Source organism: Corynebacterium sp. HMSC074C11 (assembly GCF_001809455.1).
Lineage (GTDB): Bacteria > Actinomycetota > Actinomycetes > Mycobacteriales > Mycobacteriaceae > Corynebacterium > Corynebacterium amycolatum.
The window spans coordinates 4,494-52,712 of sequence record NZ_KV797724.1 but is presented as its reverse complement, the minus strand read 5'-3'; the positions used below and the strand labels follow the sequence as shown (position 1 = coordinate 52,712).

At 58.0% G+C, this 48,219-nt stretch carries 39 protein-coding genes and 1 tRNA gene; 30 read left to right on the top strand and 10 right to left on the bottom strand.

Going from position 1 to position 48,219, the window contains the following annotated elements:
• Positions 1 to 7 precede the first annotated feature (7 nt).
• Together HMPREF2614_RS02505 and HMPREF2614_RS02500 are read right to left on the bottom strand one after the other, a co-directional pair.
• Complete coding sequence (locus HMPREF2614_RS02505; protein ID WP_070560040.1) at positions 8 to 787, bottom strand: DEAD/DEAH box helicase family protein; 780 nt, start codon at positions 785 to 787, stop codon at positions 8 to 10.
• A 41-nt stretch (positions 788 to 828) separates the two neighbouring features.
• A complete protein-coding gene (locus HMPREF2614_RS02500) occupies positions 829 to 1,221 on the bottom strand; it encodes a (deoxy)nucleoside triphosphate pyrophosphohydrolase (protein WP_038629499.1) in 393 nt (130 codons plus the stop codon).
• Positions 1,222 to 1,341: 120 nt separating this feature from the next.
• Between HMPREF2614_RS02500 and HMPREF2614_RS02495 the strand changes: the two genes are divergently transcribed.
• Positions 1,342 to 2,724, top strand: coding sequence for an MFS transporter (locus HMPREF2614_RS02495; RefSeq protein ID WP_070437924.1), 1,383 nt, complete (start codon positions 1,342 to 1,344; stop codon positions 2,722 to 2,724).
• On the opposite strand, the gene HMPREF2614_RS02490 is transcribed toward HMPREF2614_RS02495, so the two are convergent.
• Positions 2,721 to 3,785: a bile acid:sodium symporter family protein gene (locus HMPREF2614_RS02490; RefSeq protein ID WP_141745465.1), complete on the bottom strand. Its 1,065-nt coding sequence runs from the start codon at positions 3,783 to 3,785 to the stop codon at positions 2,721 to 2,723. The two genes, HMPREF2614_RS02495 and HMPREF2614_RS02490, sit on opposite strands and share 4 nt — an antisense overlap.
• A 579-nt stretch (positions 3,786 to 4,364) precedes the next feature.
• On the opposite strand from HMPREF2614_RS02490, the gene HMPREF2614_RS02485 reads away from it, so the two are divergent.
• Entirely contained in the window at positions 4,365 to 6,512 is a 2,148-nt protein-coding gene (locus HMPREF2614_RS02485; protein ID WP_083280596.1) for a DEAD/DEAH box helicase, read from the top strand.
• 196 nt (positions 6,513 to 6,708) lie between these two features.
• Here HMPREF2614_RS02485 and HMPREF2614_RS02480 read toward each other — a convergent pair whose 3' ends face one another.
• The 3 genes from HMPREF2614_RS02480 to putP form a co-directional block, all read right to left on the bottom strand.
• Positions 6,709 to 7,209: a hypothetical protein gene (locus HMPREF2614_RS02480; RefSeq protein WP_049180815.1), complete on the bottom strand. Its 501-nt coding sequence runs from the start codon at positions 7,207 to 7,209 to the stop codon at positions 6,709 to 6,711.
• A 108-nt stretch (positions 7,210 to 7,317) separates the two neighbouring features.
• Complete coding sequence (locus tag HMPREF2614_RS02475; protein ID WP_235191244.1) at positions 7,318 to 7,923, bottom strand: HNH endonuclease family protein; 606 nt, start codon at positions 7,921 to 7,923, stop codon at positions 7,318 to 7,320.
• Between the two features lie 132 nt (positions 7,924 to 8,055).
• Entirely contained in the window at positions 8,056 to 9,579 is a 1,524-nt protein-coding gene (gene putP / locus HMPREF2614_RS02470; protein ID WP_083280595.1) for a sodium/proline symporter PutP, read from the bottom strand.
• Between the two features lie 593 nt (positions 9,580 to 10,172).
• On the opposite strand from putP, the gene HMPREF2614_RS02465 reads away from it, so the two are divergent.
• From HMPREF2614_RS02465 to HMPREF2614_RS02420, 10 genes are all read left to right on the top strand, one after another.
• On the top strand, positions 10,173 to 13,412 hold the full coding sequence (locus tag HMPREF2614_RS02465; protein WP_070437914.1) for a DEAD/DEAH box helicase: 3,240 nt from the start codon (positions 10,173 to 10,175) through the stop codon (positions 13,410 to 13,412).
• Positions 13,412 to 14,470 (top strand): hypothetical protein, encoded by a 1,059-nt coding sequence (locus HMPREF2614_RS02460; RefSeq protein ID WP_070437910.1) that lies wholly within the window; start codon positions 13,412 to 13,414, stop codon positions 14,468 to 14,470. The genes HMPREF2614_RS02465 and HMPREF2614_RS02460 overlap by 1 nt, the downstream gene beginning before the upstream one ends.
• A gap of 2 nt (positions 14,471 to 14,472) precedes the next feature.
• A complete protein-coding gene (locus tag HMPREF2614_RS02455; RefSeq protein ID WP_070437906.1) occupies positions 14,473 to 15,648 on the top strand; it encodes a metallophosphoesterase family protein in 1,176 nt (391 codons plus the stop codon).
• A 3-nt stretch (positions 15,649 to 15,651) separates the two neighbouring features.
• On the top strand, positions 15,652 to 18,309 hold the full coding sequence (locus HMPREF2614_RS02450) for an ATP-binding protein (RefSeq protein WP_070437903.1): 2,658 nt from the start codon (positions 15,652 to 15,654) through the stop codon (positions 18,307 to 18,309).
• 14 nt (positions 18,310 to 18,323) lie between these two features.
• Complete coding sequence (locus HMPREF2614_RS02445; protein ID WP_070437900.1) at positions 18,324 to 18,815, top strand: MarR family winged helix-turn-helix transcriptional regulator; 492 nt, start codon at positions 18,324 to 18,326, stop codon at positions 18,813 to 18,815.
• Positions 18,816 to 18,885: 70 nt separating this feature from the next.
• The gene (locus tag HMPREF2614_RS02440; RefSeq protein WP_070437896.1) at positions 18,886 to 19,338 is read left to right on the top strand and encodes a MarR family winged helix-turn-helix transcriptional regulator; all 453 of its coding nucleotides are present in this window, start codon (positions 18,886 to 18,888) and stop codon (positions 19,336 to 19,338) included.
• Between the two features lie 169 nt (positions 19,339 to 19,507).
• Positions 19,508 to 20,710: an ABC transporter substrate-binding protein gene (locus HMPREF2614_RS02435; protein WP_070429338.1), complete on the top strand. Its 1,203-nt coding sequence runs from the start codon at positions 19,508 to 19,510 to the stop codon at positions 20,708 to 20,710.
• Between the two features lie 30 nt (positions 20,711 to 20,740).
• Positions 20,741 to 21,916, top strand: coding sequence for a FecCD family ABC transporter permease (locus tag HMPREF2614_RS02430; protein ID WP_038628438.1), 1,176 nt, complete (start codon positions 20,741 to 20,743; stop codon positions 21,914 to 21,916).
• On the top strand, positions 21,916 to 22,707 hold the full coding sequence (locus HMPREF2614_RS02425; protein ID WP_038628441.1) for an ABC transporter ATP-binding protein: 792 nt from the start codon (positions 21,916 to 21,918) through the stop codon (positions 22,705 to 22,707). Before HMPREF2614_RS02430 ends, HMPREF2614_RS02425 begins: the two co-directional genes overlap by 1 nt.
• Positions 22,708 to 22,800: 93 nt before the next feature.
• Positions 22,801 to 22,873 (top strand) — tRNA-Arg (locus HMPREF2614_RS02420).
• A gap of 149 nt (positions 22,874 to 23,022) precedes the next feature.
• Here HMPREF2614_RS02420 and HMPREF2614_RS02415 read toward each other — a convergent pair.
• Genes HMPREF2614_RS02415 through HMPREF2614_RS02405 form a run of 3 tightly spaced genes read right to left on the bottom strand, consistent with a single transcriptional unit; the run spans position 23,023 to position 26,119 of the window.
• Positions 23,023 to 23,754, bottom strand: a complete 732-nt coding sequence (locus HMPREF2614_RS02415) for a LutC/YkgG family protein (protein WP_049180811.1) — start codon at positions 23,752 to 23,754, stop codon at positions 23,023 to 23,025.
• A gap of 2 nt (positions 23,755 to 23,756) precedes the next feature.
• Positions 23,757 to 25,331: a LutB/LldF family L-lactate oxidation iron-sulfur protein gene (locus HMPREF2614_RS02410; protein ID WP_070560037.1), complete on the bottom strand. Its 1,575-nt coding sequence runs from the start codon at positions 25,329 to 25,331 to the stop codon at positions 23,757 to 23,759.
• Positions 25,331 to 26,119, bottom strand: a complete 789-nt coding sequence (locus HMPREF2614_RS02405) for a (Fe-S)-binding protein (protein ID WP_049180809.1) — start codon at positions 26,117 to 26,119, stop codon at positions 25,331 to 25,333. Before HMPREF2614_RS02405 ends, HMPREF2614_RS02410 begins: the two co-directional genes overlap by 1 nt.
• Positions 26,120 to 26,382: 263 nt before the next feature.
• On the opposite strand from HMPREF2614_RS02405, the gene argS reads away from it, so the two are divergent.
• The 4 genes from argS to thrB all read left to right on the top strand — a co-directional run bounded on the left by argS (position 26,383) and on the right by thrB (position 31,726).
• Complete coding sequence (gene argS, locus HMPREF2614_RS02400; RefSeq protein ID WP_222867213.1) at positions 26,383 to 27,984, top strand: arginine--tRNA ligase; 1,602 nt, start codon at positions 26,383 to 26,385, stop codon at positions 27,982 to 27,984.
• A 65-nt stretch (positions 27,985 to 28,049) separates the two neighbouring features.
• Positions 28,050 to 29,468, top strand: coding sequence for a diaminopimelate decarboxylase (lysA, locus tag HMPREF2614_RS02395; RefSeq protein ID WP_070560035.1), 1,419 nt, complete (start codon positions 28,050 to 28,052; stop codon positions 29,466 to 29,468).
• On the top strand, positions 29,465 to 30,799 hold the full coding sequence (locus tag HMPREF2614_RS02390) for a homoserine dehydrogenase (RefSeq protein WP_038628451.1): 1,335 nt from the start codon (positions 29,465 to 29,467) through the stop codon (positions 30,797 to 30,799). Before lysA ends, HMPREF2614_RS02390 begins: the two co-directional genes overlap by 4 nt.
• Positions 30,800 to 31,726, top strand: a complete 927-nt coding sequence (gene thrB / locus HMPREF2614_RS02385; protein WP_070560033.1) for a homoserine kinase — start codon at positions 30,800 to 30,802, stop codon at positions 31,724 to 31,726.
• A gap of 45 nt (positions 31,727 to 31,771) precedes the next feature.
• Here the strand turns inward: thrB and HMPREF2614_RS02380 are convergent, their stop codons facing one another.
• Positions 31,772 to 33,490, bottom strand: coding sequence for a long-chain fatty-acid--CoA ligase (locus HMPREF2614_RS02380; RefSeq protein ID WP_070560031.1), 1,719 nt, complete (start codon positions 33,488 to 33,490; stop codon positions 31,772 to 31,774).
• 514 nt (positions 33,491 to 34,004) lie between these two features.
• Here HMPREF2614_RS02380 and rho point away from each other — a divergent pair.
• From rho to HMPREF2614_RS02310, 14 genes are all read left to right on the top strand, one after another.
• Positions 34,005 to 35,996, top strand: coding sequence for a transcription termination factor Rho (gene rho / locus HMPREF2614_RS02375; RefSeq protein WP_070560028.1), 1,992 nt, complete (start codon positions 34,005 to 34,007; stop codon positions 35,994 to 35,996).
• A gap of 114 nt (positions 35,997 to 36,110) precedes the next feature.
• Positions 36,111 to 37,184, top strand: coding sequence for a peptide chain release factor 1 (gene prfA, locus HMPREF2614_RS02370; protein ID WP_005509382.1), 1,074 nt, complete (start codon positions 36,111 to 36,113; stop codon positions 37,182 to 37,184).
• Positions 37,171 to 38,115 (top strand): peptide chain release factor N(5)-glutamine methyltransferase, encoded by a 945-nt coding sequence (gene prmC / locus HMPREF2614_RS02365; RefSeq protein ID WP_070560026.1) that lies wholly within the window; start codon positions 37,171 to 37,173, stop codon positions 38,113 to 38,115. The genes prfA and prmC overlap by 14 nt, the downstream gene beginning before the upstream one ends.
• Positions 38,116 to 38,152: 37 nt before the next feature.
• Positions 38,153 to 38,809: an L-threonylcarbamoyladenylate synthase gene (locus tag HMPREF2614_RS02360; protein ID WP_038628463.1), complete on the top strand. Its 657-nt coding sequence runs from the start codon at positions 38,153 to 38,155 to the stop codon at positions 38,807 to 38,809.
• Between the two features lie 82 nt (positions 38,810 to 38,891).
• A complete protein-coding gene (locus HMPREF2614_RS02355; RefSeq protein ID WP_371325816.1) occupies positions 38,892 to 40,124 on the top strand; it encodes an MraY family glycosyltransferase in 1,233 nt (410 codons plus the stop codon).
• Positions 40,121 to 40,570: a Cg1360 family ATP-synthase-associated protein gene (locus tag HMPREF2614_RS02350; protein ID WP_038628464.1), complete on the top strand. Its 450-nt coding sequence runs from the start codon at positions 40,121 to 40,123 to the stop codon at positions 40,568 to 40,570. The genes HMPREF2614_RS02355 and HMPREF2614_RS02350 overlap by 4 nt, the downstream gene beginning before the upstream one ends.
• 390 nt (positions 40,571 to 40,960) lie before the next feature.
• The gene (atpB, locus tag HMPREF2614_RS02345; protein WP_016422455.1) at positions 40,961 to 41,755 is read left to right on the top strand and encodes a F0F1 ATP synthase subunit A; all 795 of its coding nucleotides are present in this window, start codon (positions 40,961 to 40,963) and stop codon (positions 41,753 to 41,755) included.
• Positions 41,756 to 41,895: 140 nt separating this feature from the next.
• Positions 41,896 to 42,147: an ATP synthase F0 subunit C gene (locus HMPREF2614_RS02340; protein WP_016422456.1), complete on the top strand. Its 252-nt coding sequence runs from the start codon at positions 41,896 to 41,898 to the stop codon at positions 42,145 to 42,147.
• Positions 42,148 to 42,179: 32 nt separating this feature from the next.
• A complete protein-coding gene (locus HMPREF2614_RS02335) occupies positions 42,180 to 42,743 on the top strand; it encodes a F0F1 ATP synthase subunit B (protein WP_038628467.1) in 564 nt (187 codons plus the stop codon).
• Positions 42,744 to 42,748: 5 nt separating this feature from the next.
• Complete coding sequence (locus tag HMPREF2614_RS02330; RefSeq protein WP_070560022.1) at positions 42,749 to 43,567, top strand: F0F1 ATP synthase subunit delta; 819 nt, start codon at positions 42,749 to 42,751, stop codon at positions 43,565 to 43,567.
• A gap of 54 nt (positions 43,568 to 43,621) precedes the next feature.
• The gene (gene atpA, locus HMPREF2614_RS02325) at positions 43,622 to 45,265 is read left to right on the top strand and encodes a F0F1 ATP synthase subunit alpha (RefSeq protein WP_038628471.1); all 1,644 of its coding nucleotides are present in this window, start codon (positions 43,622 to 43,624) and stop codon (positions 45,263 to 45,265) included.
• 53 nt (positions 45,266 to 45,318) lie between these two features.
• Positions 45,319 to 46,299, top strand: a complete 981-nt coding sequence (locus HMPREF2614_RS02320) for a F0F1 ATP synthase subunit gamma (protein WP_038628474.1) — start codon at positions 45,319 to 45,321, stop codon at positions 46,297 to 46,299.
• Positions 46,300 to 46,301: 2 nt separating this feature from the next.
• Positions 46,302 to 47,741 carry a F0F1 ATP synthase subunit beta gene (gene atpD / locus HMPREF2614_RS02315; protein ID WP_038628477.1) on the top strand — a complete coding sequence of 480 codons (1,440 nt, stop codon included), beginning with the start codon at positions 46,302 to 46,304 and terminating at the stop codon, positions 47,739 to 47,741.
• An 11-nt stretch (positions 47,742 to 47,752) separates the two neighbouring features.
• Positions 47,753 to 48,124: a F0F1 ATP synthase subunit epsilon gene (locus HMPREF2614_RS02310; protein ID WP_038628479.1), complete on the top strand. Its 372-nt coding sequence runs from the start codon at positions 47,753 to 47,755 to the stop codon at positions 48,122 to 48,124.
• The last annotated feature ends 95 nt before the right edge of the window (positions 48,125 to 48,219 follow it).

Sequence of the window (48,219 nt, the reverse complement as noted above, 5' to 3'; positions counted from 1 at the left end):
CACCCCGCTACGCACTCCGAAACCGGAAGAGCCCTTTAACTGCTAGTGCAGCAAGGATCGTCTTCCCCGTGCCGGTAGCGGAAATTATGAGGCCTTTCCGCTCGCCTGACTGCCTCAAGTCAGCGATATTCGACAGCGCTACCTGCTGCATTTGATTGGCGATAACTGGGCCCTCGGGCAGCAACTTTGTGTGCGTGTTTTTCGAAACTGGAGGTACGCGGTTCTGTTCGTACTGATCGACCCATTGATGAGTTAGTGGGATGCAACGGTTACGTTGCATATCAATGGCCGTCTCAATTTGGAACGTGATATCACCATTCTGGTGGCTGGAAAAGTGCAGATTCCACTCTTCGTTTTCCTGGAGCGCCTTTTGCGTCAAATTTGCGCTGCCGACGATGGCTGAAAGCTCAACCTCTTTGTAAAAGAGGTATCCCTTTGGATGAAAACCCCGGTGATGATCCTCGGGGTAGATGTAGACGTTCAGTCCCTCAATTTCGAGTAGTTCTCTGAACATCGATGGTGAATTGAAATCAAGGTAGTTCGACGTGATGATCGTCATTGGGCCAGAAAACTGAAGGAGATCCTCCTTCAGCATGGCAAGAGCGGCCGGAGAAATAAATGCTACTGAAAATATGAAACTCGTAGCGGTGCGTAGCTCCTCGCGGAGCGCATTGTACATAGTGGCCGACTCATCGTTGCGAATGAGTCGGGGATTGTATTTTTTGTCGGCAACGATGTTTTTATCGATGAAGCCGTATCGCAGGTCTCCGACCAGGGAATTCATCATTGTTTTAGCATACTAAATGCACGCTGCGTCGCTTGTATTGATTATTGTTCGTTTACAAGAATGTCGACTGTAGGGATGTCCGCTGGCGCCCAATCAACGGAATAAAGTTCGGCCGGTTCTAACCAACGATATTCAGTGTGCTCCGTTAGCTTGATTTCGGGAGAAGAAACGGAACAAAAGTATGTCGCCAGTGAGATAACGGCGAAGTCATACTCATGGTCGACAGTGAGAATGTGGTTCCCAATCTCAGCTTCAAGTTTTAGCTCTTCTCTTAGTTCACGGGCTAGAGCCTCACGAGGGGACTCACCTTCTTCGATCTTTCCACCGGGAAATTCCCAATAGTTTTCCATCGAGCGACCTGGGCCGCGTTGGGCGGCGAAGATTTTTCCTTCGTAGGTAAGAACCGCACCTACAACTTCGATTCGTTTTTTCATCTCAACTCCGCGTTCTGTCATTGCGCCTCATTCTAGTAATCGTCACTGTTTGCAGATCGGGCTATGGTGAACTCCTGGGCTTTTTATTTTCTCTTTTGCACAGTAGAAAGGACCGTTACCTTGTCAGCTTCCCGTTCGCGCGGCCTGCTTCGTCGTAAAGCAAAGTGCGAATCTCAGCCGGCTATCGCATCGGAGGTGGGAAGCGAATCACAAGGTCTGGGTCCTCAGTCGAGTGAATTAGACCGGACAAAACAGCCGATTCCGCGAGCGATTTGGATTCTGGTCAGCGCCGCGTTCATCATCGCGCTGGGCTTTGGGCTGATCGCTCCAATTCTTCCGCAGTACGCACGCAGCTTCGATGTGGGTGTGTTCGCGGCCAGCTTCGTGGTCAGTTCGTTCTCCATTTTCCGGCTGATCTTCGCGCCGGCATCGGGTTCGCTGGTAGAGAAGCTCGGATACCGACGCACGTACCTAACCGGCATCAGTATCGTCGCGTTCTCGACTTTGCTTGTCGGTGTTGCGCAGACATATTGGCAACTGCTGGCGTTTCGTGCGCTCGGAGGCATCGGTTCGACGATGTTCACGGTCTCGGCAATGGGGCTGATTGTGCGGATTTCACCGCCGGAGATCCGTGGTAAGAGCTCGGCCGCCTACGGCACAGCCTTCCTGTTGGGCAATGTCTTTGGCCCAATTATTGGTGCGGCAATGGGCGCATGGGGCATGCGGGTGCCGTTTTTCATCTACGGTGGCGCGCTGATTGTGGCAACGATTGTGGTCGGCATGTCGCTGAGCGCGGAGCATCTTCGCCACGTAGTGCCAAAGCGCACGACTCCAGTGCTGAAGTTCTCCGAGGCAATCCGGGACTCGGCATATCGAAGCGCACTAGTCGGAGCCTTCGCCAACGGTTGGTCGAACTTCGGCGTGCGCGTCGCGATTGTCCCGCTGTTCGCTGCGGCAACGTTCTCCCATGTCGGCGCCCCAGAACCGGGCAGCGATGGGGCAGTAGCTGCCACTGCCACAGCTGGTTTCGCGCTGACGGCCTTCGCGCTCGGCAATGTTACGGCACTTCAGTTTTCCGGTCGTTTGTCCGACCGCATCGGCCGTCGTCCACTGCTCATCACAGGCCTGTTTATCAACGGCGTATTCACTGGCGCAATCGGATTTAGCAGCGGCGCCATTCCGCTACTGATTCTCTCAGTCCTCGCCGGCTTCGGCGCTGGCATGATCAATCCATCGCAGCAGGCCGTGCTTGCCGACGTCATCGGCGCCAACCGCCAAGGTGGAAAGGTGCTCGCCAATTTCCAAATGGCTCAGGACTTCGGAGCAATCTCCGGCCCGCTGATTGTCGGCGCAATCGTGGATGCCGCAGGGTTCAAGGCCGGATTCCTTGTTTGCGGTGTCATCTCGCTGGTCGCGATGGTGGGCTGGATATTCGGGCGCGAGACTCTACCAGCCCACTCGTCGAACAGCGGAGCAAAAGAAGCCAAAGCGAAAACAGCTTAAACAGAAGCGGATTTGCTAGATTCCTTGCCTTCATCGAGCTTTCGGCAAATAGCCACATAGATAGCGCCAGTAATGTTGTGCACCACCGCGGCCACCGCGCCCGGAAGCGCGGCCTCTGGGGTAAAGAACTTCGCCGCCATACCGGAAGACAGACCCGCGGATTGCGTGCCGACCTCCACGGCCACCGTGCGCTTGCCCGCAGTCGGCATCCCGACCAGCTGGCCTGCAAAGAAGCCGAGCACGTAGCCCAGCACGTTGTGGATGATTACAGCCACAAACACAATGAGGCCAATGTGCGCCAGGCTCTCCGCATTCTTGGCCACGGCACCGAAGACCACGCCGCCGATACCGAGGATGGAAATCCACGGCAGAATCGGCAGGATTTTATTAATAAACGAGTCGGCCACAAAGCGAATGATCAGGCCACCAACCACAGGCAGGAGGACTGTCTGGCAGAGGCTCCACGCCATCCCGAGGCCGTCGACCTCCGTGTGCGCGTCGGCAAGCACGAGCATGAGAAACGGCGTCATAATCGGCGAGACCAGCGTCGACACGCTGGTCATAGCGACGGACAGCGCGACATCACCGCGTGCCAGGTAAGCGATGACGTTCGATGAGGTGCCGCCTGGGACGGAGCCCAGCATCAGCAGACCGACGGCCAGCGCCGGGTTAAGCCCGAGCACTTTCGCCACGGCAATTGCTAGCAGCGGCATGATGACAAACTGCGCAATGACGCCGAAGAGAATCGCCAACGGGCGCTTAGCGACCTGCTTAAAGTCCGGAATGGTCAGGGTGAGGCCCATCGCGAACATGATGATCATCAGGAAATATGTGATGTAGTCCGTCAGCGGAGTAAACGGGGCGGGGAAGAAGAATGCCAGCGCCGAACCCGCCAAAATAAAGCCCGGAAATCCGAGAACCTCAATTATCGCCGAGAGCTTCGACGGTGCCTTATTTTCCTGCTTGCCATTCCCAGAAATCTCCTCGGGAGAATGTGGTTTTAGCGGGGACTGCCGGGGCGAAGACGGCGGCGTTTCTGGTGCGTTGTTATTGCTGGACATTCTCTAGTGACCTTGGGTTTATACGTTGCGAAATTGCAAAAATCCGCCGAACGGTGGGTGTTCCACGGCGGAAAATAGCAGATATGTGTACAAACGTGTAGGGAAAATGTTAACTACCTCACCCCATGCAATTGCAAAATAGGTACCCCGAAGTGGGTGCAATGTGCTCGTTTGACGTCGGCCCCAGCGCCGGGCCTCATCCAAGAAATCGACCACCTAGTGTTGTGGCCTTGCTAACGGGAAATGGTTTTTTGACCGACGGTGGCGTAGTCTGGGCAGTCGGTGTGAAATCCTGACGACAATGTCGCAGAGAATCTGGCAGCGGTATAAATTCGCTGGTGAAACGCTTGAGAGTGCATAGTGCATGATGGGCGCCCCTCCTCGGAAGTAAAAGCTGAATTGGGTTTGGGCGCAATTTTTCGAAGTATGTGCAAGAGAAGCGATGTCATCGCAATTCCGACGTGAGAGCACTGAAAACAAGAACGTAAATTGGGCGGGTCATGTATGTGCGACCCAACTGTGAGTAATCAACTGTTGAATATTGAGTGTGCGGGCGAAAAGGCCCAGGAAGAGCCCCAAATGGCTAATAATGAAATGAATGGCAGCGTCGAGGAAAATCGCGAGGATCAGCGCGAAAACCAGCGCGAGGACGCAATTGTGAAGGCCGAGGATGTAGTGGCCGAGGAAGCACCAGTGGCCGGAGAGAAGGCCGCTGAGGAAAAGACCGAGAAGGTAGAAAAGACTGCCGAGGCCGAAAAGAAGGCCGAAAAGAACAAACACGACAACGACGACGACACCGTCGGCTTCGATGAGCTCGAGCTGCCGGATGACATTGTCAATGCAGTTCGCAAGGTTGGGTTTGAGACTCCTTCCCCAATTCAGGCTGCAACTATCCCGACTCTGATGAGCGGCCGCGACGTCGTCGGCCTGGCTCAGACTGGTACTGGTAAGACCGCGGCGTTCGCGCTGCCGATTCTGGCTCGCATTGATCGCTCCGTCCGCGCACCGCAGGCGCTGGTGCTCGCTCCGACCCGTGAGCTGGCACTGCAGGTTGCGGATTCCTTCCAGTCGTTTGCTGATCACCTGGGCAAGATTCAGGTCCTGCCAATCTACGGTGGTCAGTCCTACGGAGTGCAGCTGTCGGGTCTGCGTCGAGGTGCACAGATCATCGTCGGCACGCCGGGTCGTGTCATTGACCACCTGGAAAAGGGCTCGTTGGACATCTCCGACCTGCGCTTCCTGGTACTGGACGAGGCCGATGAGATGCTGCAGATGGGTTTCCAGGAGGATGTCGAGCGCATTCTTGCCGACACTCCGGATGACAAGCAGGTCGCACTGTTCTCGGCTACCATGCCGGCTTCGATTCGTCGCCTGTCCAAGCAGTACCTGAGGGAGCCGGAAGAGATCACCGTCAAGTCCCAGACTCGCACTGCGGACAATATTCGCCAGCGCTTCCTGATGGTCAGCCACCGCAACAAGCTGGACGCGCTGACCCGCATCCTCGAGGTCGAGGAATTTGAAGCGATGATCATGTTCGTGCGTACCAAGCACGAGACCGAGGAGCTCGCTGAGAAGCTGCGTGCCCGCGGATTCTCCGCTGCCGCCATCAACGGCGATATCCCGCAGACCCTGCGTGAGCGCACGATTGATCAGCTCAAGGACGGCCGCCTGGACATCCTGGTGGCAACCGATGTGGCTGCTCGTGGCCTGGACGTTGACCGCATTTCCCACGTGGTCAACTACGACATTCCGCACGACACCGAGTCCTACGTCCACCGCATTGGTCGTACCGGTCGCGCTGGCCGCTCCGGTGAGGCGCTGCTGTTTGTCACTCCGCGTGAGGGGCGCCTGCTGCGCTCGATTGAGCGTGCGACCAAGTCCCAGCTGCACGAGATGAAGCTGCCGACCGTCGATGAGGTCAACGACTCCCGTAAGCAGAAGTTCGCTGATGATTTGACTGAGGCACTTGCCGATTCGCAGGTTCCGGTCTTCCGCGAGCTCATCGAGGAGTACGCTGAAGAGCACGACACTCCGCTGGTCGATATCGCCGCTGCTATCGCTGCGCAGGCACAGTCGGGCGACTTCCTGATGAAGGAGCCACCGCGTGGCCGTCGTCATGATCGTGACCGTGATCGTTTCGACCGCGACCGCAACCGTGGCCGCGATGGTCGCTCCCGTGGTGAGCGCGGTCAGGGCAAGCGCGCCGACCTGGTCGAATTCGAACGCGAGGGCACCGCAACCTACCGCATCAGCGTCGGTCGTCGCCAGCACGTCCGCCCGGGTGCCATTGTGGGCGCCATCGCCAACGAGGGCGGCCTGTCATCAAAGGACTTCGGACACATCGACATCCGTGGCGACCACACCCTGGTCGAACTGCCGGCCAACCTGCCGCAAGAAGTCATCAACAACCTCTCCGATACCCGCATTTCCGGCCAGCTCATTGGGCTGAAGCTTGACGACGGCACCTCGGTCGACGACAGCGATGACTACCGCGGTGGCCGTGGTGGCTACCGTGGCGATCGTCGTGATGGCGGTCGCGGTCGCGGAGGATACCGTGGTGGTCGTGGCCGCGATGACCGCCGTGGTGGCGGACGTGGCCGGGGTAGCTACCGTGGAAACTTCGATGACGGTGACGGTTTCGGCGGTCGTGGTCGCGGCCGCGGTCGCGGTGGCTACCGTGGTGACCGGGATGACCGCCGCGGTGGTTACCGAGGCGGACGCCGCTAGACCTGTTAGGCAGGCGAGCAGGGGGTCGTCGTCACGCGACCACTGTCCGTGGCGCTGACCTAGAAAATAAAAAAACTGCCGGTGCGCATGTACTTCCCAGCCCTAAAAGTCGGGCCGAAACGTACAGGCGCACCGGCAGTTTTATTGTGTCTGAGCGTGTGCGTAGGCGCGGGGCCTAAGCGCTAGAGCTCAATCCTTAGATGAAGAACATCAGGATGCCGGCGACAACCCACAGCAGGGAGAAGATGCCGGAGAACATGGCCAGCTGGCCCTTCTGCTTGTCCCAGTCGAGCTCGTCAGCCTTCTTGCGACGCTCGATGAACTCCGGATCGTCAACATCCTCGTCTTCATCAGCGATGCCGAGGCCGGCCATCATCAGACGCTGACGCGGAATGATCAGGAAGAACAGCAGTGCCCAGGCGATGATTGCCAGCAGGATTGCGGCGTGCATTGCCCCGGACTTCATGTAGGTCGACACATCGGTGAACATGACACCGAAGCCGAGCAGCGGCACGAGCAGCGACCACATGCCGTAGGTGCGCGAAATGGCGTGCATGGTGCGCGCGGAGCCGACCGTTCCAGCCTCTCCGCCGCGGGCTGCAAGCGCGAGCTTCGGGAACATCGAAATTGCGACAGTCACCGGTCCAAGCAGCAGAATTGCCGCTAGGACGTGAACCATAAGAACTACGTTTTGCACGTATTACCTTTCCACGACTGAATGTAGGCCTCGCGTTCAAGCGAGGAGTGGCCTGGATATTTCCTTATTAAGACCAGTCCTTAACTTAACGTGCTCGCACTATTTTCTCTATTTCGTGCCTTTCCCAGCGCGGATCCCACACGCAGCTGCCAGCGCCGTCCAGTCTGCCGAAGATACGGGCAGGTCCCATTTAATGGCCACCGCTAAGTAACGCTGCGAATAGTCACACGCCTTCGCATCTTCGGGAAGCCATTCCGCCGGGCTGGCATCTCCTTTATCCCTGTTGACCGCACTTCGGGTGGGCGCGAGGTTGGCCTCGATATCGTTGCCAAATCGCCGACGCCGCTCGGCATCCCAGGCGTAGGCTCCGAAATCCCACGCCGCTGCCAACGGATAAATGTGGTCGATATCGACCTCATGCGCACCCACCGGGTCACCCGTGTAAGGGTCGGGGATTTCGCGCAGGGCGCCGTCGTCAAGCGAACATACAGAGCCCCCGAACCACGCCGCCAACACTTTATGGCGTGTATTGCAATCGGCAGAACCTGCCCAGACGTCGAAGCGCTCGCGCTTGTACCCGGTGACGGTGGGGCGGCCTGCGACGACGCGCACAGTGCGCAGTTGTTTGACGACGGCTTCGGCGTCCGGCCCAGCGGGGGAGGAGGTGACGAGAACTCGCGTAAGTGCAAAGGATGAGACAAAGGCGGCGGTCAAGACGGCGGCTAGGATGGCAAATAAAAAAGGGCGCATACCTAGTTGGGCGCGAAAAATACTTTTTCGGTTCCTTGTAGGTATGCGCCGGGGCTAGCCTGTGGGGCTAGCGGAGGCCAAGCCTAAATCGAAGTGTTAGACCAGAGCCTGCTTTGCTGCGTGGTCGAACTCTTCCTTGATCTTCTCATTCGGTTCCTTCGTAGCCAGCGTGACGATGATCATCACGACAGTTGCAGCGGCGAAGCCCGGGACGATCTCGTAGAGAGTGTCGCTGAGCGAGCTCATGCCCCATGCGAAGGAGACAACCGCACCAGTGATCATGCCGGCAGCAGCACCTGGCGTGTTCAGGCGCGACCAGTAGAGGGCGGCCAGCAGCACCGGGCCGAATGCCGAGCCGAAGCCGGCCCACGCGAAGCCAACCAGATCCAGAATGGAGCTGTTCGGGTTAGCAGCGATGATTGCGGCGATAATGGCAATCAGCGCAACCGCGACGCGGGAGAGAGCCATGTAGGTCTTCGGACGCAGGGACTTGTTGACCATTGCCTTGAACAAGTCCTCGATTAGCGCGGAGGAAGACACCAGCAGCTGCGAGGAAATGGTGGACATGATTGCTGCCAGAACCGCAGTCAGAATCAGGCCTGCAATCAGCGGGTGGAACAGGATGCGGGTCATGTCCAGGAAGATAGTCTCGTAGGAAGACGCATCAGTGACCGAAGCATCTGGGTTCGTAGCGAAGAAAACAGTCGCGGTCAGAGCCACGAGGACCGAGCCGAGCATGCACAGTGCCTGCCAGCCAACGCCCCAGCGGCGGCCCTCGGTTGCGTCCTTCGCGCTACGCAGAGCCATAAAGCGAACGATAATGTGCGGCTGGCCGAAGTAGCCCAGACCCCAACCGAGCAGACCGATAATCGTGATTAGCGGAATGCCAGCGAACGGATCGAAGAAGGTCTCGACCGGCTGTCCCTCGCTGCCCGGGTAGGGGTCGTTTGCAGCGAAGCTGAAGATGTCCGAGGCGGAGTTGCCATTGTTGATTAGGTAGATGATGCCGACAGTCGGAACCGTCAGCAGCGCGATGAACATAATGATGCCCTGCACCGTGTCTGTGTAAGACACAGCCAGGAAGCCACCGAACAGGGTGTACGCGACAGTGATAGCCGCTACCAACAGCATGCCGACGAGGTAGTTGCCACCGAACGTCGACTCCCAGTAACGGCCACCTGCCACCATGCCCGAGGACACGTAGAAGGTGAAGAACAGCAAAATAATCAGGCCTGCGGCAACGCGCAGCACCTTCGATGTATCGTGCAGACGATTCTCCAGGAACGACGGCACGGTAATCGAGTTACGAGCAATCTTGGTGTAACTACGCAGGCGTGGTGCGGTGAACTTCCAGTTCAGCCATGCTCCTGCGACCAGGCCGATTGCAATCCAGGTCTGGTTCAGACCCGAAAGGTAAATCGCGCCGGGCAGACCCATCAGCAGCCAGCCGGACATGTCCGATGCACCCGCTGACAGTGCCGCGACGAACGGATGTAGGCCGCGGCCGCCAATCATGTATTCGTCATACTCTGCAGTCTTTTTCCATCCGGTCCAACCGATGTAGACCATCAACAGCAGATAAATGACTAGTGCGATGATGAACCATGTGTGTTGGTCCACAGGGCAACTCCTCATTATTTATTAATCGTACAGTCGGACTCGCGCACTACCTAGCGCACCAAAAAGCATTTTCGGCGCACAACTCAATTTCGCTTAATCAAGTCTGCTTGACGACGTTCACAGCGACGCGGCAGCATCGAGCCAAAAAGTGGCCGACGTCCACGGTGGAACCTGCGGTTCGCGATTCAACACAGCTTCAGCTTCCGGACTATCTTCGACAGTCATCGGAGCCTACTGGCACATGCGAACCATGGCAGAACTATTGCACGAGTCACACATTTTTAATTCTTGTGGCCTATACGACGTTTTCATGTGATGCGCTGCATTGCAAGATAAGAAGCGTTGAAAAAGCTTTTAAAAATCGGTTAAGTGCGACAAATTACCTGGGAAAAGGGGTATTTGGGCAGAAGGGGAGTAATTTTTGCAAGATACATAATTCGAACATGCGTGCTAATATTGTGGTGTGGTGGAAAAGCTGATCCGGGGTGCGTGGCAGAATCTTCATTGAACAAATATCTGGTGGCGAAGTCGCCGGGTGATTAGACGGTGATGACTGAGCAGGCGATGACTGAGCAAGCAGTGGGGAGGAAGTAATGGATCAAGTTGCTAAGTCAGCGGTGCCGTTGCTGCTGCACGCGGTCTGGAAGGATGATTCGGGTCTTCACCTATGGGTGGAGCGGCCAGAGGGGCACCGGATTATTGCGGACGTGGATTTGCTGGAAGTCCCGGCGCATCAGCGTCGGCTTTTTGCAGTGCTGGACCAGGGGAGTCGAGCGCAACTGACGCTAAAACTGCGCACACCGAAGGGGCGGGCAGTAGAGAAAGCGGTACCCACATGGGTGTTCCCGCCATGGGCTGCGGTGACGGCACTGGTGCAATTGCAGGAGGAAGTTGCCTCGGCGGCGATGGCACCGGATCTTCGGTTCTTTGTGGATGTTGTACAGGGATTGGATGCTTTCGCACGCTCTGGGCGGGCATTGGTGGCGCTGACATGGGAAGACAATGAGTGGTGGCCGACGTGGCGGATGTCGGAGGGGCTGAGTGAGATTGCTTGGCAGAGTCAGGTCATTTCCCGTACACCACCGGTGTTGATTGATAACGGAGGTGCCACGGTGGCTGAGGACTTCATCAATCGGATGTTTCATTGGGTCACCAACGCGCTCCTGGCCGATCTGGATGAACCGGCAGAACAGCGTCAGAGTTTCGTGCGGTCGTTGTTGCAGTCTCAGTCCCTGGGGCGTGCGACGCCGGGGGTGGCGCAGTCACTGGCAAAGTGGAGACTGTCGGCCGATGGTGAGGATGTTCGTCTGCAGCTAATGGTGCAGGAACCTGTTGGTTTTGAAGGCCAGCTGGAAGACTTGTCGGATGTGGATCTTCCGCAGCTGTTGGAGTTGCAGGATCGAGCGGATGAAGAAGGGGGCTCAGTAACTCGCTTCAATCCTCGTTCAGCTGCGGTGGAACATGAGACTCTATGGCCATTGCGGATGTACTACCGCATCGGCGTCGCAGCTCCGGAGCGCCTGAATCCAGAAATGTGTCGCCGGTCCGTGCTGTCGCTGCTTCGCCCGCAGCTATTGGCTGCACAGGAGGCATTCCCAACGCTCAAATATGCGAAGGCAGCGGGCCACCCGGGCTTGGATCTGCTGCTGACCTCAGAGCAGCTGATAGAGCTTATGACTGATGGCATCTCGCAGCTGGCAAAGGTTGATATCGATGTGATGCTGCCGCCGAACTGGAAGTCAGTGGAGACCACCCTGCAGTTGCACACTGAAGTCGTCCAGTTAGATCCGACGGGGCCTGCTGGGCGCCGTTCGGAACCGAAACTCGGATTTGACCAACTGGTTGATTACGAGTGGAAGCTGGCCGTGGGGGATGCCGTACTGACGGAAGCGGAAATGCGTGAGCTCGCTGCATCGAGTACGGGGCTAGTGCATCTGCGAGACCATTGGGTGCACGCGAACCCAGAGGTAGCTAGGGAAGCCCTGAAGTTTTTGGTGGAGCAGACCAAGGCCGGGGAGGAAACCGGTAAGGGGCAAGCCACCCTGAAAGAGCTGGTCTTCGATGGTGGTTTGGAGTCGCAAGCTCCAGCAGCAGTGCCAGTCGCCCCGAGGGATCCCTCTTGGCTCAAGGCGTTGGTGTCGAAGTACTCAGACGGTTCCACGGCCCTCGCAGAGTCGGTCGAGGTGCCACCGAGTTTTGTCGGTGAGCTGCGGGAGTATCAACAGCGCGGTGTGGAGTGGCTGGCGGATATGTCCAACCGCGGCTTTGGTGTCATTCTCGCGGATGACATGGGGCTCGGTAAGACTGTGCAAATTCTGGCGCTGTTGGAGTATGAGCGCTGCCGTCGGAAAGCAGATGCTACGGCTCAAGAGCACAAGACTTCGCTGCTGGTGGTTCCGACAGGTGTGTTGCGCAATTGGGCAGCAGAAGCGGCAAAGTTCACTCCAGAGCTTAAGGTTGGGCTGCTGCATGGTTCAAACCGCCCTCATGGTGGAGAACTACAAGAATTTATCGGGAAACACGATGTTGTTGTGACGACCTATGGTGTTGCTACCCGAGATGTGAACGAACTCGCCCAAGTGCAGTGGGATCATGTGATTGCTGACGAAGCACAGGCAATTAAGAACCCCAACGCACAGGTATCCAGAGCGCTGCGGAGCCTGGGCTCGCGACACAACATCGCCATGACTGGTACTCCGGTGGAAAATGACTTGGGCGAACTGCGCACCATCATGGATTTCTGTAATCCAGGCATGCTGGGCTCAGCGAATGCATTTCGCAACAAGTTTGCGATTCCCATCGAGCGTGATGGGAATGCGGAAATGCTGCTGCAATTACAGTCGATTACAGCACCTTTTATCCTGCGCCGACTCAAGTCGGATCCAGCTATCGCGCCGGACCTGCCCAAGAAGAATGAGCAGGTGGAGATGGTTCCTCTCACGACGGAGCAGGCTTTCTTGTATCAGGAGGCCGTGAAGGATATCGAGGACAAGCTTAAGCGCTCGAAGCGGAATCGTTCTGGCAGCTTCGGGCGAAAGAGCATCATCCTCGGCGGCATCATGAAGTTGAAGCAGATTTGCAACCACCCAGCGCACTACCAGCACGACGGCTCGGGGCTGCTTAATCATGGGCAGCATCGCTCGGGCAAGGTCGCACGGTTGGAAGAGCTCGTCGATGAGATTGTGCAAAACGGTGAACGCGCGCTTGTGTTCACGCAGTTCGTGGAATTTGGCAAGATGCTTGCCCCTCATTTCAGCAAGCGCTTGGGCGTGGACATTCCGTTTATTCAAGGGGCAATGACTCCGGCACAGCGCGAAAAAGTAGTGGCAGAGTTTAATGCTCCGGACGGTCCACCAATCATTTTGCTGTCGACTCTCGCGGCAGGTGTCGGCATCAACCTAGTTGCCGCCAACCACGTCATTCATATTGACAGGTGGTGGAATCCAGCGGTTGAAAACCAGGCCACGGACCGTTCCTACCGCATCGGTCAGCGTAAAGACGTCCATGTGCACAAGCTGGTCAGTGTTGGAACGCTTGAAGAACGCATCGACGAGCTGATTTTTGAAAAAGCAGAATTGGCGGATGCAGTTGTGCGCGCTGGTGAAATCAAGCTGACGGAGATGGATTTTCACCGTTTGCGGTCACTGTGGCAATTGGACAAGGACAAGATTCAGTCACTGCGTGAATCGATGGACGCAGCGGAGTCAAAGTCCGGTGGGACGGTGACCGGTCGGGTGAACCCGGAGGCCACGGCATTGGATTCCGCAACCTCGGATGACGATTCGATTCCCAACAATGTGACACCGTTTAGAGTCCAGAAGAGGTGGTACTAATGGCCGGTGACGGAGACGTGACATGGGGCGACAATGTCATCTTTGCCGAGTTTGGCAAGGGTCCCTCTGGAAAGCGCGGTCGTAAAAGGACTACGGCGCGAAGCGCACCAGCAACCAGCTCGACGATTGAAAAGCTCCTGGCCACCCAGGACTGGGCTGGTGCATTTACCGGGCAGCAGCGACGTGGAACCTCAGCGCGTGTGGCGGTCGAGCCACGTACTAGCTTTGCCCGGTGGGTGTGGGAGTTCATCATCCGTGGCGCCGATTCGGGTCGTGTTCACAGAGGCGAGAAGTACAGGTTCGACGGCAATGTGCTCGGGCTTCGAATCGCGGATGGTTACATCATCGGGGAAGTGCAGGGCAGCCAGCCGGAACCATTTTCAGTCTTTATTCGGTTCCCACGGCGGGAGCAGAAACAAACTGACGACGTACTGCGGTGGTTGGTGAACAATCCGTCGGCCTTCACAGAGTTTGAGCACGGCGAGTTGCCGTATGAGCAGATGGAAATGCTGTTGTGCGATGGTGAAGAGCACATTTATAGCGAATGCACCTGCCCGGACCCGGCACCTGTGTGTAAGCACACCGTTGCAGTCGCCGCTCAACTTGTCGCTGATATTGACCGTGATCCGCTGTCGCTAATGCAGCTGCGCGATTATCCGCAGCGCGAATTGCAACGCCGGCTTCAGGAACTAACACAGCTGCGAAACCGGACTGCGCCAAAGCGCCTCGGGCTTGGCGGCGCGGTTCGGGAGGATCCCAATAAAATCGCCCAGAAGGCGGATGGCGCTGGTGGAAATGATGGCGGTGACAACGAGCAGAAAAAGGTTGCCGAGCTTTTCGCGGTCGAAGCCGACTACTGGGGCAATGATTTGGAACGAGTCAGTGTTCCTTCGCTCGAGGTTATTGACCCACTAACAGTTACCGACCGTAGTTTGCTGCATGAAGCATTGCAGCCAACCTGCGTAATTTCGAGAGAGACCATTCGTGCAGTCGCCGATTTGGAAGATTGTTGGCAACATCTGCAGGAATCGCTGAGCCTGGGACAAAAGGAGCGCTAGTCATGAAATTCATTCACACCTCAGATTGGCAACTGGGAATGACTCGGTGGTTCCTAGAGCTCGATGGCGGTGAAGCCCAAGCTAGGTTCCACGAAAGTCGCCTCAACGCCATCGACCGCATCGGTGAGTTGGCGACCAGCGAAGGCGCTGAATTCATCGTCGTCGCTGGAGACGTGTTCGATTCCAATACACTGCCGGACAAGGTGTTCTTGCGGGCTCTTGAGCGAATAGCCAAGCTACCCGTGCCGGTGTATCTCCTGCCCGGCAACCATGATGCGCTTGATGCTTCTTCCATTTATCGACGTAGCGCTTTCGAATCTTTGGAAGACCGAGGAGTTTACGTAATTCGCGACAGCGAGCCCATTTCCATCCGTGACGGGGTGGAACTCATCGGTGTGCCAGTACACGGCAAGTATTCGGCAGACGACATCGTGGCGGAAGTAGCCACGGAGCTTGAGCCGGCCGATGGAATCCGAGTGATGGTCGCACACGGCCAAGTAGAAGGCTTTGGTGCTGATGCGGGAGCCACCATTGATCTGACCAGCTTGGAACAGGCTATTGACCGTGGGGCGCTGCACTATGTGGCGCTGGGGGATTCCCACTCCACGAGCCAACTTGACCATGCTGGCAGAGTTTATTTCTCCGGCGCGCACGAAACCACAGCGTATGACGACAAAGAACGGGATTCCGGCAATGCGCTAGTCGTCGACATCGCAGAGGACGACCCCGAAAAGGGCTCAGTTACCGTGGCCTCCCACCGAGTGGGGCAGTGGGCTTTTCATGCCATCGACATGGATATCACTGGCGCGGAAGACCTCGATGAGTTCTTTGCTGAACTGGACGGTATAGAGACGAAGACAGACACAGCGGTGAAGTATTCATTGCGAGGAACCGTGACACTGTCAGAGTCGACTACCTTTGAAAACCGACTTGAGCAGTACCAACAGCTTTTCGCTGCACTTTATCGCCGGGAAAGTGGCTCCGATTTAACGGTGGTTCCGTCCGAAGGGGATATCTCTAATCTCAATCTCACCGGTTATCCGCTCATAGCTGCAGAAAAACTAACGGTCTTGAGTACAGGGCGAACCGAGAGCGGTAGACCCCTATCAGAATCTGAAACCACCGCAGCAGCTGATGCGCTTCGCTTGCTGGCTCGCCTAGCCGGAGAGAAGGAATAGATCATGCGTTTTCACGACATCGAATTACACAATGTACGTGCGATTGATTCACTCTCAATCACAGGGCTCGCCGAGCGCGGCGTGGTAGTGATTTCCGGTGAAAATGAGTCGGGTAAGACGACAATCGCCAAAGCTATTCACGTTGCACTGACGACAAAATGGAAGTCCAGGTCAAGCGAAGCGCTTAGTCTGAACAGTCACTCCAGCCAGGAAAAGCCGCAGGTTAAGCTCCGGCTGGAGCTTGACGGCTACGAATTTACGCTGGACAAGATCTTTGGTGGCACCAAGGACACCGGCACAATCGTCACCGTCCACTCTCCGACAGCCGAGGTTCTCAAAGATGACCAGGCGGAGGAGTGGCTGGCCGCCCGAATGCACAATGCAGATACCAAGAACCTGTGGCAGGTTTTCGTTGCTGAACAGGGGCAAGCACAAAAGACCCTCTCCTTGGGCGGTTATGTACAAGTCACTAGCGCATTGCAGTCGGCATCGGGGCAGCGCGCGGAAACCGCAGAAGAGGTAGGCCTTTTTGAAGCCGTTGAAGCCGAATACGGCAACTATTTCCAAAAAAATGGCAAAGAGCGCAAGCAGGTTACCGACGTAGACAAGGAGCTGGCGGAAGCCCAGCAGGTGCGCGACGAAGCGGCGAAAAAGGTCCGGGAATTCGAAGCGCTCAATGAGGAAGCTGCTCGTAATGAAGAAAGCCAGCAAACGCAGCGGGCATCGTTGCCAGAAGCCCAAAACGAAGTCGAGCACTGGGGCCAGGCACTAGAAGAACTCGAAAAGTTCAGGGTTGCCGTCTCCCAGGCACAGGAGGTCTCTGCAGCGGCGAAGCAGCAGCTGGACTTAGCTAAACAGGCTCAGCAAGAGCGCGAAGCTTTCATTCAGCAGGCACAAGAAGCCAAGGATCAGCATTCTGCTGCAGAGAAGAAAGTTGCTGAATTTAAGGAAGCGTTCGATAAGGAGGTCGCAGCTTTAAAGAAGGCGCAGGAAGATCGCGATGCGGTTGTAAACACGTACCGCGAAGCTCGAAAGGCAGAAGAACTGGCCGCAGCTGAAGTTGCATTGGGAGAGAAGCGCGGTTTGGTTGAAGCTCTGTCGAAGCGAGTGAAGAAACTCGATGCGCTCCGCGCGCAATTGGCAGAGCACAAGGAGATAGTTACTCGGAATTCCGTTACCGAAGAGGTAATGGAAAAACTGTTGACCTGCGAACGCGAAGTTGCAACAGCCGCCGCTGTGCTGGAGGCATCGAGCCCGAGTGTGCAGCTCTCGGCTAGTAGTGCGCAGGAGGTCACGGTCGACGGCGAGAAAGTGGGGCTAGCTCCGGAGGCTGAGACAGTTCAACGCGCGGTTACTAAGCCATTGGCCATCGAAGTCGGCGACGTCACGGTTGCTATACAGCCCGGAGACGGCTCAGATTCGCAGCAGCGCAAGCTAGAAAAAGCAGAGACATCGCTCAAAGAACAGCTTGAGGTTGCAGGCGCTGATTCCGTCGCGGAAGCACAAAAGGCATACACACGACGTCGGGAAGCGGAAAAAGCAAAATTCCAGGTGGAGACATCCATAACTGCGGTGTCCGACGGTGTGGAGTATCACCAGCTCACAGCAGAGTTGGACGATGCGAAGGAAGAAGCACGAGTACACGGCGAGCGGTATCAGGAACTTGCGGGCGAGGAAGCGCCGACGGAGATTGACTTGGTATCGGCAAAGTCCCGGCTGGAAGAAGCTGCAGTGGGGCGTAGGGATGCCGAGTCGGAGCGCGACAGTGCTGATATGCGCTTATCGAAGCTGGAGAAGCGTCCTGCACACGCCAACTATACGAAGGCCAGCAGCGAGCTTGAAGGGGCTCGGTCCGTTCTGAAGGTCCGCGAAGATTCGCTCACGGCGACGCGAGAAAAAGCCTCGGACGCCGAGATCTTTGCTGCGGTGGAAAACCGAGGCAAGGACTATGAGGCGGCAGAAGAGCAACTGGCTGCGGCTCAGAAGGAGCTGGCGCAGCGGGATGCCGACGACGTGGAAGCATCGCTCGCGGGCGCTAAGCAGCGACGGGATGCAGTTGAGAATCGCCTGGCTGAGCTGGAAAAGCGTCGGCAAGAGATTCGGGTGCACTTGGACTATTTCGACAGCGCGAATGAGAAACTGGCAGCAGCTGAGGGAGTAGTGGAGCGAACACAGCGAGATCGGAATTCAATGCGTCGACGTGCAGCTGCCGCCAAGACTCTCATGGAGGTAATGACACAGGCACGCGTGGCATCGCGGAATGCGCTGGCTGACCCCTTGCTGCGCAAGCTCGAAGAGTACGGTGGCGGTGTGTTCGGTGCGGGAACTCAGTTCACGATGAATGAGGACTTGCAGATTGAGTCACGGTCCAATGCCGATGGCAAGTTCGATGTCGATGAGCTATCTGGTGGAGCGCAGGAGCAGCTGGACATTCTGCTGCGCTTGGCCGTTGCCGGTGTCATGGAGGGCGGGCAGGGCGCTCCGGTGATTATTGATGATGCATTAGGTTATTCAGACGAACACCGTTTGCGGCGGATGAATAATGCTCTTGCCAAAGCGGGGCGCGATATGCAGGTATTAGTCCTGACGTGCGATGAAGCCCGCTTTGATCGTGTGACAGGAGCGGAGTTTATGAAAATTCAGGATTTGGTTTCAAGATAGTAGGCTCTGTACATATGCAAGATGTTCCGTGGTTAAGTGATGAAGAGCAGCGGTTATGGCGCTCAATTCTGAACGCTAAACGGGCCGTTGACAGGTCAATCGACCTTCAGCTGCAAGATTCTCTCGATATTTCCACTGCAGATTTTTCGGTTCTGGTTGTTCTCTCCGAGGCTGAAGACAATGTAGTGCGCATGCGCACCCTGTGCGAATCCCTGGAATGGGACCGCAGCCGAATGTCGCATCAAATTACTCGCATGGAGCGACGCGGGCTAGTAACTAAGGAACGCTGCGCCTGCGATAACCGTGGTATTGATGTCACGCTTACTGAACACGGTCGAACCGTGATTGAGAAGGCGGCGCCGAACCATGTGAAGCTTGTGCGCCATGTTTTGTTTGATGTGCTCGGTGAGAATATCGACTATCAGGGGATTTCCGCTGTGCTCGATAAGATTGCAGAGACCGCCAATGCTACGGTCACCGATTCAGTCGACGGAAAAGCAGAGTAGCCAGAAGTTTTTTGTGAGTGTTTTCTCATTTGTCTCCGCTACGAGGCTCTCACCATTAGCCTAGAGCAGTATGAACTCATTTGAATGGCTGAGTGATGATGAACAGCTCTTTTGGCAGTCGATGGTAGCTGCTTTTCGCGAGGTAGAGCGCAATATCGAGCGAAGCCTACGCACTCGAACCGGGCTGACGTTCGCGGACTTTACCCTGCTCATCGCTCTGCATGAGGTAGAGGATGGGATTCTGCATGTTGACAAGATTTGTGATCGACTGAAGTGGAACCATCCCCGCGCGCTGCTGCATACCAACAGGTTGGAAAAGCGCGGATTTATTCACACCGAAGACCACGGCGAAGACCCGGACTCGGATTATGTCGTCGTCTTAACAGGCGTTGGTCGGCACGTGTTTGCCGAGGCGGCGCCGGATTATGTAGACACTGTTCGCCAGGAAGTTATTTCACCACTTGCTAATGAAGACCGCGAAGTGATGCTGAGGTGCTTCCAGTCGGTTCTCGAAAGGAAGTAAGACTTCCACGCCCTGCTAGTAAAACAACCACTAGCAGGGCGCTTTTTTCTCTACGTTTCAAGCTGTAAGGTAAGGCGTGCCTAAAGCAAAGGGGTGACTGTTCACTTCTCTTTGTGCACCCTAAGTACCAAAAATTACGCAGAAATAAACAAGGCAGAAACTGAAACGCATGAGAGTCAATATTTTCGCCAAGGCTAAAACCGCGCCAAAGACCAAAACTCTGGCCGCAATCGGGTGTGCAGCGCTGAGCTTCGTCGCTACAGCATGCGGTGCGGACGCAGAGTCGAACGAGGCTGCCGACAACAAAGGAGAACTCACTGTCACTGATGTCGCAGGTCGCACTGTGACCTTCGACAAGCAGCCAGAACGAGTCGTGCTCGGTGAAGGCCGCGCCATGTTTGTCACCGCGATGCTTGACCAAGAAAACCCGGGTGACCACGTTGTCGCCATGGGCAGCGATTTGCATTCGGGCGCACCGTCGTTTGAAACCAAGCTTTTCGAGACGAACCCCGAGCTGAAAGACATGCCGACCATCGGCAATATCGCCAAGGGCGATGTCACAGTTGAAAACCTCATCTCCCACGACCCAGACGTGGTCGTCATGACCCTTGACCACAAGAAGGCCGCGGAGCAGTCCGGTTTCCTCACCAAGCTCGATCAGGCAGGTCTGAAGTACGTATTCACCGACTTCCGGCAAAAGCCCCTGGAGAATACCGCCAAGTCCGTCGAGCTCCTCGGCCAGATCGTCGATGAGCAGGACAATGCCAAGAAGTTCACCGACTTCTACACAAAGCGCGTCAACGAGATCACCGAACGTGCCGCCAAGCTCGAAGACAAGCCAAAGACCTTCGTCTGGCGAGCAGCCGGTCTCAAGGATTGCTGCTCGACCGTCAACAAGTCCAACCTCGGTGACCTTGTCACAGCAGCCGGCGGTGAGAACCTCGGAGACAGCCTCCTCGACACCGAATCGGGCGACGTGACCGCAGAGAAGGTCCTGTCCGTCCAGCCGGAGAAGATCATCGCCACCGGTGGTTCTTGGGCGCTCGATCCGAAGAAGCCGGAAGTGCTGCCACACGTCGAACTCGGCTACACCGCCACCCCAGAGACCGCACAGCGCACTCTGGAAGGCCTGCTGAAGACTCCGGGTTTTGACACCCTGACCGCGCCGAAGAAGGGTGATCTGTACGCCGCCTTCCACCAGTTCTACGACTCGCCGTACAACGTCTTCGCGCTCGAGCAATTCGCCAAGTGGATTCACCCAGAGGAGTTCGCTGACCTCGACCCGGTCGCTGACTTCGCCAAGTTCCACAAGGACTACCTGCCCTTCGAACTCAGCGGCACCTTCTTCACCGCGCTGGAGCCGACCAAGTAACCCATCTTCCACCATCGAAGAAGGAATCCGATGACTTACACCAATCTGCACGCTCCCGCGTCAGGGCTTGACGACGAACCCCGCGAGTCCACCTCCACCAACGGCAGTGGAGGTCAAGAGTCGCAGCCCGCCACCGAACAGCACGAGTGTCCGTCGTCAAGCACGACCTACGACTCTGCGCGACAGTACCGACGACGCTCGGCACGGAAAATCGCCATCATTGCGGTGCTGGTGGGGCTGGCCGTGTGCGCGTTTGTGGTGGCGACGATTGTGGGGCCGATGGCACTGAGCGTGGGGGACGTCGTCCGTGGCATCGTGAGCCCGAATGATGTGGACGAAACCACTCGTACGGTGCTGTGGAAGCTGCGTCTGCCTGCATCGGTGATGGCAGTGCTGATTGGTGCAGCGCTGTCGCTTGCCGGTGCACAGATGCAGACAATCCTCGATAACCCTCTGGCGGAGCCGTTTACGCTCGGTATCTCGGCTGCAGCGGCGTTCGGTGGGGCGGCATCGATTGTGCTGGGCTGGGTGATTATTCCGCATGCGCAGTTCAACCTGGCGGCCGTGGCCTGGGTATCATCCGTCGTCGCTGTGGCGATTGTGGCGGCGGCGTCGGTATGGCGCGGCTCGGGTAAGGAATCGATGATTCTGCTCGGCATTGGTCTGGTGTTTCTATTCCAAGCGCTGTTGGCGCTGTTGCAATACCGCGCGACTACCGAGGCGCTCCAGCAGATTGTGTTCTGGACGATGGGCTCGCTACAGCGCGCGAACTGGGTGGCCAACGGTATCATTGCGGCGGCGCTGCTAATCGCTATTCCGTTCACTATCCGCTATGCGTGGGCGCTGACGGTGTTGCGGCTTGGCGATGCCCGAGCAAAAGCCGTGGGCATCAATGTGGATAGGCTGCGCATTGCGACGCTGATTGTAGCCTCGCTGCTGGCAGCAACCGCAGTGGCCTTCGCCGGCATCATCGGCTTCATCGGACTGGTCGGCCCACACATTGCACGCATGCTGGTCGGTGAAGAACAGCGCTTCTTTGCCCCGGCATCGATGGCGGCGGGCGCGGCGCTGCTTGCGGCAGCTCATGCGGTATCCATCACGGTGGTGCCGGGTGTGGCAGTGCCGATTGGCATCATTACCGCAATCGTCGGTGTCCCATTCTTTGTCGGCTTGGTTTTTCTGCGTAAGAGGACGGTGTGGAACTAATGGGCGTATTTCTCGATGTCAATGACGTAGCTGCAGGCTATGGCAAGCGAAAGGTGCTGCGCGGGGCGTCAATACGCACGCTGAAGCCAGGTACGGTGACGGGTTTGCTCGGGCCAAACGCTGCGGGCAAGTCCACACTGATGACCACGCTGGCGGGGATTCGAAAGCCCATGTCCGGGGAGATTGTTCTGACCCGTGACAATGAACGGGTTATCGGTTCCGAACTGCGCGAAGTCGTCGGCTACGTACCGCAGGATCTACCGGCCAGCGCCTCGCTGACCGCATTCGAATCGGTACTGGTCTCCGGGCGGCGCGCCGGGCGTCTGCGGGTACGTGGCTCAGAGATTGAGCACACGGCGGTAGCTCTCCGAAAGGTTGGCATTGAACACCTTGCCGACAGATTCGTCGGCGAGCTCTCCGGCGGTCAGCGGCAGCTCGTCGCCGTCGCGCAGATGTTTGTCCGCGATCCCGAGATCATGCTTCTCGACGAACCCACCTCCGCCCTCGACCTGCGTCACCAGGTGGAACTCCTAAAACTCGTCCGTGCGGAGGTCGCCTCACGGAGCTCCTTGGCACTCGTCGCAATCCACGATCTGAATCTCGCCGCCCGCTACTGCGATGAGCTTGTCATGCTTCACGACGGCCACGTGGTTGCCCAGGGGAGTCCTGTTGACGTTCTCACTCCGGACCTTTTGGCCCGCGTCTATGGAATTCGAGCCCGCGTACTCGATGACGAGGGCGTGCCCGTGGTGTGTCCTATTGAGGAAGACCAGGTTTCTGAAGCCGCGTAGTGGAGATTTGGCTGGGGCGCGGGGCATTTCGCTAATCGCCCCAGCCAAGTGGTAACATCTTTTCTCGTTGCACTTGTTGTACTTGTGCCACACGCCCCCGTAGCTCAGTGGATAGAGCGCCGGTTTCCGGTACCGAAGGTCGGAGGTTCGACTCCTCTCGGGGGCACGTTCTATCCCTCAAGTGATTAGGTTTTTCCTGGTTGCTTGAGGGATTTTTGTTTTAGCGGCCACCTAGCGGAAACGTTTAGTTACCGTTCTTCCAGCGGAACAGCCTGGCGGAGGAATTCGAGTCGCCCATGACAATTCACCTTGGTGCTACTGGCCAGCAATAATCACAATCAGCGTGCGTGGCCCATGGACACCTTCGACTCGGGCAAGCTCGATGTCCGAGGTTGCAGAAGGCCCCGAAATCATGGTGATGGGAGCGGTGGGATTACTCTCGCGTAGACGGGAAATTGCCTCCGGGATGCCGTAGACAACCGTGGAAGCCGGCACAACGCAGATGTGAATATCCGGCACCAAGGTCAGCGCGCGGCGGCCAGAAGTGGCCGAACCGTCCAGAAAAATGGTGCCGGTCTCGGCGCAGGTAACAGCAGAGCTGGTGACAATCGCGTCGAGCTCGTCCAGCTCTTCGGCGGTGAAACCTGTATCGACGCGAATCTCGGTGGTGGCCTTACCCCCACCAGACTCCAACCCCGCAACCCACTCGCGGTCTAGGCCTTCGGGAATACCAATCAATGAAGCCCCGACATCAGCAATTGCCTTCTTCACAGCTTCATTGATTTCAGTTGCCGAGCTCCCACAGCGGCGTACATCGGCTTTGTAATCGGCGATGCGTTCGTCGGCAAGCGAAATGATCTCCTTGGCCGTCAGGTCGGAGGAGCGTTCGTAATCGCGGGGGATGTTGAAATGTGTACCGGGCTCGCCGGTGACGATGCCTGCGTCAGAGGCCAAGTCACGGCCTTCGAAGGCGATCTTCTGAGCATTGCGGATACGCTCGAGGATTTCGCTTTTGGCAATGTTCGCGGATGCTGAGGAATGGGACATCGCTAGGCCTCCTTGCCGGACGTGTCGGGCTGCTTGTTGTCATCCGACAGTCCATTAATCTTCGTCGGAACCTGATTTGCCGATTCACGGGACAGCTGCGCCGAGAAATCCTCCGAACCCCACAGTGAGCGGAACGGCTTCTTCGGCGGAATCGGAGTATCACGCACATCCGACCACCCGCTGAGGAAAAGTGGCAGGGTGTGAATCTCGCCGTTCTTCAACCCGAGTACGCGGGCGAGGGAGGTCATCTTAGCGCTCATGTCCCACAGCTTCTGATTGCCCATGATGAACCCGAGCGTGGCAAAGAGCTTGCCCTCCACCGGCGGGCGGTGCTCCGTGACCTTACGGTGTCGCAGCTCCAGCAGCGCCGCGGGGATATCAATTCGCACCGGGCAGACCTCAAAGCAAGCTCCACACAGCGAGGATGCATAGGGCAGGGAGGCATTCGGATCATCGTAGGAGTCCATGCCGGTGAGCTGCGGGGACAAAATTGCACCAATCGGACCCGGGTAGACCGAACCGTAAGCGTGCCCGCCCACGTGCTCGTACACCGGGCAGATATTCAGGCATGCCGAGCAGCGAATGCACTTCAGCGCTTCACGCCCAATCGGATCGGCAAGGGTGGCCGAGCGCCCATTGTCCAGCAACACAATGTGGAAATTCTTCGGGCCGTCGCCGTCCGTGGTTCCCGTCCACAGGGAGGTGTAGGGATTCATACGCTCGCCTGTCGACGACCGTGGCAGCAGCTGCAAGAATACTTCCAAGTCCTGGAAAGTGGGAAGCAGCTTCTCAATACCCATCACCGAAATCAGTGTTTCCGGCAGCGTGAGACACATGCGGCCATTGCCCTCTGACTCGACGACGGCCACCGTACCGGTTTCGGCCACACCGAAGTTGGCACCGGAAATCGCGACCTTGGCCTCCATAAACTGCTCGCGCAGGAACTTACGGGATGCCTCGGCCAGATCGGCCGGATTGGCTTTCAAATCCGGGTCGACTCCGGGGATTCCATTGAGGAAGATCTCGCGGATATCCTCGCGATTGCGATGGATAGCAGGAACCAGGATGTGGCTCGGCATGTCGTCGGCAAGCTGAACGATGAGTTCCGCCAGGTCGGTTTCGCGGGCGGTGATGCCGGCGTCGGCAAGCGCTTCGTTCAAGCCGATTTCCTGCGTGGCCATCGACTTAATCTTGACGACCTTTTCTTCGCCGGTCTCTTTCACCAAATCCGTAATGATGCGGTTTGCTTCAGCGGCATCCCGCGCCCAGTGGACGTGACCGCCGGCACTCGTCACTGACTCTTCGAACTGCTCCAACAGTTCTGGCAGACGCGCCATCACATCGCGCTTGATGTGGCTGCCCGCGAGCCGCAGCTGCTCCCAGTCATTCTTCTCCGCTACGACATGCGCGCGCTTCTTACGAATCGAACGCGTGGCATGACCGACATTTTCACGCATGCGAGTGTTCTTGAGTTCCTCGTGCGCCGCGGCCGTGAACCCGCGCGTACCGCGCAGATGCCCGACGTTGTGCGGCGCGCGTGGAGGAAGGGCTGGTATGCCGACGTTAATTGCGACCATTACTGCTCACCTCGCAGGGAAGCTTCTTGACGGTTGTCCACTTCAAACGGGGTCTCCTTGGTGGAGGCCAGAATCTCGGCCATATGGATGGCATGCACGCCAGAGTCCTGGCGACGCAGCGCACCACCGATATTGAGCAAGCAGGAGGCATCGCCAGCGGTCACGAACTCCGCTTCCGTAGCGCGGATATTGGCTGTCTTGTCGGCAACCATTGCAGCGGAAGTCTCCGCATTCTTCACCGAGAAGGTGCCGCCGAAACCGCAGCACTCCGCCGCGCCGGGCAGCTCGCGCAAATCGATTCCATCGACTGCACTGAGTAGCCGCCACGGACGGTCACCCACTTTGAGCACCCGCAAGCTGTGGCAGGTGGAGTGGTAGGTCACTGAGTGGGGGAAGTAAGCACCGACGTCAGTCACACCAGCGACATCGGTGATGAACTCGGAGAGATCCAGCGTCTTGTTCGCGCAGGCCTGTGCCGCATGGGTTTGGGCACGGGTACCGTAGCGGCCCGCGATCATCGGATGCTGGTGGCGAACGGCGCCGGCGCAGGAACCGGACGGGGCGACAACGTAGTCAATCGAGGAATCCGCAAAAGCATCAGCGTAGGTGTCTAGCTGAGGAAGGATTTCCTTCTGGTATCCGGTGTTGACGTGCATTTGTCCGCAGCAGGTTTGCTGTGGCGGAAAGACCACATCACATCCGAGCCGCGTGAGAACTCTGGCTGTCGCACTCACTGCATCCGGAAACATCATGTCCCCGATGCAGGTCGCGAAAAGTGCTACTTTCACGGTCGCTCCAAAATGGGTTGAGGATAAGGCAATAATTTCCTACCTGAATGCTACGCCTAGGCCCGGATTAAATCTGTTCTCAACGCAAATTCGCCTGGATCGTGAAAATGGCTAGTTGCAGTCGGACTCCACGACCTGCAGATGCCCCTCAAATGAATCTTTTGGTGGCTGATGTTTCCACGACTGCGATTGACCTAATAGGATAGGCAATCGTGAATCCTGCTGATCTTGCTGTACTAGTCCGAAAAGTCACCGTCGAGGTTTTGACTTCCCACGATGCCGATGTCTCTATCGTGCCGGAAAACCCGACTGTCGAGCGTCCGCGTAACCCTGAGCACGGCGACTATGCAACCAATATCGCTATGCAGCTGGGCAAGCGTGTCGGTATGGTGCCGCGTGACTTGGCAACTGAAATTGCCACAGCGCTCGGCGCCTCTGAGGGTATCGATGAAGCAACCATCGCAGGCCCGGGCTTTATTAACATCCGCCTGGCCTCCGATGCCCAGGGCAAGATCGTCGAGGACGTCTTGGCAGCGGGGGAGAAGTGGGGTCATGCCGATTTCAACTCCAACCTCGACGTGAACCTGGAGTTTGTCTCCGCAAATCCGACCGGGCCGATTCACCTGGGTGGTACCCGCTGGGCAGCAGTCGGTGACGCTCTTGGTCGTGTCCTGTCCGCCACGGGCGCCAAGGTCACCCGCGAGTACTACTTCAATGACCACGGTCGCCAGATTGACCGCTTCTCCGACTCCCTGGTTGCCGCCGCTCGGAACCAGCCGACCCCGGAGGATGGCTACGGCGGAGAGTACATCCAGGACATTGCTGCTGCTGTGCTGGAGAAGAATCCGCAGGCACTCGAGGGCTCTGAGGAGGAGGTCCAGGAGCACTTCCGCGTCATCGGTGTGGACATGATGTTCGAGCACATCAAGGAGTCTCTGCACGAGTTCGGCACCGATTTCGATGTTTACTTCCACGAAAACTCGCTGTTCGAGTCCGGTCAGGTGGAAGCAGCTGTCAACTCCCTGAAGGAAAACGGCAAACTCTACGAAGCTGACGGCGCGTGGTGGTTGAAGTCCACCGATTACGGTGACGATAAGGACCGCGTGGTCATCAAGTCCGACGGCGATGCAGCCTACATTGCGGGTGACATCGCATACGTTAAGAACAAGTTCGACCGCGGCCACAACCTGTGCATTTACATGCTGGGTGCCGATCACCACGGCTACATCGCACGTCTGCGTGCCGCCGCTGCCGCGCTCGGCTACAACGCAGACGGTGTCGAGGTGCTCATCGGTCAGATGGTCAACTTGCTTCGCGACGGCAAGGCCGTCCGGATGTCCAAGCGCGCGGGCACAGTAGTGACCTTGGACGACCTGGTTGAGGCAATCGGTGTCGATGCTGCTCGCTACTCGCTAATCCGTTCCTCCGTGGACTCCAGCCTGGATATTGACCTGGGGCTGTGGGCTTCGCAGTCCAGCGACAACCCGGTCTACTACGTCCAGTACGGCCACGCTCGTCTGTGCTCAATCGGCCGCCGTGCCGAAGAGGCTGGTGTGACCAGCGAAGATGCCGACTTCTCCCTGCTGGTAGAGGACCGTGAAGGTGAGCTCATCCGCACTATCGGTGAGTTTCCGGCGATCATCAAGTCCGCTGCTGACCTGCGGGAACCACACCGCATTGCCCGTTACGCTGAGCAGCTCGCCGGTGTCTTCCACCGCTTCTACGACACCTGCCAGATTCTGCCTAAGGCCGACGAAGAGGTATCCGAGCTGCACCGTGCTCGTCTCGGCCTGGCTGAGGCTACCCGCCAGACGCTGGCCAATGCTCTGCAGCTGCTCGGTGTTACCGCACCTGAGCGCATGTAGTCGAACGCGCCCGTAAAACTACACCCCGTTGCTCCGCCCGGGTAACGGAGAAAGAGAGCTGTTTCGTGCCTATCGACGGCAATGGTTTCGAGCTGGGTGGCTACACCCGGCCCGATTCCACTCAATTTAATGAACTACCAGCGCATGTCTGGCCAACTACCGCCCGTCGTCGGGGTAATGACGAAGAGAATCCCGGCTCAGTGGAAATTGGCGGAGTGAGCCTGATCGACATTGCCAAAGAATTTGGCACTCCGGTTTTTGTCGTCGATGAGCAGGACTTCCGCTCCCGCTGCCGCTCGATGGCCAAGGCCTTCCGCGGCGCGGAGAATGTCCACTACGCGTCCAAGGCTTTTCTGTCGAAGACCATTGCCCGCTGGGTAATGGAGGAGGGGCTGCATCTCGATGTCGCCTCGGGCAACGAGATGGCTATCGCTCTTGCTGCGGGCTTCCCAGCCAAGGACATGACCTTCCACGGCAATAACAAGTCCACCGCAGAGCTGCGCGATGCTATCTCAGCTGGCGTCGGCAAAATTGTGCTTGACTCCCGTTCGGAGCTGCGTCGCCTGTCCCAGGTGGCGGCTGAAGCAGGCGTGGTGCAGGACGTGCTCGTCCGCGTGAAGCCCGGTGTGGAAGCACACACCCATGAGTTCATCGCTACCGCGCACGAGGATCAGAAGTTCGGCTTTTCCCTCGCGTCCGGTTCAGCGCTGGAAGCTGCCAACCTCGTAGAAGAGGACGACAATCTGCGCCTGATTGGTCTGCACTGTCACATCGGCTCCCAGATTGTCGATTCCGACGGTTTCATTCTCGCGGCCGAGCGCGTGTTCTCGCTGGTGGAAAAGCTCGTCGAACGCCACGGCACTGAAATCTCGAAACACTTCAACACCCTTGACCTCGGTGGCGGTTTCGGTATTGCATACACCGCAGGCGAGCAGCCCCTTGACGTTGCTCCGCTTGCCTACGAGATCCTCACTGCTGTGGACAAGCTTGCGCAGCGTATCGGCATTGAAACTCCGACAGTGGCTGTTGAACCGGGTCGTGCCATCGTTGGCCCGTCCATGGTCACGGTGTACGAAGTGGGCACTTTGAAGGATGTGACCATCGATGAAGGCATGACCCGTCGTTATGTATCGGTCGATGGTGGAATGAGCGACAATATTCGTCCGGCGCTTTACGGCTCGAACTATGATGGTCGCGTCGTTAATCGCGAAGTATCAGGTTCCAGGATTCCCACCCGTGTCGTCGGAAAGCACTGTGAATCGGGAGACATTCTGATTAATGACGCGAACTACCCGGACGACATTGTTGAGGGTGATCTGTTCGCGCTGGCTGCTACTGGGGCATACTGTTACGCAATGGCCAGCCGCTACAACATGCTGACGCGACCACCAGTAGTGTCGGTATGCGATGGTCAAGTGACCCAAATATTAAGACGAGAAACCGTACAAGACTTACTAAGCCTGGAGTGTGAAACGCCACGATGACTGCCGCAACGAATAATCCTGGAAAGGGCGAGGGCCACAAAGTTGGTGTCGCTATTTTAGGTCTTGGCACAGTCGGTACTGAGGTTTACCGCCTGCTCAACGAGAAGGCTGAGGACTTCGAGCGCCGCATCGGCGGCCCGGTCGAGGTCGTTGGTATTGCTGTGAGCGACAAGACCAAGCCGCGTCCGAATGTGGATCAGGATCTTCTTACCGACGATGCTTTTTCGCTGGTCCAGCGCGATGGCGTTGACCTGGTAGTCGAGGTCATCGGTGGCATTGATTACCCACGTCGCGTTGTGCTGGAGGCACTGCGTGCGGGCAAGTCGGTCGTGACGGCCAATAAGGCACTTGTCGCAGCTCACGGCGAGGAGCTCTCTGAGGCTGCCGATTCCTCAGGCGTCGACCTTTTCTTTGAGGCTGCTGTGGCTGCAGCTATTCCGGTCGTCGGGCCGCTGCGCCGTTCGCTGGCCGGTGACACTGTCAATACGGTCATGGGCATTGTCAACGGCACCACTAACTTCATCCTTGATGCGATGGACTCCACCGGTGCGGACTACGACGAGATGCTGGCAGAGGCCACCCGCCTGGGTTATGCCGAGGCCGACCCGACTGCAGACGTCGAGGGCCACGATGCCGCTTCCAAGGCAGCTATTCTGGCCAGCCTGGCATTCCACACCCGCGTGACTGCTGATGACGTTCACTGCGAGGGCATTACCGAGATCACCGCTGATGACATCGCAGCCGCCAAGAGCGCAGACTGCACCATTAAGCTGCTGGCTACCTGTGAGCGGGTCACGGACGAGAATGGCAAGGAGTCCATTTCCGCCCGCGTGTACCCAGCGCTGATTCCACGTCGTCACCCGCTGGCAACTGTGCGTGAGTCTTTCAACGCTGTATTCATTGAGGCCGAGGCCGCTGGTCGCCTGATGTTCTACGGCAACGGCGCCGGTGGTAACCCGACAGCCTCCGCAGTGCTCGGTGACCTTGTTGCCGCCGCTCGCAACATTGTCCACGGTGGTCGCGCACCGGGGGATTCCACCTACGCTAACCTGCCGATTCTCGACTTCGGTGACGTTCGCACCCGCTACCACATCGACCTGCACGTCGACGATCGAGTCGGAGTACTTGCCGATGTCGCTCGCACCTTCTCTGATCACAACATCTCCCTGCGCACCGTCCGCCAGGAAGAGGGCGCCAACGGTGCTCGCCTGGTCATCGTGACTCACAAGGCGCTGGAGAAGGATTTGGAAGCAACGGTCGACGAATTGCGCGCCAACGACGCGGTTCTGGCCGTCAACAACGTCATTCGTATCGAAGGAATGGATATCTAAATGGCACAGGAGCTTTTCCCGGGGCAGAAGGTCACTGTCACGGTTGCAGGTTCGTCAGCGAACTTGGGCCCGGGCTTCGACACCCTGGGGTTGGCCGTCGCGCTCTACGACATTGTCGAGGTCGAGGTCATCGAATCGGGTGTCGTCGTTGAGATTCACGGTGAGGGCGAAGTCGACCTGCCGCGCAACGAGTCTAATCTGGTAGTGCGCGCGATTCGCGCGGGCCTTCGCGCCGCAGGTGTCGAGGCACCGGGGCTGAAGGTTATTTGCCATAACACCATTCCGCAGTCGCGCGGCCTGGGCTCTTCCGCAGCAGCCGCCGTCGCTGGTGTCGCTGCAGCTAACGGTCTGGCCGGCTTCCCGCTTACCGACGACCAGGTAATCCAGGAATCCTCGGTCTTCGAGGGCCACCCGGATAACGCTGGCGCATCCGTCCTCGGCGGAGCAGTGGTCAGCTGGACTGACAAGCCTGTCGATGGTCGCACCGCACCTCAGTACCGAGCAGTGAGCATTCCGGTGCATAAATCCATTCAGGCGACTGCACTCGTACCGGCATTTCACGCCTCCACGAATGCGGTCCGTCAGGTGCTGCCGAGCGATGTTTCGCATGTCGACGCTCGTTTCAATGTCTCCCGTACTGCGGTTATGACCGCAGCGCTGCAGTCCCACCCGGAACTGCTGTGGGAGGGAACGCGAGATCGCCTGCACCAGCCGTACCGCTCCGACGTGCTGCCGGTGACCGCAGAGTGGGTCAACCGCCTGCGCAACCGTGGCTACGCGGCATTCCTCTCGGGCGCTGGCCCGACCTGTATGGTTCTGGGAACTACTGCAGTGGATGAGAAGATCTTGGACGATGCCCGCGAGGCTGGCATCAAGGTCATGGAGCTGGGAATCGGCGAGCCGGTTAAGGTCGTGGTCGACGGCTAAGCCGTTACTGCGGACAGCTGCCGAGCCGGTGGCTTAGCCTACCACCTACTTTTCGCCCGGCCCTTTCAGTTTCACGATGCTGTACTGGCCTGCGCTCAAGTGCGAGCGCAGGTCTTTCTTGTCGAACTTGCCCACTGAGGTCTTATCGATTGAGTCCACGAAGGCCCAGTATTCCGGCAGCATCCACTTCGGCAGCTTTGGCCGCAGCTCATCGCGGAGCATTTCCGCGGTCTCTTTGCTCGGTTCAACTTCCGGCATCAGCACCGTAATTGCCAGCGGGCGCTCACCCCACTTTTTATCTGGCATGCCGATAATCGCGCACTCGAGTACCTGTGGGCTTTCCATTACGAAGTTCTCCAGCTGGGCAGAGTAGATCCACTCGCCACCAGAGCGAATGACATCGCGAGCACGGTCATGAATAGTCAGGTAGCCGTCGTGAGTAATCGAGCCGACATCGCCAGTGCGTAGCCAGCCGTCCTCGGTGAACTGTTCGCTAGCCTCGTCGACCTCCGCACCGCGGAAGAAGTGAGCGGTGCCTCCAGCTTGAGCCTCCGGAGAGCTGTAGTAGCCTCCGGTGACCGTGTTGCCGCGCACCTGCAGCTCCCCCTGGTTGCGGTCATGCAGGTCGAGCACGCGGTCGTTGTCATCAACAATGCGGAACTGCATGATGTCCGGGAAACGCCCTTGGCTGACACGGTAGCGTTCGCGGGCCTCACCGGAGGCTCCGTACGGAGGGCGTGCCACGGTACCGATAGGCGAAGTCTCGGTCATGCCCCAGAAGTGGATGACGTCGACACCGTAACGCTCTTCCCATAGTCGAATCAGCGCAGGTGGAACAGGGGACCCGCCCGAGAAAATCTCCTGCAGACTCATGCGCTTCGGAGGATTGCTGAGGTAGTGCGCCATGAGGTTAATCCACAGCGTCGGCACACCCTGAGCTACGCGTGGCATTGAGGATTCGATGATTTCTGCCAGACGTGGCGCGGAGAGGTCCGCGCCGGGGAAAATCAGCGATGCCCCGCACATGAAGGAGGCCAGCGGCACGCCCCAGGACAGGACGTGATAAATGGGCACACAGCACAGCCACGGGTTTCCGTGCGAAATTGAAAAGGAGTCAGTGGTGCGCATATTCAGGCTGTGCAAGTACAGCGAGCGGTGGCTGTAGACGACACCTTTAGGTGCGCCCTCGGTACCCGTCGAGTAGCACATGGCTGCGCCGGAGTTTTCGTCGAGCTCAGGCCAGTCGAAGCGGCTAGGGCGTCCGTCGATGAGTGATTCGTAGGAGTACCACGGGATGCCATCTGGCAGGTGCTCGGCCACGTCGGACAGATCTCCGATACCGATAATGATGACAGCGCGGACGCACGGGCAGTGCGGAAGAACTTCGGCGAGCAGTTCAATCTCGGTCTGGTCCGCGATAATGACCTGGTCATCGGCGTGATTGATAATGTGCACAATCTGATCCGGCATGAGCTGCTTGTTCAGCGGCTGGAATACTGCGCCCATAGAGGCAACGCCGAGGAAGACCTCGAAGTGTTCTGCGCAGTTGTACATCAGGGTAGCGATGCGTTGGTCGCCGTCGATACCGAGCTCATCTCGAAGTGCATGTGCCAGCGCACTTGCGCGCGCGGCGAGGGCGGCAAAAGTGGTGGTCTCGGGTCCGTCACTGTTCCAGGAGGTCACCGGAGTCCGACCGTGAATGGTGCGACCGTATTCCACAATCTGAGCGATATTGAGAGGAATATGAGGCATCGTACTGCGCATAAGCTCTACAGTACCGACTCGCAGCCGCGCGACCTAGCGAAACGCAGGTGAGAACTAGTGTTGCTACCTGACTATTTGGTGACTATCCTTGGGCAATAGGTCGTTTTCAATACGCGGTTAGATACGTACTTCTTCATGTACTCCGCATGCCGTTGACCTTCGCTGTTGCTCACACAACGCGATGGCGCAACGTGACATTGAAAACACATAAATCAGTAGTGCGACTACATAGTCTTGCGGTGCTGTGGACCTAAAATTTCCTAACTATCTTCGACCTGGACGCTCGGGTTTGAGATGCGGAAATAATGTAGGCAAGATGCCTCGGTTTAGTTTCAACGTCGAGGCCTTTTGCCTGGCTTTTTCGATAATTTCCCGCCAGCTGCGGATATTTTTCCGCCCGTGGTAAAGGTTCGACGACGGAGCACACGCGGTGGCGGGCAGTAAGAACGAAAAAGTGTCAATGACATAGCCCCTGTAGAGAGTGACTGCAGGGAAGGTCGATGAAAGGACATCCGTGACCGATACGGACACCACTGCCACGGCAGGCGGCCCAGAGAATCTTGCGGCCCTCCGAATGGCAGAACTGCGTGAAATCGCTTCCAGCAAGGGCATTCGCGGCATCTCCGCCATGCGCAAGCATGAGCTGATTGAGGCCATCAAGAATGGTGCCCCGGCTGCTGGTTCCGCGCCTGCTCGGAAATCCCGCGCGAAGAAGGCTGCGGCTGGGGCTGCGGATACCGGTTCCAAGGTGAAGGATGCCAAGGAATCGCCGTCGGAAAGCGCGGACAGGGATTCCAGCAAGAGCGCCGACAAGAGCGACAAGGGCAACGACAAGCGTGACGACGCCAACGCGGATGGTCGCGAGGAGATGTCCCGCTCTCAGCAGCGTCGAAATCGTCGTAACCGTGCTCGTCAGCGCGACCAGGAGAATCAGGACGATCGCAGTAACGATAGCCGCGACGATTCCGATAACGGCAACGACCGCGGTGAGCGTAACGACAATCGTAATGATCGCGGTGATCGCGGTGATCGTAAGGACAACCGCAATGATCGTAATGATCGTAATGAACGCGGTGATCGCAACGACCGCAATAACCGCAACGATCGCAACAACCACGATCGAGACAACGACGATGACGGTCGTGGCAACCGCAACAACCGTCGTGGCCGCAACAACAATCGAAATAACGATCGCAACAACCATGACGATGAAGGTCGTGGCAACCGTAACCGCCGCAACCGTCGCAATCGCCGCGACCGTCGCGGACGCGATAACAACGGTGGGGGACACGGTGGTCAGGACGAGATCCGTGAGGATGACGTTCTTCAGCCGGTGGCTGGCATCGTCGATGTGCTAGATAACAAGACCGCATTCGTGCGCACGTCCGGCTACCTGCCGGGCTCTAACGATGTGCTGGTGTCCGCGCAAATGGTTCGTAAGTACGGCCTGCGCAAGGGCGATGCCGTCACGGGGCAGGTCCGCATGCCGCGCGAGAATGGCTCAGGCCAGGTCACTCATGGCAACGGCCGTAATCGTCGCAAGTACAACCCGCTGGTCAAGGTCGAAACCATAAACGGCCTCGATCTGGAGCAGGCAAAGCAGCGCCCGAACTTCGCTAAGCTCACTCCGCTGTACCCGAACCGTCGTCTGCGTCTGGAGACCGAGCAGAAGATCCTCACCACTCGCGTCATCGACCTGATTATGCCGATTGGTAAGGGGCAGCGTGCGCTCATCGTTTCGCCGCCAAAGGCTGGTAAGACCACGATCCTGCAGAACATCGCGAACGCTATCGCGACGAACAATCCCGAGTGCTACATGATGGTCGTGCTTGTCGACGAGCGCCCGGAGGAAGTCACCGACATGCAGCGTAGTGTCCGTGGCGAGGTCATTGCCTCCACCTTCGATCGCCCGCCGTCAGATCACACAGCAGTGGCCGAGTTGGCTATCGAGCGCGCAAAGCGTCTGGTGGAACAGGGGCAGGACGTCGTCGTACTGCTGGACTCCATTACCCGCCTTGGACGTGCGTACAACAACTCTTCGCCGGCATCGGGACGAATCCTCTCCGGTGGTGTGGACTCCAACGCTCTGTACCCACCGAAGCGCTTCTTGGGTGCTGCTCGAAACATCGAAGAAGGTGGCAGCCTCACCATCATCGCCACCGCGATGGTAGAGACCGGTTCCGCAGGTGACACCGTTATCTTCGAGGAGTTCAAGGGCACCGGTAACGCTGAGCTGAAGCTCGACCGTAAAATCTCCGAGCGCCGCGTGTTCCCGGCAGTGGATGTCAACCCGTCGGGTACTCGTAAGGATGAGCTGCTGCTGAGTACGGAGGAGGCTCGCGTGATGCACAAGCTGCGCCGCATCCTCTCCGCGCTGGAATTGCAGGCAGCTATCGACCTGCTGATTAAGCAGCTGAAGAAGACCCGTAACAACAAGGAATTCCTGATGCAGGTGGCTTCTTCTGCGCCAATGGCCGCCGACGTTGATGTGGATGACATGCTTTAGCTGGGGTTAGCCACAAGGGGCGGTGCCACAGTGCCAGCGGTGCGACAGCGCCACCCCGTCCGAAACCACAGCACCAACCAGCATTTCACCCATCACAATCTGAAGGAATATTCAATGGCTAATCAGGTTTCCGCAGTTGACGACATCCTCTCCGAGTATCACGGGCTCGAGGCTCAGCTGGCTGACCCCGAACTGCACAACGACCCGAAGGCTGCCCGTAAGGTCGGCAAGCGCTTCAATGAGTTGCAGCCGGTCATTCAGACTCACAAGAAGCTGACTGAAGTCCAGGATGACCTGGAGGCAGCGCGCGAGATGGCTTACGAGGACTCCGAGTTTGCAGCTGAGGCTGAGCGTCTCGCTGCCGAGGCAGAGGAGCTCGAGGAGAAGCTCGCTGACCTGCTGGCTCCGCGCGATCCGCACGACAGCGATGACATCGTGATGGAGCTCAAGTCCGGTGCCGGCGGTGAGGAGGCAGCGCTCTTCGCAGGTGAGCTCGCACGCATGTACCAGCGCTACGCTGAAAAGCACGGCTTCACCACCGAAATCCTCGGCCTGTCCGAGTCCGATCTCGGCGGTGTAAAGGACATGACCATGTCCATCCGTGCCAAGACTCCGTCCCGCGACGGCGCGTGGAGCGTGTTCAAGTTCGAAGGTGGCGTTCACCGCGTGCAGCGCGTGCCGGTCACCGAATCGCAGGGCCGTATCCAGACCTCCGCCGCTGGTGTGCTGGTCTACCCGGAGCCCGACGAGGTCGAGGACATTCAGATTGATGAGAAGGATCTGCGTGTCGACGTCTACCGCTCCTCCGGTAAGGGTGGTCAGGGTGTTAACACCACTGACTCCGCCGTTCGCCTCACTCACCTGCCGACCGGTCTCGTCGTTACCTGTCAGAAGGAACGCTCTCAGATTCAGAACAAGGCCCGCGCTATGCAGGTCCTTGCTGCTCGACTGCAGCAGATGAAGGAGGAGGAGATCGCCGAGGCCGCCTCTGACCAGCGTAAGTCTCAGGTGCGCAACATGGATCGCTCCGAGCGCATCCGCACTTATAACTTCCCGGAGAACCGCGTTTCCGATCATCGCATCGGTTACAAGGCTCATAACCTGGACTCGGTGCTGGGCGGCGACATGGATGACCTGCTCAAGGCCCTCCACGACGCGGAGCGCGCTGAGCGTCTTGAAGCCGAGTAGTCCCACGCCCGCAGAAAATAGCTCGCCGACGTTACCGGATTCCGTCCGTACTCTCGGCGAGCTGTTTCGCTATGCGCGTCGCACGCTTAACGACGCGGCGCTGGCTTCTCCGGATGCCGACGCACGGGCGCTATTTGCAGCCGCAGTCAATGCGGGACCGGCAGACATTATCTTCCGCGGAGACGAACCGTACACCGATGAGGCCGGTCGCAAGCATTTGGCAGAGATGCTGGCCCGCAGAGTGGCTCGTGAGCCACTGCAGCACATCATCGGTACAGCGCCGATGATGAGCCTGGAACTACAGGTTGGGCTCGGTGTTTTTGTGCCCCGGCCAGAGACGGAACTGCTTGCGCAGTGGGCAATCGATCGAGCCCGTGAACTGGTCGCAAGTGGCGTCGTCAAGCCGAAAATCGTTGACCTGTGTACCGGATCTGGGGCGCTGGCGTTGGCGATTGCCGACGCCGTACCCGAAGCGGACGTGGTGGCTGTAGAGCTCTCTGAGCGGGCACGGGCGTGGGCTGCGAAGAACATCGAGACGTATGGCAATGGGCGTGTGCACCTAGTTTCTGGCGATGTCACGGATGTTCAGCTGATTGATGATGGCGGTGAGCTCGCAGATTGGGTAGGCGAGACCGACATTGTTGTGTCCAACCCTCCATATGTGCCCGAAGACACGGAGGTTGACCCCGAGGTGAGAGCTGATCCGCACTCTGCGGTCTTTGGCGGCGACGATGGGCTAGATGTCATTCGACCTATGATTAACCTAGTGGATGCGCTGGTGCGGCCGGGTGGAGTCATCGGCATTGAGCACGATGACTCTTCGGGCAGTGACGTCAGTTCACTGCTGAAGGAAACCTGGGATTACGCTGATGTAGAGGTCCGCCGTGACTTTGCAGGCCGTGATCGTTTTACGGTGGGACGCAAGAATTGATCTTAAAAGCAAACTTTGAAGCAGGAGCAAAAATCTGATGAGCAGGATTATGGACTGCAGCACAGATGAAAACCGCGAACGCGCAATTGCAGCAGCAGTAGATGCTGTGAAGGCAGGACGGCTGGTCGTAATGCCTACCGATACCGTCTACGGCCTTGGCTGCGATGCCTTTGATAACCAGGCCGTTGCCTCCTTGCTGCGTGCTAAACACCGCGGCCCAGATATGCCGGTGCCGGTGCTGGTGGGTTCCTGGAGCACGATTGAGGGGCTCGTCCGCGAATACTCACCAGCTGCTCGCACGCTGGTGGAGGCTTTCTGGCCGGGTGGCCTTTCGCTGGTTGTGAACCAGGCGCCGAGCTTGCCGTGGAACCTTGGTGATACCGCGGGTACGGTCATGCTGCGCATGCCGCTGCACCCAATCGCCATCGAGATTCTGCGCCGAACCGGTCCGATGGCGGTATCCAGCGCGAACATCTCCGGCCAGGCACCGGCCACCAATGCCGTGCGTGCCAAGCAGATGCTCGGTGGGGAAGCGGCTGTCTACGTCGACGGCGGCGAAGCCACGATTGGGACCCCATCGACGATTGTCGATATCTCGACTCCGGTGCCGAGGATTCTGCGCGAAGGCGCTGTGTCGGCTGCGGCGGTTGCCGAGGTTTTGAGTACGACACCCGAGCGACTGCTGGGGCAGTAATCTTGGCTACCTAAAGTCTTTCCTGTTTAGTATCTGCAGCGATTGTGTGGGTGAGTAGTACCTAGTGGCGGACATGAGCTTATTGGCAGCCCAGTCGGGTGGGGCAGGTGTGCCCATCCGAGAGCTCGCCATGCTCGTTTTAGTTTCCGCTGCTGTCAGTTATTTGCTCACTGGAGTAGTGCGTTATGTGCTGGTTCGCTCGGGCTGGTTGGATGCGCCCCGCACGCGCGATGTCCACGATATTCCGAAGCCCAGGCTCGGAGGCGTGGCGATGTACTCCGGGGTGGTCGCAGCTATCGCCCTTGCCTCGGTGATGCCGGCTCTCACCCGTGGTTTTCCGCCCATGACTCCAGATATGAGGGCAGTTGTGGCGGCTGCGTCGCTATTGCTGATTGTCGGTATTTGGGATGATCTCTTTGACCTAGATGCCATCACTAAACTTATAGGGCAGGTTGCGGCGGCACTTTTGATGTCATTTATGGGTGTCAACTGGTATTTGCTCTATATCCCATTTAGTGGTGGTGCCACGCTTATTCTCGACCCAATCATGTCCACAGTCTTGACTGTTCTCTTTACTGTGGCGCTGATTAACGCCTTCAACTTTGTAGACGGCATCGATGGTCTCGCGGCGGGACTCGGTATGATTGCCGCGGCGGCAATCCTTGTCTATTCGATGGTCATGCTCCACGACCAAGGCGGCACCGTCTCTGCCTATCCACCCGCGATGATTTCCGCGTGTCTCCTTGGCGCTTGCCTGGGCTTCTTGCCGCACAACTTCGAGCCGGCACGCATTTTTATGGGTGATTCCGGCGCCATGATGATTGGCCTGCTTCTCGCAGCGGCATCGGTGTCGGCGTCGGGACGCATCGCGCCCTCCATGTACGGCACTGCCGACGTCATCGCCCTGATCTCACCGATTGTGGTCGTCATCGCCGCAATTAGTGTGCCAATGCTCGACTTGCTGCTGGCTGTTGTTCGCCGCGTTAGCCAGGGCAAGTCACCCTTCTCGCCGGACAAAATGCATATTCACCACCGCCTACTGTCGATGGGACACAGTCATCGCCGCGTGGTATTGGTGCTCTACCTATGGGTGTCGGTCGTCGCGTACGCCGCCGTTGCCACCACCATTTTCCCCTTCGAATTCGTTGCTCTCACCTTTGGGTTCCTGCTCATTGTTGCGGTTATCTTCACCCTCCGCCGTCGCAATGCGCTTGCCGACGACCGTTCAAGCGGAGCGCGTCCAAGACGGGGAAGTGGGGGCCGGCAGGTTATGGGACGTCGACGTGGACGCAGAAGGTACAATCTTCGACTGTGACTGAAAAAACAACTCCGGAGCCCGAGTCTAAATACGACGATTCGCGGCGACCGCTGCTGGCTGCTGCTCGCTCGGGCGCAATTGCGCTCGCTGTGATTACCGTGCTTTCGCTGCTGGTCTGGGGTGGAAAAAACGGTATGCCCGGCGTGTGGGGCGTACTCCTTGGCGCGGGCATTAGCGGAACCTTCGTATTGCTTACCGTTCTAGGCATCCTCTTTACTGCTCGAACTTCCCCGTCTGTCACGCTCGCTGTTGTGCTGGGGGGCTGGCTGTTGAAGATTGTGGTGCTAATTGGCGTCTTGGTCGTTATTAGAAATCTTGAGTTTTATGACAACATGACTTTCTTCGTCACTGTTGTACTTACGCTGATGGTGACGCTTGGCGCAGAAGTGTGGGGAATGTCGCAATCTAACCTCACTTATGTGCAACCAATGAAGGACGAATAGCTCGTTAATAACTTGTTGACCTGCTGAGAGGCTGTAATGCGCTTCTAAAACCGCAGGTAATAAGCAGATTGCCGAGTTTGTGCAGAAGATGCCACAAATAGAGGCCGAAACCCACAGAGGGTGTCGGCCTCTTTGTTGGTTTCGGGGTCGGAAACACGGGGGTGTACCGGGTGGGGAAAATGAGTCAGAACTGTTATCCTGAGTTTCGGGTAAGACGGCCTGTATCGAAATAACTATCATTTCCACAGGTACGGTCCCCGTGAGCGCCGTGCTGATGAGCGAATGGAATCCGCGGCGCGACACGTTAAATGACGTCCTTCGCACCGCTTGACAATAGTTCTAGCGGCCCAATCACGGGAGAGAACGCTGAGCGTTACAACACTTGCCGAGATGCGGGGTGAGTTTCACTCACCCAACTTGCAGGAGGAGTATTTCCCGGGTGAACAATTTGGCGACTTCATCTTAGGTGGCAGTGGCGACTGGTACGCCATGGATCGTCTGATGATTGTTCGTCTTTTGATGGCCGTGATCGTCGCCGTGTTCTTCGTCGTCGCAATGCGTCGTCCGAAGCTCGTGCCGACTGGTCTGCAGAACGTTGCGGAGTTGATGCTGGACTTCGTCCGCATCCACATCGCGGAGGAGATTCTGGGTAAGAAGGAGGGGCGTCGTTTCCTTCCGGTTCTGGCCACCATCTTCTTCCTTGTTATCTCGATGAATATTGCGGCTATTATTCCTGGCCTCAATATTTCGCCGAACGCCCGAATCGGTATGCCACTGGTTCTGGCCCTGTTCGCATACGTTGCCTTCATTTACGCAGGCTCGAAGAAGATGGGCTTCTTCAAGTTTGTGAAGTCGGCAGTTGTTATTCCGAACTTGCCACCGGTACTCCACCTCATCGTGGTGCCGATCGAGATTTTCTCCAACTTCGTTCTCCGCCCAGTTACGCTGACCATCCGTCTGATGGCCAACATGCTGGCGGGCCACATGGTTCTAGTCCTGCTTTTCGGTGCCACGAACTTCTTCTTCTGGCAGCTGAATGGTTGGACCGCCCTGTCCGGGTTGACCCTTGTCGCTGCGGTAGCATTCACGCTGTTCGAGATGCTGGTGATTTTCCTGCAGGCATACATCTTTGCCCTGCTGAGCGCCGTCTACATCGAACTGTCGCTGCACGCAGACGAGCACTAACCCATAACTAATGAGGCCGCACATTCGGCAACAAGGCCTCGCCAATTTAATAGCAAGACCCACTTGACCCACAAAGCCCCGGGCCTACTTAGAACAATCTTTAATCCGGGGCCATCCTTTAAGAAAGGGAACGGTTCATAATGAACGACGTCATCCTCTCCGCCCAGGACGCTGTCCAGGCTGTCGACACCAACGCTGGCCTGAAGACCATCGGTTACGGTCTGTCCACCCTGGGCCCGGGCCTCGGTATCGGTATCGTCGCCGGCAAGACCGTTGAGGGTATGGCACGCCAGCCTGAGATGGCCGGCCAGCTGCGTACCACCATGTTCCTGGGTATCGCCTTCACTGAGGCTCTCGCCCTGATCGGCCTGGTCGCAGGCTTCGTTTTCTAAGTCCGGACCTTCAAGCGGAGAACACGTAAACCATGACAGATTTCACCTTTTTGCTAGCGGCGGGTGACCTCCCGATGGGAGAGTCCGTTGACCCGTTGCTGCCAAAGACCTATGACATCGTCTGGTCCGTTGTCCCGCTGGTAGTTATCCTGGTTCTCTTCTGGAAGCTCGTTCTTCCGAAGTTCCAGGAGGTCCTGACCGAGCGGGAGGACCGGATTGAGGGCGGCATTGAGCGCGCTGAGGCTGCACAGGCCGAGGCGAAGGCCGCTCTGGAAAAGTACAACAGTCAGCTCGCAGAGGCCCGTACTGAAGCAGCAAAGATTCGCGACGAAGCCCGTGCACAGGGCCAGCGCATCATTGCAGACGCTACGACCAAGGCCAATGACGAGAGCGCACGAATCATCGAGTCCGGTGAAAAGCAGCTCGCTGCCCAGCGTGAGCAGGTAGTCGCAGAGCTGCGCAAGGAAATGGGCCAGAACTCCATCAATCTGGCTGAGCGCCTTCTGGGCGAGCAGCTCTCCGACGACGTTCGTAACTCGTCGACGATTGATAACTTCTTGTCCAACCTTGACACCGTGGCCCCGGCCGGAAAGTAGGCGACATGCACGCAGCAAGCCGCGAATCCCTGGCAGCCCTTAGCCAGCGACTGGACGCCGCTATCGGTGGCGACAATGTTGCTGTTACTCAGGCTGCTCAGACTGGTTCCGAGCTTTTCGACATCGTCGAGGTCCTGGACTCCGACCGCGGCCTGCGTGTCGCTGTCGCCGACACCTCGGCGACTGCGGAACAGCGTTCCGGCCTTGTCCGGAGCCTGTTCGCGGGCAAGGTATCTGAGACGACTCTTAACCTCGTCGTGGATGCTGCCGCGCAGGTATGGTCCACCCCGCGTGAACTGCGTGAGGGTTTGGTAGAGCTGGGCCGTCGCGCCCTCCTTCGCTCTGCCGAAGGCCAGGGACAGCTTGAGACTGTTGAGTCTGAGCTGTTCCAACTGGGACACATCCTGGCTGAGCAGTCGCAGCTTGAACAGCTGCTGGCCGACAAGGCCGCAACCCCCGAAGCCAAGCGTGGGCTCCTCGCCTCTGTGCTGTACGGCAAGGTCACTTCCGTGACCGAGACCCTGGCACTGCAGGCTGTTGGTCGCCCATCCAAGCGCCCCGCGGACGACATTGACTCCCTGTCCCGGCTAGCCGCCGGCCTGCGGAACCACGTCGTCGCTCGCGTGACCAGTGCCACGGCCGTCTCTGACGAGCAAGAGCGAGCACTGGCGGACAAGCTCGGCCGAGTCTACGGCAAGGCGATGTCCATCCACACCGTGATCGATAAGTCGATTCTCGGTGGACTGGTCATCCGGGTTGGCGACGAGGTCATCGACGGTAGCCTTTCAACAAAGCTTGAGAAGCTGCGCGTCGGCCTCGGCTGACGGATGGTTTAGACGATTAATCACTGGAAGAATATTACCGAGAGCAGGAAGAACATGGCGGAGCTGACGATCTCCTCCGACGAGATCCGTAGCGCGATTGCGAACTACACCTCGAGCTACTCCCCGGAGGCCTCCCGCGAGGAGGTTGGCGTTGTTATCAGTGCAGCTGATGGTATCGCCCAGGTTTCGGGAATGCCGTCGGTCATGACGAATGAGCTTCTGGAGTTCCCGGGCGGCGTTATTGGCGTCGCTCAGAACCTCGACACTGACAAGGTCGGCGTTGTGGTGCTGGGTAACTTCGAGTCGCTTAAAGAGGGTGACGAGGTAAAGCGGACGGGTGACGTCCTTTCGATTCCGGTCGGGGACAAGTTCCTCGGTCGCGTAATTAACCCCCTGGGCCAGCCGATTGACGGCCTGGGCGACATTGAGGCTGAAGAGGACCGCGTCCTCGAGCTGCAGGCACCGACCGTGCTGCAGCGTCAGCCGGTTGAAGAGCCGATGGCTACTGGTATTAAGGCCATCGACGCAATGACCCCAATTGGTCGTGGTCAGCGTCAGCTGATCATTGGTGACCGTAAGACCGGTAAGACCGCGGTCTGCCTGGACACCATTTTGAACCAGAAGGCTAACTGGGAGTCCGGTGACCCGAGCAAGCAGGTGCGATGCATCTACGTTGCTATCGGTCAGAAGGGCTCCACTATTGCTGGTGTGCGTCAGACCCTCGAGGAGCAGGGCGCACTCGAGTACACCACCATCGTTGCTGCCCCGGCGTCGGATGCCGCAGGCTTCAAGTGGCTTGCACCATTCGCAGGCGCCGCACTGGGTCAGCACTGGATGTACCAGGGCAAGCACGTCCTGGTCATCTACGATGATTTGACTAAGCAGGCAGAGGCCTACCGTGCCATCTCGCTGCTGCTGCGTCGCCCGCCGGGACGCGAAGCTTACCCGGGTGACGTCTTCTACCTCCACTCCCGTCTGCTGGAGCGTGCTGCGAAGCTCTCCGACGACATGGGTGCAGGCTCGCTGACCGCACTGCCGATCATCGAGACCAAGGCAAACGACGTGTCGGCCTTCATTCCGACCAACGTCATTTCCATTACCGACGGCCAGGTCTTCCTCGAGTCCGACCTGTTCAACCAGGGTGTCCGCCCGGCTATTAACGTCGGTGTGTCGGTTTCCCGTGTTGGTGGTGCCGCACAGACCAAGGGCATGAAGAAGGTTTCCGGTAACCTGCGTCTGGACCTCGCGTCCTACCGCGACCTGGAAGCATTCGCAATGTTCGCTTCCGACCTGGACGATGCCTCCAAGCGTCAGCTGGAGCGCGGTCAGCGTCTGGTTGAGCTGCTGAAGCAGAAGGAAAACCACCCGCAGCCGGTCGAGTACCAGATGACCTCCATCTACCTCGCTGGTGAGGGCGAATTCGACGATGTCCCGGTTGAGGATGTCCGTCGCTTCGAGGCCGAGCTGCTTGAGCACCTGCAGGACACTCAGCCTGCAGTCTTCGAGCAGATTGACGGCGGCGTTGCCTTCTCTGACGAGTCCAAGGCGGCTCTGAAGTCCGCTACCGCTAACTTCAAGAAGTCCTTCCAGACTTCTGAGGGCGCACCGCTGGCTTCCGAGGCCCCGGTCGAGGCACTCGACGAGGACGAGCTCAAGAAGCAGCAGATTACGGTCTCCCGCAAGACTGCCCAGAACTAGGCAGGTTGAGCTATTCAATGACCGTTTTCGCAATTGAAGGGAGGGAATAGGACATGGCGAATCTTCGTGAACTTCGAGCCCGAATCAAGTCGGTGAACTCGACCAAGAAGATCACCAAGGCCCAGGAGCTTATCGCAACCTCGCGCATCACCAAGGCGCAGCGTCGCGTGGCAGACTCCCAGCCGTACGCCGACGAAATCGAGAAGGTCATCGGACGTCTCGCATCGGCTTCGTCGTTGGATCACCCGATGCTCGTAGAGCGTGAGGGTAACCAGCGTGTTGCAGTCCTGGTTGTCACCAGTGACCGCGGCATGTGTGGCGGCTACAACCACAACGTCCTGAAGAAAGCTGCAGAGCTGCGTACCGCTCTGGAAGAGCAAGGGCATGAGGTCGTTCTCTACGTGACTGGCCGTAAGGGCACCGACTACTACGACTTCCGTGGTGTCGAGCTGGCCGGTACGTGGGAGGGCTTCTCCCAGGATCCGGACTACGCCGCAACCCACGACGTGCGTCGTCACCTCATTGATGGTTTCAACGCTACGGCCGAGGGCACTGCCAAGTACCGCGAAGGCCTGCGTGGCACCAACGGCGAGGCCGTTCAGGGCTTTGACCAGGTCCACGTTGTCTACACGGAATTCGTGTCCATGCTTTCTCAGATTCCGCGTGCACACCAGATGCTCCCGATTGAGCCTGTGTACGAGGATGTCGAGATTGCTCAGGGCGAGGACATGCTGTCCGATGGATCAGATGACCTCAAGCCGGACTATGAATTCGAGCCTGATGCAGACACCCTGTTGGCAGAGCTTCTGCCGCAGTACGTGTCCCGCACCCTGTTCGCAGTGATGCTCGAGGCCGCTGCCTCTGAGTCCGCTGCCCGTCGTAACGCTATGAAGTCTGCGACGGACAACGCTACCGAGCTGGTCAAGGACCTCTCGCGTGTTGCTAACCAGGCACGTCAGGCACAGATTACCCAGGAAATCACAGAAATCGTCGGTGGCGCCGGTGCGCTCGACGACAGCGGAGAAAGTGACTAGATATGAGCACAGCTCTAAGTGAGCAGAACACCACCACGGCTGTGGGCCGTGTTGTGCGTGTCATCGGTGCCGTCGTCGACGTGGAGTTCCCGCGTAACGAACTGCCGGCACTTTACAACGCGCTGACCGTGGAAGTTTCCCTTCCTTCGGTCGCCAAGACCATTGTCCTCGAGACTGCACAGCACCTCGGTGACAACATGGTTCGTACCATTGCTATGGCTCCGACCGACGGCCTGGTCCGCGGTGCAGAGGTCAAGGACACCGGTAAGCCGATTTCGGTTCCGGTTGGTGACGTCGTCAAGGGTCACGTCTTTAACGCAATGGGCGACTGCCTGGACGAGCCGGGCCTGGGTCGCGATGGTGAGCAGTGGGGCATCCACCGTGAGCCGCCGGCCTTCGACCAGCTCGAGGGTAAGACCGAGATTCTCGAAACCGGTATTAAGGTCATCGACCTGCTGACCCCGTACGTTAAGGGCGGCAAGATTGGTCTGTTCGGCGGTGCCGGTGTCGGTAAGACCGTTCTGATCCAGGAGATGATTACGCGTATTGCACGCGAGTTCTCCGGTACTTCGGTCTTCGCCGGTGTTGGTGAGCGTACCCGTGAGGGCACCGACCTCTTCCTGGAAATGGAAGAGATGGGCGTTCTCCAGGACACCGCCCTCGTCTTCGGCCAGATGGACGAGCCTCCGGGAGTCCGTATGCGCGTCGCGCTGTCGGGTCTGACCATGGCAGAGTACTTCCGCGATGTTCAGCACCAGGACGTGCTGCTCTTCATTGACAACATCTTCCGTTTCACCCAGGCCGGTTCTGAGGTTTCGACCCTGCTGGGTCGTATGCCTTCCGCCGTGGGCTACCAGCCGACCCTGGCTGACGAGATGGGTGTTCTGCAGGAGCGCATTACGTCCACCAAGGGCCGTTCGATTACCTCTCTGCAGGCCGTCTACGTGCCTGCCGATGACTACACCGACCCGGCTCCGGCAACGACCTTCGCCCACCTCGATGCAACCACCGAGCTCGACCGCTCAATTGCATCGAAGGGTATTTACCCGGCAGTGAACCCGCTGACTTCGACTTCTCGTATCCTCGAGCCGTCGATCGTCGGCGAGGAGCACTACCGCGTTGCCCAGCAGGTTATTAACATCCTGCAGAAGAACAAGGAACTCCAGGACATCATCGCCATCCTCGGTATGGACGAGCTGTCTGAGGAGGACAAGGTGACCGTGCAGCGTGCACGTCGTATCCAGCGATTCTTGGGTCAGAACTTCTTCGTTGCTGAGAAGTTCACGGGTCTGCCTGGTTCGTACGTCCCGCTGAAGGACACCATTGTTGCCTTCGACCGCATCTGCAAGGGTGACTTCGACAATTACCCGGAGATGGCCTTCGACGGCCTGGGTGGCCTCGACGATGTCGAGAAGAAGTACGCTGAAATGCAGAAGAAGTAAGGGGCATCCTCATGGCTGAAATCACCGCTGAACTGGTTGCTGTTGAGCGACCGCTCTGGAAGGGTAAGGCCACTTTGGTCTCTGCTCAGACCACCGAGGGTGAGATCGGCGTGCTGCCCGGACACCAGCCGTTGCTTGGCCAGCTGGTCAACAACGGTACGGTGACCATCAAGACCGCAGACGGCAAGGTTCTTGTCGCTTCGGTACAGGGTGGGTTCATTTCCGTGTCTACCTCGAAGGTTTCGATCCTCGCGGATAAGGCAATCTGGGCTGACGAGGTTAACCTCTCCGAGGCCGAGTCCAACCTGACTTCGGATGACCCTGCAGTAAAGGCACAGGCTGAGTCGGAGGTTCGCGCGGCTCGTCGCGCTTCCACCAAGTAGTCTGTTCGCCTGAACATCCGGTCGCACGACCGTATTCTTCCTGCTTCTTTAAACGGGGCGGGGAGCTCGCAAGAGAAATCTTGCAAGCTCCCCGC

Coding starts and splice junctions, on each gene's coding strand:
- HMPREF2614_RS02505 (WP_070560040.1), bottom strand. CDS start 787: ATGATGAATTCCCTGGTCGGAGACCTGCGATACGGCTTCATCGATAAA.
- HMPREF2614_RS02500 (WP_038629499.1), bottom strand. CDS start 1,221: ATGAAAAAACGAATCGAAGTTGTAGGTGCGGTTCTTACCTACGAAGGA.
- HMPREF2614_RS02490 (WP_141745465.1), bottom strand. CDS start 3,785: ATGTCCAGCAATAACAACGCACCAGAAACGCCGCCGTCTTCGCCCCGG.
- HMPREF2614_RS02485 (WP_083280596.1), top strand. CDS start 4,365: ATGGCTAATAATGAAATGAATGGCAGCGTCGAGGAAAATCGCGAGGAT.
- HMPREF2614_RS02465 (WP_070437914.1), top strand. CDS start 10,173: ATGGATCAAGTTGCTAAGTCAGCGGTGCCGTTGCTGCTGCACGCGGTC.
- HMPREF2614_RS02460 (WP_070437910.1), top strand. CDS start 13,412: ATGGCCGGTGACGGAGACGTGACATGGGGCGACAATGTCATCTTTGCC.
- HMPREF2614_RS02455 (WP_070437906.1), top strand. CDS start 14,473: ATGAAATTCATTCACACCTCAGATTGGCAACTGGGAATGACTCGGTGG.
- HMPREF2614_RS02450 (WP_070437903.1), top strand. CDS start 15,652: ATGCGTTTTCACGACATCGAATTACACAATGTACGTGCGATTGATTCA.
- HMPREF2614_RS02445 (WP_070437900.1), top strand. CDS start 18,324: ATGCAAGATGTTCCGTGGTTAAGTGATGAAGAGCAGCGGTTATGGCGC.
- HMPREF2614_RS02440 (WP_070437896.1), top strand. CDS start 18,886: ATGAACTCATTTGAATGGCTGAGTGATGATGAACAGCTCTTTTGGCAG.
- HMPREF2614_RS02435 (WP_070429338.1), top strand. CDS start 19,508: ATGAGAGTCAATATTTTCGCCAAGGCTAAAACCGCGCCAAAGACCAAA.
- HMPREF2614_RS02430 (WP_038628438.1), top strand. CDS start 20,741: ATGACTTACACCAATCTGCACGCTCCCGCGTCAGGGCTTGACGACGAA.
- HMPREF2614_RS02425 (WP_038628441.1), top strand. CDS start 21,916: ATGGGCGTATTTCTCGATGTCAATGACGTAGCTGCAGGCTATGGCAAG.
- HMPREF2614_RS02415 (WP_049180811.1), bottom strand. CDS start 23,754: ATGTCCCATTCCTCAGCATCCGCGAACATTGCCAAAAGCGAAATCCTC.
- HMPREF2614_RS02410 (WP_070560037.1), bottom strand. CDS start 25,331: ATGGTCGCAATTAACGTCGGCATACCAGCCCTTCCTCCACGCGCGCCG.
- HMPREF2614_RS02390 (WP_038628451.1), top strand. CDS start 29,465: ATGACTGCCGCAACGAATAATCCTGGAAAGGGCGAGGGCCACAAAGTT.
- thrB (WP_070560033.1), top strand. CDS start 30,800: ATGGCACAGGAGCTTTTCCCGGGGCAGAAGGTCACTGTCACGGTTGCA.
- HMPREF2614_RS02380 (WP_070560031.1), bottom strand. CDS start 33,490: ATGCGCAGTACGATGCCTCATATTCCTCTCAATATCGCTCAGATTGTG.
- prfA (WP_005509382.1), top strand. CDS start 36,111: ATGGCTAATCAGGTTTCCGCAGTTGACGACATCCTCTCCGAGTATCAC.
- HMPREF2614_RS02360 (WP_038628463.1), top strand. CDS start 38,153: ATGAGCAGGATTATGGACTGCAGCACAGATGAAAACCGCGAACGCGCA.
- atpB (WP_016422455.1), top strand. CDS start 40,961: ATGCGGGGTGAGTTTCACTCACCCAACTTGCAGGAGGAGTATTTCCCG.
- HMPREF2614_RS02340 (WP_016422456.1), top strand. CDS start 41,896: ATGAACGACGTCATCCTCTCCGCCCAGGACGCTGTCCAGGCTGTCGAC.
- HMPREF2614_RS02335 (WP_038628467.1), top strand. CDS start 42,180: ATGACAGATTTCACCTTTTTGCTAGCGGCGGGTGACCTCCCGATGGGA.
- HMPREF2614_RS02330 (WP_070560022.1), top strand. CDS start 42,749: ATGCACGCAGCAAGCCGCGAATCCCTGGCAGCCCTTAGCCAGCGACTG.
- atpA (WP_038628471.1), top strand. CDS start 43,622: ATGGCGGAGCTGACGATCTCCTCCGACGAGATCCGTAGCGCGATTGCG.
- HMPREF2614_RS02320 (WP_038628474.1), top strand. CDS start 45,319: ATGGCGAATCTTCGTGAACTTCGAGCCCGAATCAAGTCGGTGAACTCG.
- atpD (WP_038628477.1), top strand. CDS start 46,302: ATGAGCACAGCTCTAAGTGAGCAGAACACCACCACGGCTGTGGGCCGT.
- HMPREF2614_RS02310 (WP_038628479.1), top strand. CDS start 47,753: ATGGCTGAAATCACCGCTGAACTGGTTGCTGTTGAGCGACCGCTCTGG.